The sequence below is a fragment of the Streptomyces sp. SD15 genome (assembly GCF_054462255.1).
Genome location: NZ_JBTLMO010000029.1, coordinates 55,963 through 111,663 on the forward strand (window position 1 = coordinate 55,963; position 55,701 = coordinate 111,663).

Annotated in this window: 53 protein-coding genes, 1 tRNA gene and 2 pseudogenes (1 of these 56 only partly in view); 28 read left to right on the forward strand and 28 right to left on the reverse strand. The window is 69.6% G+C overall.

Features of this window, described 5'->3' with window-relative positions; all coding sequences use genetic code 11:
- Nucleotides 1–211, forward strand: the end of a protein-coding gene (locus tag ACX28W_RS26495) for an MMPL family transporter (RefSeq protein ID WP_459001949.1). 2,009 nt of this gene lie to the left of the window's left edge; only the last 211 of its 2,220 coding nucleotides appear in the window; its start codon lies off the left edge, out of view; it ends in the stop codon at nt 209–211.
- Nucleotides 212–321: 110 nt separating this feature from the next.
- Here ACX28W_RS26495 and ACX28W_RS26500 read toward each other — a convergent pair whose 3' ends face one another.
- The 4 genes and pseudogenes from ACX28W_RS26500 to ACX28W_RS26515 all read right to left on the reverse strand — a co-directional run.
- A complete protein-coding gene (locus ACX28W_RS26500) occupies nt 322–816 on the reverse strand; it encodes a hypothetical protein (protein ID WP_459001951.1) in 495 nt (164 codons plus the stop codon).
- Nucleotides 813–1,748 carry a hypothetical protein gene (locus ACX28W_RS26505; protein WP_459001952.1) on the reverse strand — a complete coding sequence of 312 codons (936 nt, stop codon included), beginning with the start codon at nt 1,746–1,748 and terminating at the stop codon, nt 813–815. The genes ACX28W_RS26500 and ACX28W_RS26505 overlap by 4 nt, the downstream gene beginning before the upstream one ends.
- A gap of 88 nt (nt 1,749–1,836) precedes the next feature.
- Entirely contained in the window at nt 1,837–2,283 is a 447-nt protein-coding gene (locus ACX28W_RS26510) for an ATP-binding protein (RefSeq protein ID WP_459001954.1), read from the reverse strand.
- A gap of 181 nt (nt 2,284–2,464) precedes the next feature.
- Nucleotides 2,465–2,639, reverse strand: a pseudogene (locus tag ACX28W_RS26515) (helix-turn-helix domain-containing protein); the annotation flags it as partial.
- A gap of 7 nt (nt 2,640–2,646) precedes the next feature.
- Between ACX28W_RS26515 and ACX28W_RS26520 the strand changes: the two are divergent.
- From ACX28W_RS26520 to ACX28W_RS26535, 4 genes and pseudogenes are all read left to right on the forward strand, one after another.
- A pseudogene (locus ACX28W_RS26520) lies at nt 2,647–3,114 on the forward strand (DUF5753 domain-containing protein); the annotation flags it as partial.
- Complete coding sequence (locus ACX28W_RS26525; protein ID WP_459001956.1) at nt 3,111–3,308, forward strand: DUF397 domain-containing protein; 198 nt, start codon at nt 3,111–3,113, stop codon at nt 3,306–3,308. The pseudogene ACX28W_RS26520 and the gene ACX28W_RS26525, both read left to right, overlap by 4 nt.
- A gap of 1,388 nt (nt 3,309–4,696) precedes the next feature.
- Complete coding sequence (locus ACX28W_RS26530; protein ID WP_459001957.1) at nt 4,697–5,203, forward strand: YbaK/EbsC family protein; 507 nt, start codon at nt 4,697–4,699, stop codon at nt 5,201–5,203.
- The gene (locus ACX28W_RS26535; RefSeq protein WP_459001959.1) at nt 5,200–6,045 is read left to right on the forward strand and encodes an EamA family transporter; all 846 of its coding nucleotides are present in this window, start codon (nt 5,200–5,202) and stop codon (nt 6,043–6,045) included. Before ACX28W_RS26530 ends, ACX28W_RS26535 begins: the two co-directional genes overlap by 4 nt.
- Nucleotides 6,046–6,060: 15 nt before the next feature.
- Here ACX28W_RS26535 and ACX28W_RS26540 read toward each other — a convergent pair whose 3' ends face one another.
- The 6 genes from ACX28W_RS26540 to ACX28W_RS26565 form a co-directional block, all read right to left on the reverse strand.
- The gene (locus tag ACX28W_RS26540; RefSeq protein WP_459001960.1) at nt 6,061–7,221 is read right to left on the reverse strand and encodes a serine hydrolase domain-containing protein; all 1,161 of its coding nucleotides are present in this window, start codon (nt 7,219–7,221) and stop codon (nt 6,061–6,063) included.
- A gap of 66 nt (nt 7,222–7,287) precedes the next feature.
- Complete coding sequence (locus tag ACX28W_RS26545) at nt 7,288–7,692, reverse strand: organic hydroperoxide resistance protein (RefSeq protein WP_459002030.1); 405 nt, start codon at nt 7,690–7,692, stop codon at nt 7,288–7,290.
- 307 nt (nt 7,693–7,999) lie between these two features.
- A complete protein-coding gene (locus ACX28W_RS26550) occupies nt 8,000–8,434 on the reverse strand; it encodes a MarR family winged helix-turn-helix transcriptional regulator (protein ID WP_459002032.1) in 435 nt (144 codons plus the stop codon).
- Nucleotides 8,435–8,673: 239 nt separating this feature from the next.
- Nucleotides 8,674–9,435 (reverse strand): energy-coupling factor ABC transporter ATP-binding protein, encoded by a 762-nt coding sequence (locus ACX28W_RS26555; RefSeq protein ID WP_459001961.1) that lies wholly within the window; start codon nt 9,433–9,435, stop codon nt 8,674–8,676.
- On the reverse strand, nt 9,423–10,184 hold the full coding sequence (cbiQ, locus tag ACX28W_RS26560; RefSeq protein ID WP_459001962.1) for a cobalt ECF transporter T component CbiQ: 762 nt from the start codon (nt 10,182–10,184) through the stop codon (nt 9,423–9,425). Before cbiQ ends, ACX28W_RS26555 begins: the two co-directional genes overlap by 13 nt.
- Nucleotides 10,185–10,188: 4 nt before the next feature.
- Nucleotides 10,189–11,238 (reverse strand): energy-coupling factor ABC transporter permease, encoded by a 1,050-nt coding sequence (locus ACX28W_RS26565; protein ID WP_459001964.1) that lies wholly within the window; start codon nt 11,236–11,238, stop codon nt 10,189–10,191.
- A gap of 212 nt (nt 11,239–11,450) precedes the next feature.
- Between ACX28W_RS26565 and ACX28W_RS26570 the strand changes: the two genes are divergently transcribed.
- Nucleotides 11,451–11,810 carry an SsgA family sporulation/cell division regulator gene (locus ACX28W_RS26570; protein ID WP_459001966.1) on the forward strand — a complete coding sequence of 120 codons (360 nt, stop codon included), beginning with the start codon at nt 11,451–11,453 and terminating at the stop codon, nt 11,808–11,810.
- A 109-nt stretch (nt 11,811–11,919) separates the two neighbouring features.
- Here ACX28W_RS26570 and ACX28W_RS26575 read toward each other — a convergent pair whose 3' ends face one another.
- Nucleotides 11,920–13,593: a penicillin-binding transpeptidase domain-containing protein gene (locus ACX28W_RS26575; RefSeq protein WP_459001967.1), complete on the reverse strand. Its 1,674-nt coding sequence runs from the start codon at nt 13,591–13,593 to the stop codon at nt 11,920–11,922.
- A gap of 96 nt (nt 13,594–13,689) precedes the next feature.
- Nucleotides 13,690–15,330, reverse strand: coding sequence for a penicillin-binding transpeptidase domain-containing protein (locus ACX28W_RS26580; RefSeq protein ID WP_459001968.1), 1,641 nt, complete (start codon nt 15,328–15,330; stop codon nt 13,690–13,692).
- Nucleotides 15,331–15,814: 484 nt separating this feature from the next.
- On the opposite strand from ACX28W_RS26580, the gene ACX28W_RS26585 reads away from it, so the two are divergent.
- Both ACX28W_RS26585 and ACX28W_RS26590 read left to right on the forward strand, forming a co-directional pair.
- Nucleotides 15,815–15,976: a LexA family protein gene (locus tag ACX28W_RS26585; protein ID WP_459002034.1), complete on the forward strand. Its 162-nt coding sequence runs from the start codon at nt 15,815–15,817 to the stop codon at nt 15,974–15,976.
- Between the two features lie 222 nt (nt 15,977–16,198).
- Nucleotides 16,199–17,050 (forward strand): DUF4389 domain-containing protein, encoded by an 852-nt coding sequence (locus ACX28W_RS26590; RefSeq protein ID WP_459001970.1) that lies wholly within the window; start codon nt 16,199–16,201, stop codon nt 17,048–17,050.
- A 637-nt stretch (nt 17,051–17,687) separates the two neighbouring features.
- Here the strand turns inward: ACX28W_RS26590 and ACX28W_RS26595 are convergent.
- Nucleotides 17,688–19,427: a dolichyl-phosphate-mannose--protein mannosyltransferase gene (locus tag ACX28W_RS26595; RefSeq protein ID WP_459001972.1), complete on the reverse strand. Its 1,740-nt coding sequence runs from the start codon at nt 19,425–19,427 to the stop codon at nt 17,688–17,690.
- A 95-nt stretch (nt 19,428–19,522) separates the two neighbouring features.
- Here ACX28W_RS26595 and rsmI point away from each other — a divergent pair, with 95 nt between their 5' ends.
- The 13 genes from rsmI to ACX28W_RS26660 all read left to right on the forward strand — a co-directional run bounded on the left by rsmI (nt 19,523) and on the right by ACX28W_RS26660 (nt 34,367).
- Entirely contained in the window at nt 19,523–20,389 is an 867-nt protein-coding gene (gene rsmI, locus ACX28W_RS26600) for a 16S rRNA (cytidine(1402)-2'-O)-methyltransferase (RefSeq protein ID WP_459001973.1), read from the forward strand.
- Nucleotides 20,390–20,617: 228 nt separating this feature from the next.
- Nucleotides 20,618–21,055 carry a hypothetical protein gene (locus ACX28W_RS26605; RefSeq protein WP_459001974.1) on the forward strand — a complete coding sequence of 146 codons (438 nt, stop codon included), beginning with the start codon at nt 20,618–20,620 and terminating at the stop codon, nt 21,053–21,055.
- A gap of 46 nt (nt 21,056–21,101) precedes the next feature.
- The gene (locus ACX28W_RS26610) at nt 21,102–21,974 is read left to right on the forward strand and encodes a TatD family hydrolase (RefSeq protein WP_459001976.1); all 873 of its coding nucleotides are present in this window, start codon (nt 21,102–21,104) and stop codon (nt 21,972–21,974) included.
- 190 nt (nt 21,975–22,164) lie between these two features.
- The gene (locus ACX28W_RS26615) at nt 22,165–23,532 is read left to right on the forward strand and encodes a ubiquitin-like domain-containing protein (RefSeq protein ID WP_459001978.1); all 1,368 of its coding nucleotides are present in this window, start codon (nt 22,165–22,167) and stop codon (nt 23,530–23,532) included.
- A gap of 234 nt (nt 23,533–23,766) precedes the next feature.
- Complete coding sequence (gene rsmA / locus ACX28W_RS26620; RefSeq protein ID WP_459001980.1) at nt 23,767–24,672, forward strand: 16S rRNA (adenine(1518)-N(6)/adenine(1519)-N(6))-dimethyltransferase RsmA; 906 nt, start codon at nt 23,767–23,769, stop codon at nt 24,670–24,672.
- Nucleotides 24,669–25,568, forward strand: coding sequence for a 4-(cytidine 5'-diphospho)-2-C-methyl-D-erythritol kinase (locus ACX28W_RS26625; RefSeq protein ID WP_459001981.1), 900 nt, complete (start codon nt 24,669–24,671; stop codon nt 25,566–25,568). Before rsmA ends, ACX28W_RS26625 begins: the two co-directional genes overlap by 4 nt.
- 73 nt (nt 25,569–25,641) lie before the next feature.
- Nucleotides 25,642–26,979 carry an acyltransferase family protein gene (locus ACX28W_RS26630; RefSeq protein WP_459001983.1) on the forward strand — a complete coding sequence of 446 codons (1,338 nt, stop codon included), beginning with the start codon at nt 25,642–25,644 and terminating at the stop codon, nt 26,977–26,979.
- A 185-nt stretch (nt 26,980–27,164) separates the two neighbouring features.
- Nucleotides 27,165–27,944 carry an MHYT domain-containing protein gene (locus ACX28W_RS26635; RefSeq protein ID WP_459001984.1) on the forward strand — a complete coding sequence of 260 codons (780 nt, stop codon included), beginning with the start codon at nt 27,165–27,167 and terminating at the stop codon, nt 27,942–27,944.
- Between the two features lie 165 nt (nt 27,945–28,109).
- Nucleotides 28,110–30,128 (forward strand): sensor histidine kinase, encoded by a 2,019-nt coding sequence (locus ACX28W_RS26640; RefSeq protein ID WP_459001985.1) that lies wholly within the window; start codon nt 28,110–28,112, stop codon nt 30,126–30,128.
- A 311-nt stretch (nt 30,129–30,439) separates the two neighbouring features.
- Nucleotides 30,440–32,254, forward strand: a complete 1,815-nt coding sequence (locus tag ACX28W_RS26645) for an ABC-F family ATP-binding cassette domain-containing protein (protein ID WP_459001987.1) — start codon at nt 30,440–30,442, stop codon at nt 32,252–32,254.
- A gap of 10 nt (nt 32,255–32,264) precedes the next feature.
- Complete coding sequence (locus ACX28W_RS26650) at nt 32,265–32,438, forward strand: hypothetical protein (RefSeq protein WP_459001988.1); 174 nt, start codon at nt 32,265–32,267, stop codon at nt 32,436–32,438.
- A 237-nt stretch (nt 32,439–32,675) separates the two neighbouring features.
- On the forward strand, nt 32,676–33,371 hold the full coding sequence (locus tag ACX28W_RS26655) for a helix-turn-helix transcriptional regulator (RefSeq protein WP_459001989.1): 696 nt from the start codon (nt 32,676–32,678) through the stop codon (nt 33,369–33,371).
- A 153-nt stretch (nt 33,372–33,524) separates the two neighbouring features.
- Nucleotides 33,525–34,367 carry an FkbM family methyltransferase gene (locus tag ACX28W_RS26660; RefSeq protein WP_459001990.1) on the forward strand — a complete coding sequence of 281 codons (843 nt, stop codon included), beginning with the start codon at nt 33,525–33,527 and terminating at the stop codon, nt 34,365–34,367.
- Nucleotides 34,368–34,443: 76 nt separating this feature from the next.
- Here the strand turns inward: ACX28W_RS26660 and ACX28W_RS26665 are convergent, their stop codons facing one another.
- Nucleotides 34,444–34,773, reverse strand: coding sequence for a hypothetical protein (locus tag ACX28W_RS26665; RefSeq protein ID WP_459001991.1), 330 nt, complete (start codon nt 34,771–34,773; stop codon nt 34,444–34,446).
- Between the two features lie 41 nt (nt 34,774–34,814).
- Nucleotides 34,815–36,518 (reverse strand): sodium:solute symporter family protein, encoded by a 1,704-nt coding sequence (locus ACX28W_RS26670; protein WP_459001992.1) that lies wholly within the window; start codon nt 36,516–36,518, stop codon nt 34,815–34,817.
- A 153-nt stretch (nt 36,519–36,671) separates the two neighbouring features.
- Between ACX28W_RS26670 and galT the strand changes: the two genes are divergently transcribed.
- Genes galT through galK form a run of 3 tightly spaced genes read left to right on the forward strand, consistent with a single transcriptional unit; the run spans nt 36,672 to nt 39,842 of the window.
- Nucleotides 36,672–37,736, forward strand: coding sequence for a galactose-1-phosphate uridylyltransferase (galT, locus tag ACX28W_RS26675; protein WP_459001994.1), 1,065 nt, complete (start codon nt 36,672–36,674; stop codon nt 37,734–37,736).
- Entirely contained in the window at nt 37,733–38,695 is a 963-nt protein-coding gene (gene galE / locus ACX28W_RS26680; RefSeq protein ID WP_459001995.1) for a UDP-glucose 4-epimerase GalE, read from the forward strand. Before galT ends, galE begins: the two co-directional genes overlap by 4 nt.
- A 4-nt stretch (nt 38,696–38,699) precedes the next feature.
- Nucleotides 38,700–39,842, forward strand: a complete 1,143-nt coding sequence (gene galK / locus ACX28W_RS26685; protein ID WP_459001997.1) for a galactokinase — start codon at nt 38,700–38,702, stop codon at nt 39,840–39,842.
- 37 nt (nt 39,843–39,879) lie between these two features.
- Here the strand turns inward: galK and ACX28W_RS26690 are convergent, their stop codons facing one another.
- The gene (locus ACX28W_RS26690; RefSeq protein WP_459001999.1) at nt 39,880–40,335 is read right to left on the reverse strand and encodes a GNAT family N-acetyltransferase; all 456 of its coding nucleotides are present in this window, start codon (nt 40,333–40,335) and stop codon (nt 39,880–39,882) included.
- Between the two features lie 256 nt (nt 40,336–40,591).
- Here ACX28W_RS26690 and ACX28W_RS26695 point away from each other — a divergent pair, with 256 nt between their 5' ends.
- Complete coding sequence (locus ACX28W_RS26695) at nt 40,592–41,359, forward strand: LuxR C-terminal-related transcriptional regulator (RefSeq protein WP_459002000.1); 768 nt, start codon at nt 40,592–40,594, stop codon at nt 41,357–41,359.
- Here ACX28W_RS26695 and tamR read toward each other — a convergent pair.
- Nucleotides 41,318–41,815, reverse strand: a complete 498-nt coding sequence (gene tamR, locus ACX28W_RS26700) for a MarR family transcriptional regulator TamR (protein WP_459002001.1) — start codon at nt 41,813–41,815, stop codon at nt 41,318–41,320. The genes ACX28W_RS26695 and tamR overlap by 42 nt on opposite strands.
- Nucleotides 41,816–41,933: 118 nt before the next feature.
- Here tamR and ACX28W_RS26705 point away from each other — a divergent pair, with 118 nt between their 5' ends.
- Nucleotides 41,934–42,743 carry a trans-aconitate 2-methyltransferase gene (locus ACX28W_RS26705; protein ID WP_459002002.1) on the forward strand — a complete coding sequence of 270 codons (810 nt, stop codon included), beginning with the start codon at nt 41,934–41,936 and terminating at the stop codon, nt 42,741–42,743.
- A gap of 108 nt (nt 42,744–42,851) precedes the next feature.
- On the opposite strand, the gene ACX28W_RS26710 is transcribed toward ACX28W_RS26705, so the two are convergent.
- Genes ACX28W_RS26710 through ACX28W_RS26725 form a run of 4 tightly spaced genes read right to left on the reverse strand, consistent with a single transcriptional unit; the run spans nt 42,852 to nt 45,077 of the window.
- Nucleotides 42,852–43,100, reverse strand: a complete 249-nt coding sequence (locus tag ACX28W_RS26710) for a type II toxin-antitoxin system RelE family toxin (RefSeq protein ID WP_459002004.1) — start codon at nt 43,098–43,100, stop codon at nt 42,852–42,854.
- Nucleotides 43,097–43,348, reverse strand: a complete 252-nt coding sequence (locus ACX28W_RS26715; protein ID WP_459002006.1) for a type II toxin-antitoxin system Phd/YefM family antitoxin — start codon at nt 43,346–43,348, stop codon at nt 43,097–43,099. Before ACX28W_RS26715 ends, ACX28W_RS26710 begins: the two co-directional genes overlap by 4 nt.
- A 41-nt stretch (nt 43,349–43,389) precedes the next feature.
- Complete coding sequence (locus ACX28W_RS26720; protein WP_459002008.1) at nt 43,390–44,070, reverse strand: TetR family transcriptional regulator; 681 nt, start codon at nt 44,068–44,070, stop codon at nt 43,390–43,392.
- Nucleotides 44,067–45,077 (reverse strand): acyl-CoA desaturase, encoded by a 1,011-nt coding sequence (locus ACX28W_RS26725; RefSeq protein WP_459002009.1) that lies wholly within the window; start codon nt 45,075–45,077, stop codon nt 44,067–44,069. Before ACX28W_RS26725 ends, ACX28W_RS26720 begins: the two co-directional genes overlap by 4 nt.
- 382 nt (nt 45,078–45,459) lie before the next feature.
- Between ACX28W_RS26725 and ppc the strand changes: the two genes are divergently transcribed.
- A complete protein-coding gene (gene ppc / locus ACX28W_RS26730) occupies nt 45,460–48,192 on the forward strand; it encodes a phosphoenolpyruvate carboxylase (protein ID WP_459002011.1) in 2,733 nt (910 codons plus the stop codon).
- 51 nt (nt 48,193–48,243) lie between these two features.
- Here the strand turns inward: ppc and ACX28W_RS26735 are convergent, their stop codons facing one another.
- From ACX28W_RS26735 to ACX28W_RS26765, 7 genes are all read right to left on the reverse strand, one after another.
- On the reverse strand, nt 48,244–48,762 hold the full coding sequence (locus ACX28W_RS26735) for a hypothetical protein (RefSeq protein ID WP_459002013.1): 519 nt from the start codon (nt 48,760–48,762) through the stop codon (nt 48,244–48,246).
- 81 nt (nt 48,763–48,843) lie between these two features.
- A complete protein-coding gene (gene pth, locus ACX28W_RS26740) occupies nt 48,844–49,464 on the reverse strand; it encodes an aminoacyl-tRNA hydrolase (protein WP_459002015.1) in 621 nt (206 codons plus the stop codon).
- A 96-nt stretch (nt 49,465–49,560) separates the two neighbouring features.
- The gene (locus tag ACX28W_RS26745) at nt 49,561–50,145 is read right to left on the reverse strand and encodes a 50S ribosomal protein L25/general stress protein Ctc (protein WP_459002017.1); all 585 of its coding nucleotides are present in this window, start codon (nt 50,143–50,145) and stop codon (nt 49,561–49,563) included.
- Between the two features lie 229 nt (nt 50,146–50,374).
- Nucleotides 50,375–51,349, reverse strand: a complete 975-nt coding sequence (locus ACX28W_RS26750) for a ribose-phosphate diphosphokinase (protein ID WP_459002019.1) — start codon at nt 51,347–51,349, stop codon at nt 50,375–50,377.
- A gap of 177 nt (nt 51,350–51,526) precedes the next feature.
- The gene (glmU, locus tag ACX28W_RS26755; protein WP_459002021.1) at nt 51,527–52,975 is read right to left on the reverse strand and encodes a bifunctional UDP-N-acetylglucosamine diphosphorylase/glucosamine-1-phosphate N-acetyltransferase GlmU; all 1,449 of its coding nucleotides are present in this window, start codon (nt 52,973–52,975) and stop codon (nt 51,527–51,529) included.
- Nucleotides 52,976–53,091: 116 nt separating this feature from the next.
- Nucleotides 53,092–53,164: transfer RNA gene (locus tag ACX28W_RS26760), tRNA-Gln, on the reverse strand.
- Nucleotides 53,165–53,179: 15 nt separating this feature from the next.
- Entirely contained in the window at nt 53,180–54,040 is an 861-nt protein-coding gene (locus ACX28W_RS26765; protein ID WP_459002022.1) for a hypothetical protein, read from the reverse strand.
- Nucleotides 54,041–54,207: 167 nt separating this feature from the next.
- Here ACX28W_RS26765 and ACX28W_RS26770 point away from each other — a divergent pair, with 167 nt between their 5' ends.
- Nucleotides 54,208–55,518 carry a sensor histidine kinase gene (locus ACX28W_RS26770; RefSeq protein WP_459002023.1) on the forward strand — a complete coding sequence of 437 codons (1,311 nt, stop codon included), beginning with the start codon at nt 54,208–54,210 and terminating at the stop codon, nt 55,516–55,518.
- The last annotated feature ends 183 nt before the right edge of the window (nt 55,519–55,701 follow it).

Below are 55,701 nucleotides of genomic sequence, written 5' to 3' on the forward strand. Positions count from 1 at the left end.
CCTCGCGATCGCCGTCTTCTTCGACGCGTTCGTGGTCCGCATGGCCATCGTCCCGGCGGTACTCGCCCTGCTCGGCAAGAAGGCCTGGTGGCTGCCGAAGTGGCTGGACCGCGTCCTTCCCAACGTCGACGTCGAGGGCGAGGGCCTGCGCGCCCTGTCCGAGCAGAGCGACGGCGACAAGGACGAGGACCGGGAGTTGGTACGGGTCTGAGGTCTGGGGCCTGAGACTTGAGGTCTGAGACCTGACTGATGCGGTGAGGGGCACCCTGCGTTGTGGCGGGGTGCCCCTCTCTTTTGGTTCCTTTGGTTCCTTTGGTGCCGTTACTTCTCTTGGCAGGCCGGGTCCTCGGCGAACACCTCGGTGATGGAGGTGGCGGTGATGGCTCTGTCGAACCAGCGGGTGAGGGTGTCGAGGTCGTTGCAGGTGGTGATGCGTTCGCGGTCGGCGTCAGAGGCGAGGATGCCGCGGCGGTCGAGGAGGAGCAAGACGTCAGCCGTTCTGCTCTGGGAGTATCCCTTGAGGTACTCCCAGGCTGTCTCTCTGACGTAGATCTCGCCGTATCCCCGGGCAAGCTCCTCGCGCACTCGCTCGGCGCGGACCTCCCGGGCCAGCGCGCCGACGGGCACAGGCTCTTCGGGGAACACCTCGGAGAGGGGGGTGACCTTGGAGACGGACACGCCCAAGCCGTTCAGGGCCGTAAGGATGCCCTGGGCAGCGACCTCGGCGGGAATGTCCGAACGTTCTGACCAGGACGACGAAGTGAGGGCTCGGCAGAGCTCTCCGGCTGGTCCGTTGTTCGGGGGGTTCTCGGTCACTGCGTCTCACCGGGTTCTTGGGCGGACGGGTCCTCGGTGAGCACCTCGGCGGTGGAGGTGGCGGTGATGGCGAGGTCGATCCAGTGGGTGAGCGTGTCGGGGTTGTCGCAGGTGGTGATGCGGTCCCGGTCGGTGTCGGAGACGGGGATGCCTCGGCGGTCGAGATGGTGGAGGAGGTAGTTGGCGAGCCCCTTGACCTCCCCCTTGACCTCCCCCTCGGCGCGACCTTCGTCGCGGATTTCCTGTGACACCGATGACGTGAAGAAGGAGGTTTCGGCGGCCAAGAGTTGCCTCCAGATCTTGAGGGCCTCGGTCTTGTCCAGGCCCTGATTGGTGAATTCCGCGAAGACTCGCGCGCTGTCCGGGTCGCGGGCCTCCATGGCCCTCAAAGCTGCTGCCAGTACCTTGAGTGTGGCATCGACCGACCGGTCCCGGGCGTGCAGAACGGCGGACAGAACGGTCATCGGGACGTCGCGGGTGGCCTCGTCCAGGGTTTCGACGAGGGGGATGTCGTCCGGTCCGAAGACCAGGGGCCGCAGGGCGAGACCTTGCCACTGTGGGGGGCCGATCTTCACGGGGCGGGCCGCCCAGTCGGCGGTCTTCCGGTCCTGGCAGATGACGAGGAGTACCGGGGGGACCTTGTACTTGTCGTTGATGAAGGCCATGTACCAAGCCCAGCTGGCGTGTTTGGACTTGTCTGGTTTTCCCTGTGCTTCGACAGCGACGATGTAGCTGCAGGCCGCCTCCTTGATTTCTAACAGCGTGTCCACCCGCCGCTCCACCGGGTGGTTCTCGCTGAGGTCGGTAGGGAGTTCGGTGACAGAGATCGGCGTTCCGAACGCCGGGATACCGAGCTTGCGGGTGACACGGGCGAAGAGTCCCGGGTCCTGTCGGAAAATCCGGTGCATCGCTTCGTGCGGGGAACTGACCACGTGGAGATTGCGCTCCTTTCCTTTCGAGCTGAACGGCGGCGAGCATATGACAATGGGATATGCGTATACGCGGCTAATTAGGTGATGATCACCCGTGTGGGTGATGGGCCCCTCGCATCCCCACTTCCGCCCAGACCGTCTTCCGGGGCCACGGCCCGAGCGCCACGCCCCAGCGGGCGGCCAGCGCGGCCACGAGGAGGAGACCCCGGCCCTTTTCCGCTTCCGGGCGCGGTGGGGCGAGGCAGGGGAGGCGGTCACCCCGCGTGTCCGTCACCTCGATACGGAGCGTGTCGCCGACCACGTACAGCGTCAGCCGGAAGTCACGGCCCGCGACCCGGCCGTGCGTCGCCGCGTTGGCCGCCAGTTCGGCGACGATCTGGCTCGGCGCGTCCAAGGGAAGTCCCCAGCTGCGGAGTTGTTCGACCGCGAGCAGGCGGGCCAGGCGGGCGCCGCGAGGTGTGGGGGACAGGAGGACGCTGAAGTTGCGGATGGGGGAGTCGAGTTGGGGGTGGGGGGTGGCGGTTTCTTGGTTCACGTCACTCAGAGTGGTGGGTTCTGCTTACTCTGAGGAGTGATGGGGCCTGTGCGTACGGTGGCTGTCTGGCATTCGTCCGGTCCTGTCTCGGCTGTCCGTTGGGGGTGAGGCATGAGCGAGGACGTGGATGAGGCGGGCTGGGGTGTTGAGCCCGGGGACGAGATCGCGCCGCTGGTCGAGGCTCCACATCCTCCTTGAGCGCCTTGAGGTGCCCTCTCGCCTTCAGGATCTCGTCCGCCCTGTCCAGGAAGTCCGCCCGCGGAATCCGCGCCCCGCGCTCCACCTTGCGGATCAGGTCCTCGCCGTACCCCAAGGCTTCGCCGAGGGTCCGCGGCCCGCATCCCCGCGGCCTCCCGGCTGGAGGAGTACGCGAGGGCGGTATTCGGGGTACGGCGACCAAGACACGCGCCGGAGGTATTGGAGCAGGCGGTGCAGGCGCGCATGGCCCGCCAGGCCGTCTTCAACCGGGAACCCCTGCCTGAACTGAGTTTTATCCAGGAGCAGGTGACGCTCGAGCGTCCGGTCGGAGGGACAATGGTGCTGCGCCGACAGCTTGAACGCCTCTTGGAGGTGGCGCAGTTGCCGAACGTAGAGCTCCAGGTGATGCCTACCTCCCGGTGGAGTCACCCCGGATTGAACGGTCCGATCGAGCTGCTGAAGTTCGAGGACGGTACGGCGATGGGGCGTGCTGACGGGGCCTTCAACGGTCGCCCGGTGTCGGACCTGAGGCAGCTCCGAATCCTCGAACTACGGTATGGCATCATCCGGTCCCAGGCGCTCTCACCAGGGGAGTCGCTGGCCTTCGTCGAGCAAACTCTGGGAGAACTGTGAGCACTTCGGAACTCCACTGGTTCAAAAGCAGCTACAGCAGCGGCCCCGAAGTCGACGACTGCGTCGAGATAGCCGTGGCCTCCGCCACCATCCACATCCGTGACTCCAAAACCCCCGCCGCCCCTCACCTCACCGTCGCTGCCACCACCTGGACCGACTTCCTCACGTACGCGTCGGCCAACCGTCAGCGGTGAAGTGGCCGTGGGGGCCGCCCGCTTCTTGGTCAGTGTCGTGCTTCCGCGAGCCGAGTAAAGGGCGCTCCGCTGCGCTACGCGTCGGCTACGCCGATCGGCCTCCGGCCGACCCTTGACACGGCTCGCTCCAGCACGTGGGAGAAGCGAGCGGGCGGCCCGGAAAGACGGGTGGCCGAGGTGGGTTTGCGGGTGAGGTGGGTTGGGTTGCGGGCCGGGGTGGACGGGAGCCGCGGTCGCGCCTCGCCTGCACGCCAGGTCGGCTTAGCGGCGGACAGGCGGTGGGGGCTGCGCACCGGCAGGGGTGGCGGCACGCCGGGTGGGCTTGGCGGCGGACGGCTGGTGGGTGGTGCGGGCAGCGCGGACGCGCCTCGCCTGCACGCCGGGACGGCTCAGCGGCAGGCAGACGGGCGGTGGGGGCTGCGCGTCGGCGGGGTGGTGGCATGGCGGTGGGCTTGGCGTCTCGCGGCTGGCGGGTTGGTGGGTTGGTGGGTGGGTTGGTTGGTTCGAGGCGCCTTCTGACCAGTGACACACCTCATCCGTCACACCGGCCTCACCGATCACGCCTTCGGGGGTAATTGGCAGATTTGGGCCATGCTTGCAGCTGCTGACTTGGGGTTTTCCATGTGCGGGCTGGCCCAAAGTCGCCAATTACTGTGACATGGCCTGCTCTCCGCACCCGGAGGGGTTCGGAGGGGACTTCTTGCCGTCCGGAGCGTCGCCCATCCCGGACCACTGGCCGTACCCCGCCGAACCGACCCGGTGTGCCGCCGCCATGCTGGCCCCCTCCCCCTCCCCCTTCCCCCTCCCGGTCAGCCGTCTGTCGCCAAACCGACCCGGCGTGCCGCCACCCTGCCGGCGCGTAGCCCCCACCGGCCGTCTGTCGCCAAACCGACCCGGCGTGCCACCACTCCGCGCGTGCGCACCACCCACCGGCCGTCCGCCGCTGAGCTCGCCCGGCGTGCCACCACTCCGCGCGTGCGCACCACCCACCGGCCGTCCGCCGCTGAGCCCGCCCGGCGTGCAGGCGAGGCGCGACCGCGTCCCCCGTCCACCCCGGCCCGCAACCCAACCCACCTCACCCGCAAACCCACCTCGGCCACCCGTCTTTCCGGGCCGCCCGCTCGCTTCTCCCACGTGCTGGAGCGAGCCGTGTCAAGGGTCGGCCGGAGGCCGATCGGCGTAGCCGACGCGTAGCGCAGCGGAGCGCCCTTTACTCGGCTCGCGGAAGCACGACACTGACCAAGAAGCGGGCGGCCCCCACGGCCACTTCACCGTCGGCCTTGCCTGGACCGGCCTCCTCGCTACGTCTCCGTGCGCTGGCGTACCAAGTGATCGGCGACCCGGAACTCGGTCGCGTGCTCCGTACACCCACCGCTAGCGTGCCGTTCATGACGACCATCAACAGCGAAGAGTCCGGAGCCCACCCCCGTTTCGCCGAGGCCCTGCGCGAGTTGGGTCTCGGGGAGCTGCCCGCGCGGATCCGGCGCTTCCCGGAGGCGACCCGTACCGCCGCCGAGGCCGCCGCCGCGATCGGGTGCGAGCTGAGTCAGATCTGCAAGTCGCTGATCTTCGCGGTGGACGGGGTTCCGGTGCTCGTCCTGATGGACGGGGCATCGCGGGTGGATGTCGAGCTCGTGCGGCGGGAACTCGGCGCCGAGAAGGTGACGCGGGCCAAGGCCGATGTCGTACGGGAGGCGACCGGGTACGCGATCGGTGGCGTACCCCCCTTCGGGCACCGGACGAAGACGCGGGTGCTCGCGGACCGTTCGCTGCTGGACCATGACGTGGTGTGGGCCGCCGCGGGCACCCCGTACACCGTGTTCCCGATGGATCCGAAGACGCTGGTCGCGCATGCGGGCGGCACGCTGGTGGACGTGCGCGAGCGGACCCAGTGACGCCACTGGTGACTGCGGCGGTGCTGCTCGCCGCGGTCACTCACGCCAGTTGGAACGCGATCGCGCATCGCATCACCGACAAGCTGGTCGGCTTCACGCTGATCGCGGGCGGCGGGATGCTGATCGGGCTGGCGCTGGCGCCGTTCGTGGCGTTTCCGGCGGGCGGGGCGTGGCCGTATCTGTTCTTGTCCGCCATCATCCACATCGTCTATTACGTCCTGCTGATGCGGTCCTTCCGGCTCGGTGACTTCGGGCAGGCGTATCCCATCGCGCGCGGCACCGCGCCCCTGGTGGTCACCGCGCTGGCCGCGGTCTTCGCGCACGAGGTTCCCGACGGGTGGGCGGCGGCGGGCATCGCGGTGTCGTGCGCCGGTCTGACGGGCGTGGCGCTGTGGGGTCTGCGCGGGCGCCGGCCCAACTGGGCGGCGATCGGGGCCGCGTTGGCCACGGGGCTGTCGATCGCCGCGTACACCGTCGTGGACGGCCTCGGCGTGCGCGCCTCCGGCTCCTCGCTCGGGTATATCGCCTGGCTGATGGCCGTCCAGGGGGCGGTGATCCCGTCGTACGCGGCCTATCGGTGGCGTGGTCGACTCGGCGTCACGCTACGGCCCTACGCCGCTCTCGGTCTGCTCGGTGCGGCCCTGTCCGTCGCGGCGTACGCACTCGTCCTCTGGGCGCAGACCCGGGCGGAACTGGCGCCGATCGCGGCCCTGCGCGAGTCGTCGATCATCGTCGGCGCGGCGATCGGGGCCGTCTTCTTCAAGGAGCGGTTCGGGGCGCCCCGGATCGCGGCGGCGGGGCTGCTGGTGGTGGGGATCGGGCTGATGCTGCACGCCGGATAGGTTCCGCGACTGCGCCTACTCCCCGAGGGAGGCCCGCACCGCCCCCACCAGCGCCTGCGCCCGCGGATCCGCCGTCACGCTCTTGCGGAAGCCGTTCGTCACATATCCGAGCGCGATCCCCGACTCGGGGTCGGCGAAACCGAGCGCCCCGCCCCGGCCGGGGTGGCCGAAGGAGCCGGCACTCAGCAGCGGGGACGCGCTGCCGTGCAGCATGTAGCCGAGGCCGAAGCGGGTGTTGATGACGAGCACCCGGTCGGGCCCCGCGGAGCGCTCGCCGCGCGCCCGTTCGAGAGTGTCCTCGGAGAACAGCCGCACCCCGTCCACCTCCCCGATCAGCGCGGCGTAGAAGCGGGCCAGCCCCTCCGCCGTCGCGACGCCGTTGGAGGCGGGGAGGACCGCCGAAAGATACGCCGGGTCGTTCTCGTCCGGCTGCGGAGTGATCGCGGCGAAGGCGCGCCGGGTCAGCGAGGACGGGTCCGCATACGCCTCCGAGACCGCGCGCTTGGGGCGGATCCGCAAGCCGCCGCCCGCCGCCGGGGCCTCGATCTGGGCGACCCGGCCCACGCGCTTCCGCTCCGCGTCCGGCAGCCCGACCCACACATCGAGCCCCAGCGGCGCGGCTATCTCCTCGTCGATCCATGCCCCGATCGAGCGCCCGGTCACCCGCCGGACCAGCTCGCCCGTCAGCCAGCTGTACGTCTGCGCGTGATACCCGTGGTCCGCGCCCGGCTCCCACGCCGGCGCCTGGGCGGCGACGGCGGCAGCGGCAATGTCGGGATCGGCCGCCTCGGCCAGGGTGAGCGGACGGTCGAGCACGGGCACCCCGGCCCGGTGCGCGAGCACGTGCCACACGGGCGTCCGCTCCTTGCCGCGCGCCTTGAACTCCGGCCAGTAGTGGCTGACCGGAGCGTCCAGGTCGAGTTCCCCGCGCTGGGCGAGCAGCAGGAGTACGGCGGCGGCGACGCCCTTCGTCGCCGAGCGCACGATCTGCGCGGTGCCGTGCTCCCAGGGCTCGGTGCCGTCGACGTCCCGCGTGCCGCCCCACAGGTCGACGACCTTGCGCCCGTCCCGGTACACGACGACGGCCGCGCCCCGGTCCCCCAACGTCTCGAAGTTACGTACGAACGCTGCCCTGACCGGCTCGAAGCCCTCGGCCACTGTGCCGTTCACGTCCACGCCCGTACTCCCGTTCCGATCGGCCTACGACGATCGGTGCAACGCGCACGTACGGCCTTCGATTCCTCAGCCCAGCAGGATCGTGACGTCGATGTTGTCGCGGGTCGCGTTCGAGTACGGGCACACCTCGTGGGCCGCGTCCACGAGTTTCGCGGCGACGCCCGGGTCGACGACGGGAAGCGAGACGCTCAGGGCGACCGCGAGGCCGTAACCGCGCTGCCTGTTGGGGCCGATGCCGACCTTCGCGGCGACCGTGGAGCCGCTCAGGTCGTAGCCCGCCCGGCGCCCCACCAGTACCAGCGCGTTGTGGAAGCAGGCGCTGTATCCGGCCGCGAAGAGCTGCTCGGGGTTCGTGCCGTTGCCGTCGCCGCCGAGCGCGGGCGGCATCGCGACCTTCAGCTCGATCTGGCCGTCCTGGCTGGTGACAAAGCCGTCCCGGCCGCCGTGAGCGGTGGCCTCGGCGACGTACATGATCTTCGTCGGGCGGGTGTCGACAGCGGTGTCGCGAACGGTGGTGTCGTGGACAGCGGAGTCGTCGGTAGCGGGGCCATCGACAGCGGGGCCATCGACAGCGGTGCCATCGATCATGGCGGGACCTCCCCCAGTACAGAAAACACAGGAGTGTGCAAGTACATCGTGCACAAGGTACTGGTCGGTAGGGAAGGGGTGGTTACCAGGGGGTAGAAACCGTGAGTAACCCGGTGCGCAGCCTCAGCGCCGCTCCGGCGCCGCTCCGGCTACGCCCCGGTCCCGCTCCGGCTACGCCCCGGCACGCAGGTCAGCGACCGCGCCCCGCCGCCGTCCGCGCCCGTCCGGCCAGTCCCCACAGTTCCTCCCGCAGCCGCGCCACCTCGCCCCCGTCCAGCCCCGTCGCCGCCAGCAGATCCCGGGGCACGCCCGCCGCGCGCTCCCGCAGCGCCTCGCCCCGGCCGGTGACCGCGACGAGCACCGTCCGCTCGTCGCGCGCCGAGCGCTCACGGCGCACGAGTCCGGCCGACTCCAGCCGCTTGAGCAGCGGCGACACCGTGCCGTAGTCGAGCCGCAGCGCGCCCGCCAGCTCCTTGACCGTGGTCTCGCCGCGCTCCCAGAGGATGAGCAGGACCAGGTACTGGGGGTAGGTGAGGCCGAGTTCGTCGAGAAGCGGGCGGTACGCGGCGGTCACGGCGCGCTGGGCCGCGTACAGGGCGAAGCACAGCTGCTGGTCGAGCAGCAGCGACCCGTCCGCCGCGTCGCCTGGGCCCGCTCCCGTGTTGCCTGGGCCCGCTCCCGCGTCGCCTGCTCCCGCCCCCGTGTCGTCCTGGTCCGCCCCCGCGCCCTCTTGGTTCGTCACGCGCCCATTGTCACGGAGCGCCCGCCGTTAAGGGGGTGCTCTCTGTTACAGGGGTGCTCGCCGTTAACGAAGGGGCGCTTGTCGTTAACGACAAGCGCCCCCGTGACGGAAAGCCCCCGTCGCTACTGCGCCCCCGCCGTCACCGAGCGCGGGTCGAATCCGAAGGGCAGCTCCAGCCGGTGCGTGCGCATCAGCTCGTCGTCGGAGAGCAGCTCGCCGGTCTTCCCGTCCGCCGCGATCACGCCGTCGCTCAGGATGAGCGACCGGGAGCACAGCTCGAGCGCGTACGGCAGGTCGTGCGTGACCATGAGGACGGTGACGTCCAACGACCGCAGGATGTCGGCGAGTTCGCGGCGCGAGGCCGGGTCCAGGTTCGAGGAGGGCTCGTCGAGGACGAGGATCTCCGGCTCCATCGCCAGCACCGTCGCCACCGCAACCCGCCGCCGCTGCCCGAACGACAGATGGTGCGGGGGACGGTCGGCGAAGGCCTCCATGCCGACCCGCTCCAGTGCCGTACGGACGCGCTCCTCCAGCTCGGCGCCCTTCATCCCCGCCGCGGCCGGGCCGAAGGCCACGTCCTCCCGCACGGTCGGCATGAAGAGCTGGTCGTCCGGGTCCTGGAAGACGATGCCGACCTTGCGCCGGATCTCCGCCATGTGCCGCTTGCCGACCGGGAGTCCGGCCACCGTCACGGTGCCGGTGCCGCCGGTCAGGATGCCGTTGAGGTGGAGGACGAGGGTGGTCTTGCCCGCGCCGTTCGGGCCGAGCAGCGCGACCCGCTCGCCGCGCCCGATGGTGAAGTCGACGCCGAAGAGGGCCTGGTGGCCGTCGGGGTAGGCGAAGGCGAGGCCGGAGACCTCCAGAGAAGCAGTCACAGAGTCCATCCCAGCAGACATACGACGAGGGCGGCGACGGGGAGGGCGAGCGCGTACGACCACTGTGCCCGGGACGCGGTCACCTCGTCGATGACCGGCATCGAACCGGTGTACCCCCGGCTCACCATGGCGAGATGCACGCGCTCCCCGCGCTCGTAGGAGCGGATGAACAGCGCGCCCGCGGATTTCGCGAGCACCCCCCAGTGCTTGACCCCGCTCGCCTCGAAACCGCGGGACTCCCGCGCGATCCGCATCCGCCGCATCTCGTCCGTGATGAGATCGCCGTACCGGATCATGAAGGAGGCGATCTGTACGAGGAGCGGCGGGAGCTTCAGCCGCTGGAGTCCGAGGAGCAGCTCGCGCAGTTCGGTGGTGGAGGCGAGGAGTACGGAGGCGGCGACGCCCAGGGTGCCCTTGGCGAGGACGTTCCAGGCGCCCCACAGGCCGTTCACGCTCAACGACAGGCCGAGCACGTCCACGCGCTCGCCCTCCGCCACGAACGGCATCAGCACCGCGAAGGCGACGAACGGTACCTCGATCAGCAGCCGCTTCAGGAGGAAACCGGCCGGTACGCGGGCCTTGAACGCCACCCCCGCGAGGAGCGCCGCGTACAGCGCGAACGCCCACATCGCCTCGCGCGGTGTGGAGACCACCACGATCACGAACGCGAACGTCGCGGCCAGCTTGGTGTGCGGCGGCAGGGCGTGCACGGGTGAGTGCCCGTGCCGGTAGAGCTTGTGTGCGTGGCCCGCGCCCATCGGATCAGACGCCTTCGGGGACGGAGGCGGGCGAGGTGTCGGTCGTACGGCGCCTGCGGATCGCCCAGAAGACGCCGCTGCCCGCGACGACGGTGACGCCGACACCGATGACGCCGGCGAGGCCGCCGGAGATCCGGGCGTCGGAGACGTCCTTGACGCCGTAGTCGGCGAGCGGCGAATCGGCCGAGGCGTGCTCCTCGGTCTTCTTGTCGATGCCGTGGTCCGCGGCGACCTTCTCCAGGCCGTCGGGGTTGGCGGAGGCGTAGAAGCTCACGAATCCGGCGAGGACGAGGGAGGCGACGAGGCCGGTGATCCACACCTTGCGGTGCGAGGTGCGGGCGGCCACGGGAAGGGCGGGAGCGGGCGCGTCCACGAGTTCGCCGCCGACGCGCAGCTTGAGCCGCTGCTGCAGACCGTGCGCCCCGTGGACGAGGTCCGGCCGTACGGCGATGACCGCGCCGACCGTCAGCGCGGTGATCGCGGCCTCGCCGATGCCGATGAGGACGTGCACGCCGATCATGGCCGTGGCGACTTTGCCGATCGAGACGTCGGTGGTGCCGCCGACCGCGTAGATGAGGGTGAAGGCGACGGCGGCGGCCGGGACGGACAGCAGCGCGGAGACGAAGGCGGCGGCGGTGACGGAGCGGCGCCCCTGCGGGAGCACCTTCACCAGGCCGCGGAAGACGGCGTACGACACGACCGTCGTGACGATCGCCATGTCCGTGATGTTCACGCCGAGCGCGGTGAGACCGCCGTCCGCGAAGAGGATGCCCTGCATCAGCAGGACCACCGACACGCAGAGGACCCCCGTGAAGGGGCCGACGAGTATCGCCGCGAGGGCGCCGCCGAGCAGATGTCCGCTGGTTCCGGCCGCGACCGGGAAGTTCAGCATCTGTACGGCGAAGATGAAGGCGGCGACCAGGCCGGCGAGCGGCGCCGTCCGCTCGTCGAGCTCGCGGCGGGCGCCGCGGAGGCTCACGGCGATGGCGCCGGCGGCGACTACTCCGGCGACCGCGGAGACCGGGGCGTTGATGAATCCGTCAGGCACATGCACCGTTCGAGGATAGCGCCTTGTTGCGAACCTTTTGCAAGAGCGAGGTGCCTATGAATAACCCTGGCACCTCGCCGGAAGGGTGCCGGAAGGGTGCCGGAAGGTGCCAGGAAGGTGCCAGGAGGAGTCCGTGGCGGATTCCAGGGAATGTGCGACATTGGAGTGGTGGCGGATTCACAGATTCCGCACAGGTAACGCAGCGTAAGGAGCGGCTCATGTCCGCTGTCGAACAGTACGCACGCGCCCACATCGTCACCGACACGGCGAACTCCACCGAGGACGGACGGCAGGCTGTCCCCGTCGCTCTCCGCTACGACCCCGATGATGATCCCCTCCAGGTGCACGTCACGCTGCCCGGCCCGCACGAGTGGGCCTTCTCCCGGGACCTCCTGGAGCGGGGGCTCCGTGTTCCCGTCAGCAGCGGTGACGTGAGCGTGTGGCCGTGCGGCCGTGTGCAGGCGGTCATGGAGTTCCACTCGCCGGACGGGGTGGCGGTCGTGCAGGTCGACTCGAAGGCCCTGATCCGCTTCCTGCGCCGCACGTACATGGCCGCCGGCACCCCGGTGTCGCGCTAGGGCCTGTCCGGCGGATCAGGTCGGAGGGAAGCAGCGGCGTCGCCGCAGATCGGCGTGCCAGACCCCGCGTCTCCGGCATGATCCGCCGGACAGGCCCTAGCGACCGGCGTCAGCTGCCCGCCTTGAGCAGCGCCGCCACGAGCGGTCCTGCCGTGTCTCCGCCGTGGCCGCCCTGCTGGACCACGCCCGCCGCGGCCAGGTCGCCGCGGTACGCGGTGAACCAGCCGTTCGGCTTCTTCTGGCCGTCGACCTCGGCGGAGCCCGTCTTCGCGCCGTAGTCGGGGCCGAGGCCGGACATCGCCTCCGCGGCCGTGCCGTACGCCGCCGTGTACTGCATCAGTTCACGGAGCTGGGAGAGGGTGGAAGCGGACAGGGTGCGGGACGCCTTGGCGAGCGTCCGGTCGTCCACCGTCGGGGACACCAGGTAGGGCTGGCGGAAGGTGCCCGACTGGACCGTCGAGGCGACCGACGCCATGTTCAGCGGGTTCATCCGGACCCCGCCCTGGCCGATCAGCGACGCCGCCATCGAGGCCGCCGACTGCACCGGTACCGAGCCGTCGAAGGACGGCACGCCGATGGCCCAGTTGTTCAGGCCGAGACCGAACACCTGCTGGGCCTGTGTGGTCAGGTCGCTGTTCTCCAGCTTCTTCGCCTGGCTGATGAAGGCCGTGTTGCAGGACCGCGCGAAGCTCGCCTTGAACGTGCCGCCGGTGATCTTGAAGTTGTCGTCGTTGTGGAACTTCCAGCCGCCGTACGTCACGGTCTTGGGGCACGGGTGCTCCTTGTCGGCCGAGGCGAGCCCCTTGTCGATCAGCAGTGACGACGTGATGACCTTCATCGTGGAGCCGGGGGCCAGGGAGCCCTGGAAGGCGGTGTTGAAGCCGTGGCTCTGGTTCGCGACGGCGAGGATCTCGCCCGTCGAGGGACGCATCACGACCACCGACGACCGGGCCTTCTTGGTCACCTGCTCCTCGGCGTCCGCCTGGAGGGTCGGGCTGAGCGTCGTCTTCACCGTGCCCGGCGTGCCCTCGCTGAGCGTCAGCAGTGTCTTGTCCGGGGTCTTCTCGGCGCCCTTCTCGGCGGCCTTGCGGACCACACGCAGCTCGACGCCCGCCGTGCCGCCGGCCGTCTTGCCGTACTTCTCGCGCAGCCCGTCGAGGACCGTGCCCAGTGAGGGGTACTTGGCCACGGTCAGCTCACCGCCGTCGCGGTCGAGCGCGGTGACCGGGGGAGTGCCCGCCTCGCCGGTGGCCAGACGGTCGCCGTCCTGCAGGTCCGGATGCACGACGGACGGCTTCCAGCCGACCAGCGCCGCACCGTCCTTCGCCCGCCGCACGACGGTCAGCTTCGACTCGTACGCCAGCGGCTTGCTCTTGCCCTTGTACGTGACGGTGGCCTTGACGGAGAACGGGACGGACGCCCCCGACGCCTTGCCCGCCGTGAGCTTGACGCCGGTGATGTGGGCGTCCTTGGTGACGCCGGTGAGCGCGGTCCTGGCGGCCGCCGAGTCGTCCGTGGCGGCGGCCGCCTTCGCGACGTCACCGCTCTGCCAGGCGGTGAGGAACTGGGTGGTCAGCGTGGTGACCTCGGTCGCCGACGGGGGACCGGTCTTCACCGCCTGCTCGTCGGCGGCCGTCGCCGTCCGCTCCCCGGCCGCCGCACCGCCGCCGTACAGGCTGTAGGCGCCGAACGCCCCGCCGCCGACGACGACCACGGCGATCAGCCCGCCGATCACGGCGGGCTTCGTCTTCCGTCGCTCGGCGACGCGCCTTCTGTTGCCCACAGCTTCCGATCCTCCTGAGGTTTCCCGGTCCCCCGGTACTCTCACGCCCCCCAACGAGAGCCCCCACCCTAGAGTCCCGCCCTGGCAGGGGTGACTTCAGCCGCCCGTTCGTAGCACAGCTGCGACGATCGGACCGGCCGCGTCGCCGCCATGGCCGCCCTCCTGGGTCATCGCGGCGGCCGCGATGTCGTTGCGGTAGCCGGTGAACCAGCTGTTCGACTTGGACTGGCCGTCGACCTCGGCGGAACCGGTCTTGGCGCCGATGCTGCCGCCGAGTCCGGCCATCGCCGTGGCGGCGGTGCCGTAGACCGCGGTGCGGTTCATCATGGAGCGCAGCTGCTCGACCGTGCTCTGGGACAGGCCCTTCGCCTGGGCGAGCGGCCGGTCGTCGAGCGAGCGCGGCACGATCACCGGCTGCCGGAAGGCGCCCGTCATCGCCGTCGCGGTCACCGAAGCCATGTTCAGCGGGCTCATCTGGACCTGGCCCTGGCCGATCATGTTGGCGGCCGTGTCCGGGCCGCCGGAGGCCGGGACGGAGCCGTCGAAGGACGGGATACCGGTCTTCCAGTTGTTCTGCCCGAGACCGAAGCGCTCCTGTGCCTCATTGGTGAGCGAGTCGACCTTCACCGAGTCCGCGTAGCTCACGAACGCCGTGTTGCAGGAGCGGGCGAAGGACTCGGAGAGGGTGGCGTTCAGGTTGGGCTTCATGCCTGTGAGGTTGTGGAAGGTCTGGCTCTGCCAGGTGGCGGTGTCCGGGCAGGTCGCGGGGCCGTTCGCCGTCGTGATGCCGTTGTCGATGAGCGTCGCCGCGCTGATGATCTTCATCGTGGAGCCGGGCGCGAGCTTGCCGAGGAACGCCGCGTTGAAGCCGTCCTCCCGGTGGTTGGCGACCGCCAGCACCTCACCGGTGCTCGGCTTCACGGCCACCACGGACGACTCGGCGTACTGCGTCACCGCCTTCTCCGCGGCGGCCTGCGCGCTCGCGCTGAGCGTCGTGCGCAGCTTGCCCGCCTCACCCTTGGCGAGGGTCACCAGGGTCGTGTCGCCCACGTTCCCGCCGACGTCCCCGCTCTCGCGGCGGATCGCCAGCTCGATGCCGGCCGTGCCGCCCGCCGCGTCGCCGTACTTCTCGCGCAGTGCGTCCAGGATCGGCCCGAGCGACGGGTATTTCTCCTTGGTCAGGACGACGTCGTTGCGGTCCACGGCCTCGATCGCCGGGCTCGCCGACTCGCCCGTGACCAGCGTGTCGCCTTCCTTCAGCTCGGGATGGACGACGGACGCCTTCCAGTCCACCAGCGCCTTCCCGGTGGTGACCCCGCGTACGACGGTCAGCGAGTCGTCGTACGAGAGGGGCTTGGACTTCCCCTCGTACGACACCGTCGCCTTGACCGAGTAGGGCACGGTCGCGCCGGACGGTGTGCCCGGTGTTATCCGCACCCCGGTGATGTGCGCGTCGTCGCGGTAGCCGGTCAGGAGCGAAGTGGCGGCCTCCGCGTTGTTCGTGTTCGCCGCCGCGGTCGCCGCGTCGCCCTTCTCCCAGGCCGCGAAGAACTTCGCCGAGGCCGCCTTGACCTCCGCACTGCTCGGCGGCCCGGTCCGCACCGGCGCGGGCTCGTCCGCGCTCGCAGTCCCACCGCCGCTCAGCGCGTTCATCACGTTGAACGCGCCGTACCCGGCACCCCCGACCATCACGGCGAACACACTGCCGACGATGGCCGCCTTTGCCCCCTTGCGCATGGCATTCCCCTCCCCGTAATTCCTTGCACTGTAGGGCGGAGGGGTGACAGCCGTGACCGGTGTCGCGTGATGTTGTCCGAACAGAGATCAGAGTCGGCATGATCCGCCGGGCAGGCCCTAGACCCAGGTGTCCAGCCACATCCGTGAACGCCACTGGTCGATGGGGATCGCGGTGCCGGTGTACAGCGGCCAGAAGTAGATGAAGTCTGCGAGATCCGCCCTGGTAGTGCCCCGACCAGGGCGATTACCTCTGGCCGGGGCCGCGTCATGCCGCTTGGGCCGTCTCTGGGCCGTGATCTTGTGGAGTGGACGCCGGATAGAGGCTGTCGACGGCCTTTCGGGTGCGTCAGGAGCCGTTCGACGACCTGTCCTCCGTCGTGGCCGGAGCCGTGCGTCGGAGATGACCGCGAGCGGCTTGCCCACCAGGGTGGACAGGCCGAAGGTGCTGCCCAGTCCGGCGAGGGTGGGCCCGGCGAGGTAAGGGATCGCCGAGCGTGGAGAGGCCCCCATGATCCGAGAGATTGGCCGGAGCGTGGGCCTGTCGAGCCCGTCCTCCGTGGCCTACCACCTTGAACAGATGGAGCAGCTTGGGGTCATCCGGCGCACCGAGAGGCGCGGGTCGGGGAGGGGTATCGCCTTGGGCTAGGGAGGCGCGTCCGCTCGGACGGACACCATGAGGCCCGCCGCCCGTCATTGGGCTTCCTGCAGCAGTAACCCGTGTGCGGACCTCGTCACGTGCCGCCGCGCCAGCCTCCGCATTCATCTGAAATTCATCCGATCAGTCCTCACCGCGCGCACACAGGGCCGGGCGGCGTGACCCTGAAGCTCTGAACCGGGGTGACAGCCGCGAATCGGACAGGAGCCGGCCATGGCAGACCAGAGGTGGGTGCACCGCCCCGCCCCACCACCGGAGGTGCTCCCAGTGCTGGATCTTCCCGAGCCTGGCCGGCAGCGCCGCTGGACCGTGCTGCTGCGCTGGCTCCTGCTGGTCCCCCAGTACGTCGCCTTGTTCTTCCTGGGGATCGCCGCGTTCGTCCTCGTGGTCGTCGGCTGGTTCGCCGCCCTGATTACCGGACGGCTGCCCGAACCAATCGCGTCATTCCTGACCGGCTACCTCGCCTACGCGACCCGCGTCACCGCCTACGCGATGCTGTTGGTCGACACCTACCCGCCCTTCGCCTTCCTGGCGGCCGACCACCCCGTCCAGATCGAGATCCACCCTGGCAAGCTCAACCGCCTCGCCGTCTTGTTCCTCATCATTCTGCTCATCCCCGCCTACATCTTGGCGTGCCTGGTCATCTACGGGTGGTTCGTCGTCTGCCCCATCCTCTGGCTTCTGGTGCTCATCCTCGGCCGGATGCCGCGCCCGCTGTTCGAGGCAACCGCCGCCACCGCCCGCTACGGGATGCGTCTGAACGGTTACGTGATGATGCTTACCTCGGCCTACCCCAAGCGCCTATTTGGCGACGAGCCCAACTCCACCGAGCAACCCCACTCGGCTACCCGCCCGCTGCTGCTCAGCGACGCGGGTAAAGCCCTGGTCGTCCTGTTCATCGTCCTTGGGGCCGTGCTCTGGATCTTCTCCGAATTCATCAGCGCCTCCTCCGACTACGACTACAGCATCGCCTCACAGCCACCAGCAGCCTCCCGGGCCATCGGACACAGTGCCTCGACTTTTGCCGCTTGGGGCTGGAGTCCATCAGTTGTTGCTCATGTCTAGTACGGCTCCGCGAGCTGCCAGGAATTCGCCTAGCGTAGAGCCTTTTCGTTCAACTTTCTTGTTGAAGCCATTGCTTGTCTTCGAGCTGCTCCGATTCCCTGAAACTCTTCATTGAGTCTTGGACTCGGGAATGGCGCCTCATCCGTTGGTATCCATATAGGTGTTTCCGCGGGAAGTGAGGACTGCGCATGGAAATCGTTCAGAGTGATCTACTCCGACACCACGGGCGCGTTCCGGCAGGACATCAAGAACGGGAAAAAGGGTTCCCCGTGCATGGGGTAAGACGCGAAAAGATCAAGCAGGTCACGGAAATTAGCATCGCTGGGGTTAAACGCTGCACCATTCTTGAACACGGTCCGTACAGATGGGACTGTCGGAAAGCGCTGGTATGGCTCCGTTGGCATCAGCAAGCCAGGGTGGGGAAAGGAGTCTCCCTGGGGCAATCCGTGGGGCACGACGGCACCAGGTCGCCAAGAGCCGTGCTCAGGCACCGATAGTCGCGCGGTCTGTAAATCTCCTGGGGCCAGAGCTGGGCCGTCCTGGGGCCGTCCGGGGGCGACCAACGACAACCGCTAACGGCCAACAACGACCAGGAGGGCGCGGCAGACTGCCGCGCCCTCCTGGTACGTCTGCCCAGCTAGACCCAGGTGTCCAGCCACATCCGCGACCGCCACTGGTCGATGGGGATCGCGGTGCCCGTGTACAGCGGCCAGAAGTAGATGAAGTTCCAGACGATCAGCAGGACCAGGACGCCCGCGCTCGCCGCGCCGATCACCCGGCGGCGTTCGCCGGCGCCGGGTGGGCCGAGGATGGCGCCGATCATCATGGCGACGGCCAGGCACAGGAACGGGACGAAGATGATGGCGTAGAAGAAGAAGATCGTGCGCTCCTGGTACATGAACCAGGGCAGGTAGCCGGCCGCGATGCCGCAGGCGATCGCGCCCGCGCGCCAGTCGCGGCGGAACGCCCAGCGCCACAGCACGTAGGCGATCGCGAAGCAGGCCGCCCACCACAGGAGCGGGGTGCCCAGGGCCAGCACCTCACGGGCGCACTTCTCGCCCGCGTCCGTGGGGCAGCCGTCCTTGCCGGGGACCGGGGACTCGTAGAAGAACGAGACCGGGCGGCCCATGACGAGCCAGCTCCACGGATTCGACTGGTACGTGTGCGGCGAGGAGAGGCCGACGTGGAACTCGTACACCTCGTGCTCGTAGTGCCACAGGCTGCGCAGCCAGTCGGGGAGGAAGGTCCAGCTGCCGCCCTTGCCGTCCGTCGCGGCCCAGTTGCGGAAGTAGCCGCCGGTGCCGTCCGTGGGGGAGAGGATCCAGCCGGTCCAGGAGACGAGGTAGGTGACGATCGCCACCGGGACCGTCGCCAGGAAGGTGATGCCGGTGTCGTGCTTCAGGACCGCGGTGTACGGGTGACGGGCGCCCGCGACCCGGCGCGAGGCGACGTCCCACAGCACCGCCATCACACAGAACGCGGCGATGACGTACAGACCGCTCCACTTGGTGCCGAGGGCGAGGCCCAGCATGAGACCGGCCACCCAGCGCCAGGGACGCCACCCCAGGCGGGTCGTCTCGGCGGTGTGCGCGTCGGGGCGTACGACACCGTCCTCGTCCGCGGGCAGCGCCGCCGCCAATCGGGCGCGCGCCCTGTCGCGGTCCACCACCAGACAGCCGAAGGCCGCCAGCACGAAGAACATCAGCACGCCGTCGAGCAGCGAGGTGCGGCTCATCACGAAGTGCAGCCCGTCCACCGCCATCAGCGCGCCCGCCAGGCAGCCCAGGAACGTCGAGCGGAACAGACGGCGCCCGATCCGGCACAGCAGCAGCACCGACAGCGTGCCGAGCACGGCCGTCATGAAGCGCCAGCCGAACGGGTTGAACCCGAACATCCATTCGCCGAGCCCGATGACGTACTTGCCGACCGGGGGATGGACGACGTACGAGGCGTCGGTGGGGATCGAGACGTGACCGCTGTTCTGCAGGATCAGGTCGTTGGCGTTCTTGTCCCAGTTGACCTCGTACCCGCGGTGGATCAGTGCCCAGGCGTCCTTGGCGTAGTACGTCTCGTCGAATATCACCTTCTTCGGGCTGCCCAGGTTCCAGAACCGCATCAGCCCCGCCATCAGCGTGACCAGGAGCGGGCCACCCCAGCCCGACCAGCGCGTGATGCGCTCGGCGACCTCGTGGCGCACCCCGAACGAGGCCCAGATACGGGGGCTGGGCTGGGCGTACGGAGGCACGAGGCGGTCGCGCACATCGCTGGTCGGCCTTGCCGTGTAGCCGAATCGGCGCAGCCGCTGTTGCCAGGACGGCGGCTGCTTTTCGGTGGCCTGGCCCTGCCGGGTGTCCGTCGAGGACGCGGTACTGGTCACCGCGCCATCGTAGGGAACGGGTCTGTGGGAGTCCCGTGCACGGGCCGTAAAGGGCGGATGAGGCTGTCACGAAGTGCCCCTGAGAGGATGGAACCGTGACAGGAACCCTTGTTTTGGCAGGCACTCCCATCGGCGACGTGGCCGATGCCCCGCCCCGGCTCGCTCAGGAGCTGGAGACCGCGGACGTCGTCGCCGCCGAGGACACCCGGCGGCTGCGCCGGCTGACCCAGGCGCTGGGCGTGCAGCCCGCCGGGCGTGTCGTGTCGTACTTCGAGGGGAACGAGGCGGCCCGGACGCCGGAACTCGTCGAGGCACTGGCCGGCGGGGCGCGCGTGCTGCTGGTGACCGACGCCGGGATGCCGTCCGTGTCGGATCCCGGGTACCGGCTGGTCGCGGCGGCCGTCGAGAAGGACATCAAGGTCACCGCCGTACCGGGGCCGTCCGCCGTGCTCACCGCGCTCGCGCTGTCCGGGCTGCCCGTCGACCGCTTCTGCTTCGAGGGGTTCCTGCCGAGGAAGGCGGGCGAGCGGCTCTCGCGGCTGCGGGAGGTCGCCGACGAGCGCCGGACGCTCGTCTACTTCGAGGCGCCGCACCGGCTCGACGACACCCTCGCCGCGATGGCCGAGGTCTTCGGCGACGCACGCCGGGCCGCCGTCTGCCGTGAGCTGACCAAGACGTACGAGGAGATCAAGCGCGGGGGGCTGGGAGAGCTGGCCGCCTGGGCCGCGGAGGGCGTGCGCGGGGAAATCACCGTCGTGGTCGAGGGAGCGCCCGAGAAGGGCGCCGAGGAGCTGGACGCCGAGGAGCTGGTGCGCCGGGTGCGGGTGCGCGAGGAGGCGGGGGAGCGGCGCAAGGAGGCCATCGCGGCGGTCGCGGCCGAGGCCGGGATTCCCAAGCGCGATGTCTTCGACGCGGTGGTCGCGGCGAAGAACGCCGAGAAGGCGGAGCGAAGCGCTCCGTAGGCGCTCCCTGGCCGCTCTATGAAGGGCAGGGGGGCGCGAAGCGCCCCATGGACGGGCAAAGGAGTGCCGCCGAAGGCAAAGCTCAGGCCTGGTCCCACAGCCGCTGCGGCAAGGAAAGGCCAAGACGGCTCCAACAGTCGACAGGTCTGATGCGCTCGCGTCGGCGGAGGCGTCCACTGGTCGAAGGGGCACACCCGCCCCGTCGACCAGCGGACAGCAGGAGCTGGAATGAGTGAGATCGCAGGCCGGGCAGGACACCGCAGCGCGGCTACCGCCGTCGTCCATGAGTCGTATTCCTTCGCCTGCATGCGCTGCGGGCACGGCTGGGAGCAGTCGTACGAGATTGAGCACCACCACGACGCCGAGGGCAGCGAGTTCGTGATGTACGTGGCGAACGGCCGTGTCGTGCCGTCGCCCCTGAGCCGCCCCTCCTGCCAGAACTGCGACGGACACGTGGTGCGCATCATGCGCGCCGGTCAGGTGTCCTCCGTCCAGAACTCCATGCACCACACGCAGAGCCCGCACCGCGCGGTGCCGCGGCAGCCGGCGGAAGTCCTCGACGAGGCCCACGACGGAACTCTCGACCAGCCGGCCCTGCCCAAGGAGCCGCACCACTGGCACCTCTCCGATCTGCTGCACCCCTTCCACCACCGCAAGGCAAGCTGACACCCGCCGGAAGAGGCTCGGCATGCCCCTTTCGTAGGATCGGGGCATGCCCTCCGACAAGACCGAAGCGCCGCCCCTCCCCGAACCCCTGCGGGTGCCCGTCGCCGACTCGCACACCCACCTCGACATGCAGTCCGGCACGGTCGAGGAAGGCCTCGCCAAGGCCGCGTCGGTCGGGGTGACCACGGTCGTCCAGGTCGGCTGCGACGTGAACGGCTCGCGCTGGGCCGCGCGGACGGCTGCCGAGTACGAGGCCGTCCACGCGACGGTCGCGCTGCACCCCAACGAAGCGCCCCGCATCGTGCACGGCGACCCGGACGGCTGGTCCCGCCAGGAGGCCAGGGGGCCCGGCGGTGACGGCGCCCTGGACGAGGCCCTCGCCGAGATCGACCGCCTCGCCGCCCTCCCCCAGGTCAAGGGCGTGGGCGAGACCGGGCTCGACTACTTCCGCACGGGCCCCGAGGGCAAGGCCGCCCAGGAACGGTCCTTCCGCGCCCACATCGAGATCGCCAAGCGTCACGGAAAAGCGCTGGTCATCCACGACCGCGACGCCCACACCGACGTGCTGCGCATCCTCAAGGAGGAGGGCGCCCCGGAACGGACCGTCTTCCACTGCTACTCCGGCGACGCCGAGATGGCCGAGATCTGCGCCGGCGCGGGCTACTTCATGTCCTTCGCCGGCAATATGACCTTCAAGAACGCCCAGCCGCTGCGCGACGCGATCGCCGTGGCCCCGCTGGAACTCCTCCTCGTCGAGACCGACGCGCCCTTCCTGACGCCCGCGCCGTACCGCGGACGGCCCAACGCGCCTTATCTCATTCCGGTCACAGTGCGTGCCATGGCGGCCGTGCGGGGCATCGACGAGGACGCGCTGGCGACAGGCCTCTCGGCGAACACGGCGCGCGCTTTTGATTACTGAGGGATAACGTTTCCGGTGCTTTCCCGGGGCCGCATGCCGGGGCAGTGTCGCGACACAGCGTAGCCGCGTTGCTTGGGAGAGTGACGATCGCTCCGCTAGGTTCTGGTCGCCCACCCGTCTCCCGCCACCACCCCGCTTGAGCCCTTCGGGCGCACCTTTTTCTCCACCGGCCCCCCTGGAGCGTGTCGTCGTGAGCAACTCGCAGTACGAGACGTATGGCCTGGCTGGAACGTCGTACGACCACGTCGGGACCTACGAGAATGACGAGAACCCTGAGCCGTACGGTGACGGCTACGCGGACTCGGACACCTATCGGGCGGCGTACGAGGTGGCTCAGTCGCAGGCTCCGACCGAGCCGATGCTGCCCCGGCAAGGGGACGGGCAGTCGGGCGACGCGGGGGCGCCCCGGGTGGGCGGTCGGGCCGCGGCCCGGCGCGAGGCTCGACGCAGACGGACCGCCGAACGCCCCGATCCGCTGCGCCGGCTGCTGCCGCAGGCGCTGGTCGTCGCCTTCCTGGCGGGCGGCACCTCCGCCTTCGTCGCCAACGACAAGGCTATCGAGCTCAGCGTCGACGGGAAGCCGCGCACGCTGCACACCTTCGCGGACGACGTGACCGAACTGCTCGCCGACGAGGGCGTGCGGGTGGGCGCGCATGACACCGTTGCGCCGGCCCCCGGCACCGCGCTGGCCAGCGGCGACGAGGTCGCGGTCCGCTACGGGCGTCCCGTGCACCTCACCCTCGACGGACACCGGCGCCGGGTGTGGACGACGGCGCACACCGTGGACGGGGCGCTCGAACAGCTGGGGGTACGTGCGGAGGGGGCGTATCTGTCGACCTCGCGCTCCCGGCGCATCGGCCGTGAGGGACTCGCGCTCGATGTGCGTACCGAGCGCACGGTGACGATCGTGGCGGACGGGCGGGCGCGGACGATCCGTACGAACGCGGCGACCGTGGCGGAGGCCGTCGAGGAGGCCGGGATCACCCTGCACGGCCAGGACACGACGTCCGTCCCGCTCGGGAGCTTTCCGCGGGACGGCCAGACAGTCGCCGTCATGCGGATCACCGGGACCAGGGAGATCCACGAGGAGCTGATCCCGTTCGAGGTACAGCGGACGAGTGATCCTTCGCTGTTTCGTGGCACGGAGGTCGTCGAGCGGGCCGGGGAGGCGGGGGCCCGGCGGGTCACGTACCTGCTGCGGACGGTCAACGGGGTCAAGCAGAAGCCGAGGCGGCTCAAGTCCGAGCTGGTGCGGTGGCCTCGGGCGCAGGTGGTGAGGGTCGGTACGAGGCCGCTGCCCGACTCGGTGCGGGGCGCCGACCATCTGAACTGGTCCGGGCTCGCGGCCTGCGAGTCCGGGGGCCGGCCCGGGGCCGTGGATCCCTCCGGCACCTACGGCGGCCTCTACCAGTTCGACTCCCACACCTGGCACCGCCTCGGCGGCTCCGGACGCCCCCAGGACGCGCCCCCCGAGGAACAGACCCTCCGGGCGAAGAAGCTGTATGTGCAGCGGGGGGCGAGTTCTTGGCCACATTGTGGGGGCCGGTTGCGGGGCTGAGGGTCTGGGGGCTGCCGCCCCCAGACCCCCGCTTCGGCCTGAACGGCCTCGTCCTCAAACGCCGGACGGGCTGACATACCTAGGGGCGCGGGGAACTGCGCGCCCAGCCCCCACCCTCCCGCAGCAAAAGAACCACCGCCGGGGGTCCGGGGGCGGAGCCCCCGGGGATGGGACGGGTAGGGGCGGCGGGGGCGAGAAACCGACGCCGCCCCGCCACCCCCGTACCCTTGGTGCGTGAGCAGCCCCACCCCCGACGCCCTCCTGGGCCCCGCCGACATCCGCGAACTCGCGGGCACCCTCGGCGTACGGCCCACCAAGCAGCGCGGCCAGAACTTCGTGATCGACGCGAACACCGTGCGGCGCATCGTGCGCACCGCCGACGTCCGCCCCGACGACATCGCGGTCGAGGTCGGCCCCGGCCTCGGCTCGCTGACCCTCGCCCTGCTGGAGGTGGCCGACCGGGTCATCGCCGTGGAGATCGACGACGTACTCGCCGGAGCGCTGCCCTCGACCATCGCCGCCCGTATGCCGGACCGCGCCGAGCGGTTCACGCTCGTGCACTCCGACGCCATGCGGGTGAGCGAGCTGCCGGGCCCCGCGCCCACCGCGCTCGTCGCCAACCTGCCGTACAACGTCGCCGTGCCGGTACTGCTGCACATGCTCGAAACCTTCCCGACCATCGAGCGCACGCTGGTGATGGTGCAGGCCGAGGTGGCGGACCGGCTCGCCGCCGCCCCCGGCTCGAAGGTGTACGGCGTCCCGTCCGTGAAGGCCAACTGGTACGCCGACGTGAAGCGCGCCGGCTCGATCGGCCGGAACGTCTTCTGGCCCGCGCCGAACGTCGACAGCGGGCTCGTCTCGCTGGTGCGGCGGGCGGAGCCGCTCAAGACCACGGCCTCCAAGCGCGAGGTGTTCGCCGTCGTCGACGCCGCCTTCGCCCAGCGCCGCAAGACGCTGAGGGCGGCCCTCGCGGGTTGGGCGGGTTCGGCCCCCGCCGCGGAGGCCGCGCTCGTCGCCGCCGGTGTCTCGCCGCAGGCACGTGGGGAGTCGCTCACGGTCGAGGAGTTCGCCCGTATCGCCGAGAACCGTATCGACGAGAACGCCGAGAACGCCGAGAACAAGGAGAGCGCCCAGCCGTGACGGAGACGGTGACAGTACGCGTCCCTGCCAAGGTCAACGTCCAGCTCGCGGTGGGCGGCGCCCGCCCCGACGGCTTCCACGAACTGGCCAACGTCTTTTTCGCGGTCGGCCTGTACGACCACGTCACCGTGACCCCGTCCGACGAGCTGCGCATCACCTGCGAGGGCCCGGACGCCGATCAGGTCCCCCTCGACCGTACGAACCTGGCGGCCCGCGCGGCGCTCGAGCTCGCCCGCCGCCACGGCGTCGAACCCGCCGTCCACCTCCACATCATCAAGGACATCCCCGTCGCGGGCGGCATGGCGGGCGGCAGCGCCGACGGCGCGGGCGCGCTCGTCGCCTGCGACGCCCTGTGGGGTACGAACGCCTCCCGCGACGAACTCCTCGACATCTGCGCCGAGCTGGGCAGCGACGTGCCGTTCAGTCTGGTGGGCGGGGCGGCGCTGGGCACCGGGCGCGGCGAGAAGCTCAGGGCCCTGGAGGTCGGCGGCACCTTCCACTGGGTGTTCGCGATGGCCGACCGCGGGCTGTCGACCCCGGCGGTCTTCCGGGAGTTCGACCGGCTGAACGACGGGGTGCGGATTCCCGAGCCCGTCGCCTCCCAGGAACTGCTCGACGCCCTGGCCAAGGGCGACCCCGCCGCCCTCGCGGCCGCCGTCTCCAACGATCTCCAGCCCGCCGCCCTCTCCCTCTTCCCGGCCCTCGCCGACACCCTCGCCGCGGGCCGCACGGCGGGCGCCCTCGCCGCGCTCGTCTCCGGCTCGGGTCCGACCACGGCCTTCCTCGCGCCCGACGCCGAGTCGGCGGCGACGGTCGCCGACGCGCTGCGCGCCTCCGGCACCTGCCGGGCGGTACGGGTCGCGGCGGGACCCGCGCCCGGCGCCACGGTCGTCTGACGGCCCGTACTCAGACGCGAGTTGAGTACGGGAGCGCTGACGCGGTGCGGGCCCGCGGCGCGACCGTACTCGTATGGGATCAAGCGCTCGTGACCTCGCCGCGGCCACACCCGCCTCGCGCGACAAGTACATCGACCTGCTGCGGGTCGCCTCGCTCGGCACGGTGGTGCTCGGGCACTGGCTGATGGCCGCCGTGTCGGTGCGCGGCGACGGGCAGGTCGAGGTCGGGAATCTGCTCGCCGTGGAGCCCCGGCTCCAACTGCTCACCTGGGCGCTCCAGGTCATGCCGGTCTTCTTCTTCGTCGGCGGCTTCTCGCACGCGCTGTCGTACCGCTCCTTGCGAAAGAAGGCGGGCACAGCGGTGTACTCCGACTTCGTACGCGCCCGACTGCAGCGGCTGCTGCGTCCGACGGTGGTGTTCATCGGGGTGTGGGGGCTGGCCGCCCTGGCGCTTCAGCTCGCGGGTGAGGGAGGCGGGTTGCTGGATGTCTCGTTGCGTCTGGTCGCCCAGCCGTTGTGGTTCATCGGGATCTATCTGGCGATGGTGGCCTTCACACCGCCGCTGCTCGGGCTGCACGAGAAGTACGGATGGGGCGCGTTCGGCGGGCTGGTGGCCGCGGCCGGGCTCGTGGACGTGGCTCGGTTCGGCTTCGGAGTGCCGTACGTCGAGTCCCTGAACTTCGCGTTCGTCTGGCTCGCCGTCCATCAGCTCGGATTCCTGCGCGCGGACGGAAGGCTGGGGAGGCCGTACGTCCTCGCGGGCGTCGGGCTCGCCGGGGCCGTGCTCCTGGTGGCGTACGGGCCGTATCCGCTGTCCATGGTCGGTATGCCCGGCGAGAAGATCTCGAACATGGCGCCGCCCACCTTCGCGCTGCTGTGCCACGGGCTGTGGCTGGTCGGCGGAGTGGAGATGTTGCGGAGGTTTGCGGAGCGATGGTTGCGCAGCCCGCGGGTGTGGCGCGCCGTCATTGCGGCCAACGGAATATCTATGACGGCATTTCTGTGGCACCTCACGGCGATGCTCGGGGTGTACGGGGCGCTGCTGACGCTGGGCGTGCGGCTGCCGGAGCCCGCCACGGGTGAGTGGTGGGCGCAGGTGCCGCCCCGGATCGTGGCGGCGGGGGTGCTGACAGGGGTGTTGGTCGCGCTGTTCCGGCGGTGTGAACAGCACTCTTCCGTACGGGAGTTGGTGTCCTCGTCCGCAGGTGGGAGGGGGGCCGCCGCCCTGGGTGTCACCCTCTGCCTCTTCGGGGTGCTCGGGCTTTCCATGGTCGGTTTCGGGGGGCTGCTGGACGGGCGTACGGCGGTGTTGATCGCTGTCCAGGTGACGGCTCCGGTGGCGGTGGCGATGACCCTCGCGGGGTGGCTGTTGGTGGAGCGGGCGGGGCGCGGGCGATCGAATGCTGCATAAATATGCAGGAGACCTGTTGCCTATGTCGCCGTAGTTCTGTTCTTACCCATCGCCCCCATGGCCCCTTTCGCGCGCTCTGCCCCCTCGTAGGGTGCTGGCATGATCAGGCGTCCCCGGTCTCTAGTTACCGGTGGTAATCCCGTGTGCGCGGCCGTGCCCGCGCGACGGACGAGAGGGGCTTCCCCATGGGTCACATGGACCACTTCAGTGCAGGATGGGTCACCCCCGTCCTGTCCTACGCGATGGCCTGCGTCGGTTCCGCACTCGGACTGCGGTGCACGGTCAGGGCACTCGAAGCCGACGGCGCCTCGAAACGGAACTGGCTGCTGATGGCCTCCGTCGCCATCGGCTCCGGCATCTGGACCATGCACTTCATCGCCATGATGGGCTTCAGTGTCGACGGGACGCCGATCCGCTACGACATCCCGCTGACCGTCCTCAGCCTGCTGATGTCGGTCGCCGTCGTCGGCGCGGGCGTCTTCACCGCCGGGTACGGGCGGTCCGCCGTGCGGGCCGTGGCGCTCGGCGGGATCGGCACCGGGCTCGGCGTCGCGGCCATGCACTACACCGGCATGGCCGCGCTCAACCTGCACGGCGAGGTCGGATACGACCCCACCCTCGTCATCGCCTCCGTCATCATCGCCATCGTCGCCGCGACCGCCGCGCTCACGCTCACCCTCATCGTGCGCGGGCCCGTGCTCGCCACCGCCGCCGCGCTCGTCATGGGACTCGCGGTCAGCACCATGCACTACACCGGCATGTACGCCGTGAAGATCGACCTCGCGCCCAGCAGCGCCACGCTCTCCGGAGCCACGGCCACCGAGTTCATCTTCCCGCTCGCCGTGGTGCTCGGCTCCTTCCTCTTCCTCACCTCCGCGTACGTCGCGCTGTCCCCGACCGGCAAGCGCGAGGAGTCGGCTGCCGCCGCGCAGCTGCTGCGCGAGGTCGAGCTGTCGACCGCGTGAGTCGCCGGGTGCGCTCGTGTGCTTTACGGCTGCTCGAGTTCCTGCCCACAGCTGTCTCTGACACCACAGCTCTCCCTGACTTCCTCGCCACAGCGCTCCCTGACTTCCGCCTCACAGCCCCCTGCGCTTCCCTCCGTTGCAACTCCCCCTGAACGAGGTCCCCCCATGCGTGTCCCCCGCACGCCCGCCCGGCTGCGCCCCAGATCGGTCCGCGCGAAAATCGTCTCGCTGCTGATGCTGCCCATCGTGTCCCTGATGGCACTGTGGGGCTTCGCCGCCGTGACCACCGCGTCCAGCATCGGCGACCTGGAACGCGCCAAGAGCGTCAACTCCGAACTCCTCGCCCCCGTCGGCGACTTCGTCACCGCTCTGCAGAACGAGCGGACCGCCACCCTTCGCTATGTGGCAGCACCCGCCGACGGTTCACTCACCGCCCTGAAAACCGCGCGCTCCACCACGGACAAGGCCGCCTCCGTACTGCTCGACGGCGTCAACGCCTCCAGCTCCGACGCCGAGCTGCTGAACGCCGGGCTGCAGGGCCGTCTCGAACGTCTCCAGTCCGACGCGGGCGGGCTGACCGCACTGCGTTCGGAAGTCGGCGTTAAGGGGGCGGCGCCCTCGGCGGCGTACACGAAGTACTCCGCGATCATCGAGCACGGCTTCTCCGTCACCGGTGCGCTCACCGGGGACGAGACCACCGACGCGACCTCCGAGGCCCGCGTCGTCCTCGAACTCTCCCGGGCGCGCGAGGCCGTCGCGCGAGAGCGGGCACTGCTCGCGGCCGGGGGCGGGGCCGGGACGCTGAGCGGCACCGAGTACGCGCTGTTCGTCGGGGCTGTCGCCACTCAGCGGGAGCTGCTGACGCCTGCCGTCGCCGATCTGAAGGCCGAGCACCGGGCGGCGTACAACACGGTTCTGAAGGGTGACGGGTACGCGCGGTTGGCGGCCGTCGAGGATCGGGTGCGCGATGCCGGGCCGGGCGCCTCGGCCGTGTCGGCCGACTCCCTGGAGGGCTGGGACGGCGCTGTCAGCGGTGTCCTGGCCGGGCTGACCAAGGCGGAGGCCGGGGCCGGTACGACCGCCGCGGCGAAGGCGAACCCGTTCGGCTGGGACACGCTCGGCGCGTCCGGGGTCGCGGTGGTGCTGGGTCTGGTGGGTGTGCTGCTGTCACTGCTGGTGTCCGTGCTGGTCGGGCGCGGCCTGATCGTCGAACTGCTCGATCTGCGGAACTCCGCGCTCGAGGTCGCCGGGCGCCGGCTGCCGCAGGCCATGCGGCGACTGCACGCCGGGCAGGGCGTCGACATCGACGCCGAGGCGCCCATGCGGCGGCTGGTGGGCGACGAGCTGGCCCAGGTGGGCACGGCCCTGACCGCCGTCCAGCGGGCGGCGCTCAAGGCCGCGTCCGAGCGGGCCGAGCTGCTGAGCGGTATCTCGGGGGTGTACGTGAGCCTCGCGCGCCGCAGTCAGGTGCTGCTGCACCGGCAGCTCGACCTGCTCGCCACGATGGAGCAGCGGCAGCGGGACCACGGGGAGCTGCAGGACCTCTACCGCGTCGACTACCTCGCGACTCGCATGCGGCGCCACTCCGAGAGCCTCCTCATCCTGTCCGGGATCGCGCCCGGACGAGGCTGGCGTACGCCGATCGCGCTCGCGGATGTGCTGCGGGCGGCGGTCGCGGAGATCGAGGACGCCACCCGGGTGCAGATCTGGGCCGTGCCGAGGGTGTCGGTGGCGGGGGGCTCGGTGGCGGACGTGATCCACCTGCTGGCCGAGCTCGTCGAGAACGCCGCCGCCTTCTCGCCGCCCAGCACGCAGGTGCAGCTGAAGGCCGCGCGGTTGCGGGACGGGGTGCTCATCGAGGTCGAGGACAGCGGCTTCGGCATGAACGAGGACGCCATGGCCGAGGCCAACCGGAAGATCCAGGCCCAGCGGGTCGATCTCCTCGACGCCAAGCAGATCGGGCTGTTCGTGGTGAACCGGCTGGCCGAGCGGCAGGGTCTGCGCGTGGAACTCCGCCCGACGCCGAGCGGAGGCGTCACCGCGGCCGTCCTCATTCCCGAGAGTCTGCTGCGGGACGACATGCCTGTGCACGATCGGGCGGTGGGGGATGGTGGCCAGGGCCATGGCCGCTCGCTGGCTCCGGCATCGGCGCTGATCCCACGGCAGCGGCTTTCTGACGGCTGAGGCGGGTCTTCCTCGCCCCCGCCGCCCCTACCCAGTCCCGTCCCCCTGGGGGCTCCGCCCCCGGACCCCCGTTTCGGCCTGAACGGCCTCGTCCTCAATCGCCGGACGGGCTGAGATGCCTAGGGGCGCGGGGAACTGCGCGCCCAGCCCCCACCCTCCCGCAGCAAAGGAACCACCTGCCGGGGGTCCGGGGGCGGAGCCCCCGGGGGATGGGACGGGTAGGGGCGGCGGGGGCGAGAACAGCCGAGGCCCGCCGGAGGCCGGGCGCAGACTACCCTTGAGGGTCGATCGTCCCCCTTGTCAGGAGAGAAATGGCCGTCAACCTGGTCAATGTCGAGTCCGTCAGCAAGGTGTACGGCACCCGTGCCCTGCTCGACGGAGTCTCCCTCGGCGTCAGCGAGGGCGACCGCATCGGCGTGGTGGGCCGCAACGGCGACGGCAAGACCACCCTCATCCGGATGCTCGCCAAGCTGGAGGAGGCCGACACCGGAAGGGTCACGCACTCCGGCGGCCTGCACCTCGGCGTACTCACCCAGCACGATTCGCTCGACCCCACGGCCACCGTCCGCCACGAGGTCATCCGCGACCTGGCCGACCACGAGTGGGCGGGCAACGCCAAGATCAGGGACGTACTGACGGGCTTGTTCGGAGGGCTGGACCTCCCCGGGTTCCCGCAGGGCCTCGACACCGTCATCGGCCCCCTCTCCGGCGGCGAACGCCGCCGCATCGCCCTCGCCAAACTGCTCATCGAGGAGCAGGACCTGATCATCCTCGACGAGCCCACCAACCACCTGGACGTCGAGGGCATCGCCTGGCTCGCCCAGCACCTGCGCGAACGCCGCTCCGCACTGGTGTGCGTCACCCACGACCGCTGGTTCCTCGACCAGGTCTGCACCCGCATGTGGGACGTGCAGAAGGGCGATGTGTACGAGTACGAGGGCGGCTACTCCGACTACGTGTTCGCCCGTGCCGAGCGCGAGCGCATCGCCGCCACCGAGGAGGTCAAGCGGCAGAACCTGGTCCGCAAGGAGCTGGCGTGGCTGCGCCGCGGCGCCCCCGCCCGCACCTCCAAGCCCCGCTTCCGCGTCGAGGCCGCCAACGAGCTCATCGCGGACGTACCGCCGCCGCGCGACAAGAGCGAGCTGATGAAGTTCGCCAGCTCCCGGCTCGGCAAGACCGTCTTCGACCTCGAGGACGTGACCGTCCAGGCGGGCCCGAAGGTGCTGCTCAAGCACCTCACCTGGCAGCTCGGCCCCGGCGACCGGGTCGGCCTCGTGGGCGTGAACGGCGCCGGCAAGACCTCCCTCCTGCGCGCCATGGCCGAGGCCGCCCGCAGCGAGGGCGAGCGGCAGCCCGCGGCCGGCCGGATCCTCACCGGCAAGACCGTCAAGCTCGCCTACCTCTCCCAGGAAGTCACCGAACTCGAGCCGACTCTGCGGGTGTTGCAGGCCGTCCAGGCCGTGCGCGACCGCGTCGACCTCGGCAAGGGGCGGGAGATGACCGCGGGGCAGCTCTGCGAGACGTTCGGCTTCAACAAGGAGAAGCAGTGGACGCCGGTCGGAGACCTGTCCGGTGGTGAGCGGCGGCGGCTCCAGCTGCTGCGTCTGCTGATGGACGAGCCCAACGTCCTCTTCCTCGACGAGCCCACCAACGACCTCGACATCGAGACGCTGACCCAGCTGGAGGACCTGCTCGACGGCTGGCCCGGTTCGATGGTCGTGATCTCCCACGACCGGTTCTTCGTCGAGCGCACGACGGACAACGTGTTCGCGCTGCTCGGCGACGGCACGCTGCGGATGCTGCCGCGCGGGATCGACGAGTACCTGGAGCGGCGCAAGCGGATGGAGGAGGTCGCCGCGGCCGCCGTACTCGCCGCCGCCCCGGCGTCCGCCAAGACCGCGTCCGCCGTGTCCGCCGCGGACGCGCGCGCCGCGAAGAAGGAACTGCAGAGGATCGAGCGGCAGCTCGACAAGATCTCCGAGAAGGAGACCAAGCTGCACGCCCAAATCGCCGACAACGCCACGGACTTCGGGAAGGTGGCCAAACTCGACGCCGAACTGCGCGAGTTGGCCGGCGAGCGCGAGGATCTGGAGCTGCGCTGGCTGGAGCTCGCCGAGGACGCGTAAGCCTCCGAAGGTGCTCTGGTGCAAGGAGGGGCCGGACGCGCCCGCTTCCGGTGCCGACGCCCCCGGCATGTGGATCACCGACAAGGTCGTGGTGAAGGCCGCGTACAAGCAGGTGGTCTACGCCGCCAAGCCGTACGACGCGGACGACAAGGCGTACTTGGCGATCGCGTTCGCCGCGCAGTAGCCGAACCACCCTTGTGATCATGGACCTTTCATGACCCCGCTCCTGCTCAGGCGCGGGGTCGTGCGCTTACCCCTCATCACACCCGAATGCGAGGAATTTTGATATTCCGGGGCACTTCTCTCCAGTAGGGGAAGCGCAACGTCGAACAAGCGTGTAGCTTCCGGGGATGGAGAGCCGGGGGGCTTCTAATCCGCGGGGAACCAGTGGGGATGTCTGGGGGGACTGGGGGGTTGCTCGATGGGAGTGCGGCTCATGGTGGTCGATGACCACCGATTGCTCGCCGAGGCGCTGGCCTCGGCATTGAAGCTGCGCGGGCACCGGGTGCTCGCCGCGGCGGCGCCCGCCGCGGGTGCGGCGGAGCTGGTGATCACAAGGGCACCCGAGGTGTGCCTGATCGGCACGGCGACACCGGCCGAGCCGGGAATCTTCGACCCGGTGATCAAGATCAAACGGGAGCGCCCGCAGGTGGCGATCCTGGTCCTGGGCCCGGTCCCGAATCCGCGCGGCATCGCCGCCGCGTTCGCCGCCGGCGCCTCGGGCTACGTACGCCATGACGAGCGCATCGAGGGTGTCGAGCGCGCGATCATGAAGGCGAGGTCGGGCGAGGCGGCGGTGGCCCCGGCTCTGCTCCAAGGCGCCTTCAGTGAGCTCCTCAACCCCGCCGCCCAGCCGGACGACGAGGGTCAACGCCTGCTCCAGATGCTGACACCGAGGGAGGTGGAGGTCTTGGTGCGGGTGGCCGACGGCGAGGACACCCGCCTGATCGCGGCCGGCATGGGCATCGCCCCGTCCACGGCACGGACCCACGTCCAGCGGGTCCTGATGAAACTGGGGGTGGGCTCGCGGCTGGAGGCGGCGGCGCTGGCGGCGCGTACGGGGCTGCTGGACCGGGTGGGGCCGGTGGCGCGGTCGTCCGCGGACACACTTCCGTAGCCGGCCAGGAATTGCCGTTGTGAAAGTGAAATTGCGCGAGTGAAATGCGGAGGCGGCCCGTCCGGGTCAAGCGGGATGCGAAATACCGAACCGGGCGAGCCGCTGATTTCAGAAATAGGCGACAATCCACGATTGTGGCCCTACCATCGCGTGATGCGCATCTCCGAGCTCGAAGAAGCCAATGCCCGTACGTTAGCCCACACGATTTCCGTCCGGCCGGTCTCCGCGGGCGACATTATCCGTACCCATCGCAAGAAGTACCCTTATCGGGGATTTGTCGAGATCGACTCCCCGTACTGCCCGCCATTCCTCATGTTCTGTGTGAACGATGACGCGGTCGCCCTCGAAACGCTGTGGAACGGTCATTTCGGTTACGAGCCCGGCAGCCTCTCCACGTGGGCACGGCTGGCCGCGAAGAGCAGGACGATCGCCGACGTCGGCGCGCACGTCGGGTACTTCTCGCTGATCGCCGCGCTCGCCAACCCCGCGGCGAAGGTGCATGCGTTCGAGCCGGTGGACCAGGTCCACGCCCGCCTCGCCGTGAACCTACGGACGAACAACGCCCAGAACGTGAAGCGTTACCAAGCGGGAATGTCCAGCGAGCCGGGGTGGGCCGACATCAGCGTCCGCTTCTCGGGGAATCTCCTCTCGACGGGCTCGTCCCTGGAGCATGTCCCTGAGGGCGCCGAGATGAAGCGCATTCAACTGCTGACTCTCGACGAAGTGTTCTCGGACAAGAAGTTGGACCTCATCAAGATTGACGTCGAGGGCCACGAAATGTCGGTCCTGCAGGGCGCTCGACAGGTGTTGAAGCGCGACCGGCCGACCGTGATCCTCGAGGCGCTGGTCGACGCGCCACTGGACCCGCTCCTCGCCGAGTTCGGCCCGCTCGGCTACGACTGCGATTGGGTTGCCGAAGCCGACGGCTCGCTTGTCCCGTCGTCCGAGCCCCGGCCACGCGGCACACGGAATCTGCTGTTCACGCCCTGCGACTAGGACCCTCGGAAACCGTGAACACTTTGCCGGAAACGTGTTCACGGTTTCCGGCACCCAGGGGGGCGGGGCGCACGTGTTACTCCGACGGTGGCCGCTCCTCCTCGGGCGCCGACACCGGTACCGGCGCAGCCAGCGGGCGTAGCCACAGCCACACCAGGAAAAACAGGCCCAGGGCGAGCATGCCCAGGCCCGTCCAGAGGTTGATGTTGACGCCCTCCGCCTTGTCGAGGTCGGCGTCGGAGACGGCGAGGCCGGCGATCGTGACGATGATGCCGTAGAGGACGAACAGGCCGCCGATGATGGTGCGGATGTCGAAGAGGCGGGTGGCGGTCGCGGATTGGTGCTCCAGCTCCGTGACCTCGCGCTGGAGGTCGCGGTCCGAGTAATGGTCGTGATGGTCGGACATGGTTTCTTAATCCTCCCTCGTCAGAACGAGATCGAACGAGATCAGAACGAGAACGGGATGTAGCAGGCCGCGGCCAGGATGATCGCGCCCCAGCCCAGCAGGGCCGGCTTGCGGTACCAGGCGTCGTCGCCGACGGCGGGCGGCTCGGCCATGCCGGGGGAGCGGGTGCCGTAGACCAGGCCCTGGAGGTCCTCCGTCGGCTTGGGGGCGGTGAAGAGCGAGACCGCCACCATCACCACCGCGCCGGCCACGAAGCCCGCGATCGCCGAGACGAAGTTGGCGCCCTGGTCGGAGGGGATGCCGATGATTCCCTGCTTGTAGATGACGAAGTAGTTGATCATCGCTGCCGTCGTGCCCGCCAGCAGGCCCCAGAAGCCCGACTTCACCGACGCCCGCTTCCAGAACATGCCGACGATGAAGACCACGAACATCGGCACGTTGAAGAAGGAGAAGAGTGTCTGGAGGTAGCTCATGATGTTGGAGAAGGACGAGGCCAGGAACGCCGTGCCGATCGAGGCCAGGACGCCGATCACGGTGATCAGGCGGCCGAAGCGGACGTAGTAGGTGTCCTCCCGGTCCTGCACCACGTACCTCGCCCAGATGTCCGTCGTGAACACCGTGTTGAAGGACGAGACGTTGGCCGCCATGCCCGCCATGAAGGCCGCCAGCAGGCCGGTCACCGCGATGCCGAGCACGCCGTTGGGCAGGAGCTCCTGCATCAGGTAGGGAACCGCGTCGTTGTACTGGAGATCCGAGCCCGCCGTGCCGATCTTCGGGACCAGGACCGCCGCCACCAGGCCCGGGATCATCACCAGGAAGACGACGAAGATCTTCGGGAACGCCGCGATCAGGGGCGTCCGCTGGGCCGCGGAGAGGTTCTTGGCCGACAGCGCGCGCTGGACCTCGGCGTAGTTCGTCGTCCAGTAGCCGAAGGAGAGGACGAAGCCGAGGCCCAGGACGATGGTCAGCCAGTTGGCGCCCAGCGGGTTGTCGCTGCCGATGCCCGTACCGCCCCACGCCGTCATGAAGTTCGCGCCGTGGCTCGCTTCGAGCGAGTCCTCCAGGCCGCCCCAGCCGCCCACCCGCTTCAGACCGAGTACGGCGATCGGGATCAGCGCGGCGAGGATGACGAAGAACTGCAGCACCTCGTTGTAGATCGCGGACGACAGACCGCCGAGGGTGATGTAGGCGAGGACGAAGAAGCCCGCGACGACGATCGCCACCCACTGCGGCCAGCCGAGCAGGGCCTCGACCACGATCGCCAGTGAGTAGAGATTGACGCCCGCGATCAGGATCGCGGCGAAGGCGAACAGGATCGAGCTCAGCAGATGCGCCGCTTTGTCGAAGCGCAGGAGCAGGAACTCCGGGACCGAGCGGACCTTCGAGCCGTAGTAGAACGGCATCATCACCAGGCCGAGGAAGACCATGGCGGGAATGGCGCCGATCCAGTACCAGTGCACGGTGTAGACGCCGTACTGCGCGCTGTTCGCGGCCATGCCCAGGATCTCGGTGGCACCCAGGTTGGCCGAGATGAACGCGAGGCCGGTGATCCAGGCGGGCAGCGAGCGCCCGGAGAGGAAGAAGTCGAGGCTGGTCTTGACCGAGCGCTTGGCGGCGAAGCCGATGCCGAGCACGACGACGAAGTAGATGCCGAGGATCGCGTAGTCGAGCCCGTTCGTGGGGAGCCGGAGCTCGGCAGCCAGGTGGGTCCCGGCTCCGTCGGCCAGGTAGGTGGGGGTAGGCATGCCGGTATCTATGCCCCACGCGCCTCATAACGCTGCCCAAGCTTCACAGACACCCCCCAAACCCCCACGGCCATTGACGTTGCTGTTGCTTTGTGGTTTGTTGTGTTTGGTTATGTTGGGTGGTTTGATGCGGTGTGGATGAGGAGTCCAGCGGTGAAGAAGACCTCGACCCGGTTGGCCGACGGTCGTGAGCTGATCTACTACGACTCACGCGACGACATGGTGCGCGACGCCGTCGACCGACGTCCGCTCGATCCGACCGTCACCACCTCCCAGGTGCGCCGGGACCCCCTGCTCGGCGACTCGGTGGCGATCGCCTCGCACCGCCAGGGGCGCACCTATCACCCCCCGGCGAACGAGTGCCCCCTGTGCCCGTCCCAGGGCGACCGGCTCAGCGAGATCCCCGACTCCTCGTACGACGTCGCGGTCTTCGAGAACCGTTTCCCGTCCCTGGCCGGTGACTCCGGCCGCTGTGAGGTCGTCTGCTTCACCTCCGACCACGACTCGTCCTTCGCCGACCTGACCGAGGAACAGGCGGGGCTCGTCCTGGAGGCGTGGACCGACCGGACCGCCGAGCTGTCCCACCTCCCCGCCGTCGAACAGGTCTTCTGCTTCGAGAACCGCGGCGCCGAGATCGGCGTCACCCTCGGCCACCCGCACGGGCAGATCTACGCCTACCCCTTCACCACCCCGCGTACGGCGCTGATGCTGCGCTCCCTCGCGGCGCACAAGGAGGCCACCGGCGGTGAGAACCTCTTCGACGAGGTCGTCGCGCGCGAACTCGCGGAGGGCGAGCGGGTCGTCCTGGCGACCGAGCACTGGGTGGCCTTCGTGCCGTACGCCGCCCACTGGCCGTACGAGGTCCACCTCTACCCGCGCCGTCGCGTGCCCGACCTGCTCGGGCTCGACGAGGACGCACGCAAAGAATTCCCTCAGGTGTATCTGGAACTCTTGAGGCGCTTCGACCGGATTTTCGGTGAGGGCGAGCCTCCGACGCCGTACATCGCCGCCTGGCACCAGGCGCCCTTCGGCGCGCTGGAGGAGTTCGAAGGCGTCAACCGGGACGACTTCGCGCTCCACCTCGAGCTTTTCACCATTCGCCGCACTTCCGGCAAGCTGAAGTTCCTCGCGGGCTCCGAGTCCGGCATGAGCGTGTTCATCAACGACGTGCCGCCGGAGTCCGCGGCCCAGCGACTGCGAGAGGTAGCGAGTTCATGAGTGGGAAGTACCTGGTCACCGGCGGCGCGGGCTATGTCGGCAGCGTCGTCGCGCAGCATCTGATCGAGGCCGGCCACGAGGTCACCGTCCTCGACAACCTTTCCACCGGCTTCCGCGAGGGCGTCCCGGCCGGGGCCTCCTTCATCGAGGGCGACATCCGCGACGCCGCCAAATGGCTGGACTCGTCGTACGACGCCGTGCTCCACTTCGCCGCGTTCTCACAGGTCGGCGAGTCCGTCGTCAAGCCCGAGAAGTACTGGGACAACAACGTCGGCGGCACGATGGCGCTGCTCGCCGCGATGCGCGAGGCGGGCGTCCGCAAGCTGGTCTTCTCGTCCACCGCGGCGACGTACGGCGAGCCGGAGCAGACCCCGATCCTCGAGTCCGCGCCGACCAAGCCCACCAACCCGTACGGCGCCTCCAAGCTCGCCGTCGACCACATGATCTCCGGTGAGGCGGCGGCGCACGGACTGGGCGCGGTCTCCCTGCGCTACTTCAACGTGGCGGGCGCGTACGGGGAGTGCGGCGAGCGGCACGACCCCGAGTCGCACCTCATTCCGCTGGTGCTCCAGGTCGCACAGGGCCGCCGGGACGCGATCTCCGTCTTCGGCGACGACTACCCGACGCCGGACGGCACCTGCATCCGCGACTACATCCACGTCGCGGACCTGGCCGAGGCCCACCTGCTCGCGGTCGAGTCCGCCACCCCCGGCGAACACCTCATCTGCAACCTCGGCAACGGCAACGGCTTCTCCGTCCGCGAGGTCATCGAGACCGTCCGCCAGGTGACCGGGCACCCGATCCCCGAGGTCATGGCCCCGCGCCGGGCCGGTGACCCGGCGGTGCTGGTCGCCTCGGCGGCGACCGCGCGCGAGCGGCTCGGCTGGAACCCGTCCCGCGCGGATCTCGCGGGGATCGTCGCGGACGCGTGGGCGTTCGCTCAGAACAGGGAGCAGTAATTCGGTGGGCGTACGCGAGGGCTTCGAAGAGCTGTACGGGGTGGAGCCGGAGGGCGTCTGGGCGGCGCCCGGCCGGGTCAACCTGATCGGCGAGTACACGGACTTCAACGAGGGGTTCGTGATGCCGCTCGCCCTGCCGCACACGGCGGTCGCGGCGGTCTCCCGCCGGGATGACGGCGTGCTGCGGCTGCACTCGGCCGACATCGAGGGGCCGGTCGTCGAGCTGCGCGTCGACGAGCTGGCGCCGCTGACGAACACCAGCTGGGCCGCGTACCCGGCGGGTGTCGTCTGGGCGCTGCGCGAGGCGGGGCACACGATCACCGGTGCCGACGTGCACCTCGCGTCGACCGTGCCGACGGGCGCGGGCCTGTCCTCTTCCGCCGCCCTCGAGGTCGTGATGGCGCTCGCCCTCAACGACCTGTACGAACTCGACCTCCCCCGGCCCGAGTTGGCCCGGCTCGCGCAGCGCGCCGAGAACGACTTCGTCGGGGTGCCCTGCGGGATCATGGACCAGACGGCGTCGGCGTGCTGCGTCGAGGGGCAGGCCCTGCACCTCGACTGCCGCGACCTGTCCATCCGCCAGGTCCCCTTCGACCTGGCCTCCCACGGGCTGGAGTTGCTGGTCGTCGACAGCCGCGTCAAGCACGCGCTGGGCGACGGCGAGTACGCCGAGCGGCGCGAAGGGTGCGAGGAGGGCGCACGGTTGCTCGGCGTCTCGCACCTGCGGGATGTCGCGTACGACGAGCTCGACGCGGCCCTCGCACGCCTCGACGACGAGCGCGTACGCCGTTACGTACGCCATGTCGTCTCGGACGATCACCGGGTGGAGCGCGTCATCGCGCTGCTGGACGCCGGTGACGTCCGGGCGATCGGCCCCGTACTCACGGACGGGCACGCCTCCCTCCGCGACGACCTGCGCATCTCCTGCGACGAGCTGGACCTGGTCGTCGCCACCGCCAACACCGCCGGCGCGCTGGGCGCCCGCATGACGGGCGGCGGCTTCGGCGGCTCGGCGATCGTGCTGGCCGAGTCCGCCGACGTGGACACGATCACCAAGGCCGTGACAGAGGCCTTCGCCGCGGCGGGCTACACGGCACCCCGGGTGTTCCCGGCGGTGCCTTCGGCGGGGGCGCGACGGGTGAGCTGAACCCCGCGATCAGCCCCACCCACCCGCACCCAAAGATTCAGCGCAGATATTTGGTCAAGGTGTACTCCGTGATCCCCGGCGGATAGTCGGGGATCACGCACACCACCTCATACCCCTGCTTCTTGTAGAACTCGGGCGCCTGGAAGTCCCATGTCTCCAGGCGGGAGCCCGTGCAGCCGCGCTCCTCACGGGCCACGCGCTCCCCCTCGGCCAGCAGCCGGGAGCCGAGCCCCGCGCCCCGGTGCCGATCGTCGACCCACAGATACGTCACGTGCAGCCACGTCGTCCAGGTGTGCCCGACCAGTCCGCCCGCGAGGGCGCCGGTGGCGTCCAAGGCCCAGATGTGGAGCGGAAGTTCCCGTTCACCAGGGGTTCCCCGCAGGGCGCGGAGAACGGGAGACGCCTGTGTGTTGGTGTCGAGCAGTCGCCGGCGGAGCAGTTCACGCCGTTCTTTGTCTACTCCTGTCTCCATACGAAACATACGACTCACCATAAACGCGCTGGCCAATCAGTTCTGCAATTTGCCTTCCCCTCCCGGCCCCCGGCCTTACTCTGTGAACAGCGCCGGTGGGGGCCGGTGCTGATCAGGGGGCGAGACAGTCGGGTACGACGCCCGAAGTGGGGGTAGCAGTTACAGCACGGCGGCGGCCGTGCGGCTGCGGTACCCCATTTCCCGGCCCGGAGTTCGGGCTCGGAACACTTCGGGTGTCGTACCTGCGCCGGTCGTCCCCCGAGCAGTGGGGGTTTCAGTGGTTCGCATTCGTGTCCTGGTCGTCGACGATCACCGCATCTTCGCCGAGTCGCTCGCCGCAGCCCTTGCCGCCGAGCCCGACGTCGATGTGTCCGCGGCCGGCAGTGGCCCCGCCGCGCTGCGCTGCCTGGACCGGGCGGCAGCGGAGGGCCGCAGATTCGACGTGCTGCTCGTGGACGCCGACCTGGGCGGAAATCTGCCCGGCGCCCGGCCCGCCGTACCCGTCCGGGAGGGCAATGAGGACGGGCTCGTCGATGGGATCTCACTCGTCGCGGGCGTCCGCGCCGGTCAGCCGAGCGTCCGCACCGTGGTCCTCGCCGAGAAGGACGATCCGCGGCGGGCGGCCCTCGCCCTGCAGGCCGGTGCCTCGGGGTGGGTCGCCAAGGACTGCTCCCTCTCGCGACTCCTCACCGTCATACGCGGTGTGCTGCGCGACGAGACCCATCTGCCGCCCGCTCTGCTCACGGGGGTCCTCAGGGAACTCACCGCCGCGCGCAAGCACCGCACCGAGAGCGAGCGGCTCGTCGAGTCGCTCACGCCCCGGGAGCGGGAAGTGCTGCGGTGCATGGTCGCGGGGCTGGGAAGGAAGGCCGTGGCCGAGCGGTTGTTCCTCTCCCCGCACACCGTCCGCACGCATATGCAGAACGTACTGGGGAAGTTGGGCGTGCATTCGACTCTCGCCGCCGTCGCCCTTGCGCGCCGGGCCGGGGTCGGGCCCGTCGACCTAGCCGGGGATGTTGTCGAACGGGGCGGTCAACTGGCGTAGCAGCGCCGCCAGTTCTGCGCGCTGGGCGCTGCTGAGCTCCGCCAGGATCGCGCGCTCCTGTTCGAGGAGTCCGGCCAGCGCCTGGTCGGCGCGGTCGCGGCCCTCGTCGGTGAGGCGGACGAGCACGCCGCGGCGGTCGCTCGGGTCGGGGAGGCGCTCCACCAGACCCTTCTTCGTCAGCCGGTCGATGCGGTTGGTCATCGTGCCGGAGGTGACGAGTGTCTGCGTGAGCAGTTGTCCGGGCGAGAGCTGATACGGCGATCCCGCGCGCCGCAGCGCGGTCAGGACGTCGAACTCCCAGGGCTCCAGGCTGTGTTCCGAGAACGCCAGCCGACGGGCGCGGTCCAGATGCCGGGCCAGCCTGCTCACCCGGCTGAGCACCTCGAGCGGTTCCACGTCGAGGTCAGGGCGCTCCCGGCGCCATGCTGCGACCAGCCGATCGACCTCGTCCTCCATGACGATCAGTGTAGTGGTTGTGTCGACGTGAAGTCTCTTGATGTGGAGTCTCTTGACGTCGAGATAATGCGGGTGTGACTGTGGAGACGTTCGGATGTGAATGCGAGGAGGCCCACCCATGTCCACGCCCACCTGGGACCCGAACCAGTACCTGCGCCACGCGGACCACCGCGCCCGCCCCTTCGCCGACCTCCTCTCCCGGGTCCCGGCCCTGCCCGCGGACCCGGCCCGCATCGCCGACCTCGGCTGCGGCCCCGGAAACGTCACCGTCCAGCTCGCCGAATCCTGGCCCACCGCCCACATCACCGGCTACGACAACTCCCCGGAGATGCTCGCCAGGACCGAGGAGTACACCGGTCGCACGCCGGGCGGCGGCCGGCTCGACTTCGCCCACGCCGACCTCGCGAACTGGGTGCCCCCGGAGACGTACGACCTGATCGTCTCGAACGCGGCGCTCCAGTGGGTGCCGGGCCACCTGGACGCCTTCCCCCGCTGGCTCGACGCGCTCGCCCCCGGCGGCACCTTCGCCTTCCAGGTCCCCCACAACATCGACGCACCCCTGCACGCCCTGATGCGCGAACTCGCCGCCTCCGCCCGCTGGAAGGACCTCCTCGGCGACGTACTGCGGCGCGAGGACTCCGTCCATGACCCGCTCGTCTACCTGGACCGGCTGACCCGCCTCGGCTGCGCGGTGGACGTCTGGGAGACGACGTACCTGCAGGTCCTGGCGGGCGATGATCCGGTGCTGGACTGGGTCAAGGGCACCGGCCTGCGCCCCGCCCTCACCGCGCTGGCGGACGACCCGGAGGCCCGGGACGCCTTCCTGACCGAGTACCGGGACCTGCTCCGGGACGCCTATCCGGCGGCCCCGTACGGCACGGTGCTGCCGTTCCGCCGACTGTTCGCCGTGGCACGGAAGGGGGCCTGAGGCCCGATGCCGGAGCGGCGGTCACCTGGGACGACGCTCTCCCGGGCCACCGCCGCTTCTACTCCGAGGATCCGGTGGGTGATCGGCTGGAGTTCCTGGAGCCGGTCCTCAGGGCGTACGGCCCAGGTGCGTGACGAGGATGTGGATGACGTCGTCGTCGATGACGTACAGAACCCGGTAGTCGCCGACGCGGAGTCGTCGGATGTCCGGACCGTAGGCAGTGGAGTTCGTGGGGCGCGGTGTTTCGGCGAGGGCGTCGACGCCTTCATAGACGGCAGCGAGTCCGGCCGGGTCGTCCTTGAGGAACCGCACGGCCGCGTCTGTGGCACTCGGTTCCCAGATGATGCGGTAGGTCACGGACGCAGCCCCAGGATGCGTCCGACTTCCTCATGAGGGATGCCCTCTCCGAGCGTGCCCTCGGCCTTGCGCCGCTGGTAATCGGCGACCGCCAGGGCGTCTTCGAGATCCTCTATCACGTGCGGAGATACGAGAAGCGCGGCCACGTGACCGTGGTCGGTGAGGGCGATGGTCTCCCGGCCGTGAGCCGCACGGCGGACCAGGTCACCGAGCTGGGAGCGGGCCGCGCTGATCGGAATCTCAGTCATGCATACATGGTTCCACAAGGTGAATCTTTGCGTCTATTGATTCAGTTCTTCCGGCGCCCTATCAAGTGCGGCTTCGCCTCCAAGCCGTCCAGCCCGTGCCACGCCAGATTCACCAGATGCGCCGCGACCTCCGCCTTACGGGGCTTGCGGACGTCGAGCCACCACTGGCCGGTCAGGGCGACCATGCCGACCAGGGCCTGGGCGTACAGCGGGGCCAGCTTCGGGTCGAAGCCGCGGCTCTTGAACTCGCGGCCCAGGATGTCCTCCACCTGGGTGGCGATGTCCGAGATGAGAGACGCGAAGGAACCCGTCGACTGAGGGATGGGGGAGTCGCGGACCAGGATGCGGAAGCCGTCCGTGTACTCCTCGATGTAGTCCAGGAGAGCGAACGCGGCCTGCTCGCACAGCTCGCGGGGGTGCCCGGCGGTGAGGGAGCTGGTCACCATGTCCAGCAGGCGCCGCATCTCGCGGTCCACCACCACCGCGTACAGGCCCTCCTTGCCGCCGAAGTGTTCGTACACGACGGGCTTGGAGACCCCGGCCTTCGCCGCGATCTCCTCCACCGACGTGCCCTCGAAGCCCTTGGCCGCGAACAGGGTGCGGCCGATCTCCAGCAGCTGCTGACGGCGCTCGGCGCCGGTCATGCGGGTGCGGCGCGCACGCCGCGGCTTTTCACTGCTGCTCGGGGTGCTGCTGGAGTCGGTCGCCACGCTGTCAATCATGCCGCGTCGGCGGTTTCCGTCTTGCGGCGGGAGCCCGACCCGTCCGTGTTGCGACGGGAATCGATACGCGAGCGTGACGGCCAGCGCACGTCGTACGCCCAGCCGAGCTGCTCGCACCAGCGGATGATCCGGGCCGAGGAGTCGATCTGGCCGCGCTCCACGCCGTGCCGCGCCGAGGTCGGGTCGGCGTGGTGCAGGTTGTGCCAGGACTCACCGCAGGACAGCACAGCCAGCCACCACACGTTGCCCGAGCGGTCGCGCGACTTGAAGGGACGCTTGCCCACCGCGTGGCAGATCGAGTTGATCGACCAGGTGACGTGATGGAGCAGCGCCACTCGAACGAGTGAGCCCCAGAAGAAACCGGTGAACGCACCCCACCAGGACATCGTCACCAGACCGCCGATCAGCGCCGGGAGCGCGAGCGACAGCATGGTCCAGTAGATGAAGTGGCGGGAGATCGCGCGGATCGCCGGATCCTTGATCAGGTCGGGGGCGTACTTCTCCTGCGACGTCCGCTCCTCGTCGAACATCCAGCCGATGTGGGCCCACCACAGGCCCTTCATCAGCGCCGGAACCGTCTCGCCGTAACGCCACGGCGAATGCGGGTCGCCCTCCGCGTCGGAGAACTTGTGGTGCTTGCGGTGGTCGGCGACCCAGCGGACCAGGGGGCCCTCGACCGCCATCGACCCCGCGATCGCGACCGCGATCCGCAGCGGGCGTTTCGCCTTGAAGGAACCGTGGGTGAAGTAGCGGTGGTAGCCGATCGTGACGCCGTGGCAACCCAGGTAGTAGAAGAACACCAGCAGGCCGATGTCCAGCCAGCTCACACCCCAGCCCCAGGCCAGCGGCACCGCCGCGAGCAGGGCGAGGAACGGGACGGCGATGAAGAGGAGAAGCGTGACCTGTTCGAGTGACCCCTTCTTCTCGCCGCCCAGCGTGGCGGAGGTGAGTGAGCCGGCGTTGTTCGCCTGCGGGGCATCGTCGATCACATCGGAGCTCGTGGGCATGGGCGTCCCCTGTGGGTTCGAGGGTGGGGAGAGGCGGAGACAAGTGAAGCGGAGCGAAGCGCAGGGAAGGGGAGAAGAGGGCCGGATGTCGGTCCCAGGGTCCTCCCGGTGTGTGAAGGGAGACCCTACGCTTGCGTAACCTACGGCATCGTAAGTATGGCAGGGCGTAGCTCGGCGGCAAGAGCCCGTGAGCCTGCGCGTCCGCATGGAGACCTATCCTTGGAGTCGGTCGGACAGCGCGGTCCGTTCTGTTTTCTTCCCGGATGCCACGTCCCTATGCGGCACCCGCCGCGCGGTCGCCACCCGGGTTCCCTCCCAGAAGAGCTTCAGACGAGCTTCCACACTCTTCAGACGAGCTTCAACACTGCAAGGAGCCGCACCTGTGAGCAGTGCCGACGACCAGACCACGACGACCAGCAGCGAGCTGCGCGCCGACATCAGGCGCCTGGGTGATCTGCTGGGTGAGACCCTCGTCCGGCAGGAGGGGCCCGAGCTCCTGGAACTGGTCGAGAAGGTCCGCCGCCTGACCCGCGAGGACGGTGAGGCCGCCGCCGAGCTGCTGCGCGGCACAGAGCTGGAGACCGCGGCCAAGCTGGTCCGCGCCTTTTCCACGTACTTCCATCTGGCGAATGTCACCGAGCAGGTGCACCGCGGGCGCGAACTGCGCGCCAAGCGGGCCGCCGAGGGCGGACTCCTCGCCCGTACGGCCGACCGGCTCAAGGACGCCGACCCCGAACACCTGCGCGCGACGGTCAAGAACCTCAATGTGCGCCCGGTGTTCACGGCGCACCCGACGGAGGCCGCCCGCCGCTCGGTCCTCAACAAGCTGCGCCGTATCGCCGCGCTGCTGGAGACCCCGGTCATCGAGTCCGACCGCCGCCGCTACGACACCCGGCTGGCCGAGAACATCGACCTCGTGTGGCAGACGGACGAGCTGCGGGTCGTCCGCCCCGAGCCCGCCGACGAGGCCCGCAACGCCATCTACTACCTGGACGAGCTGCACGCCGGCGCCGTCGGGGACGTACTCGAGGACCTCACCGCCGAGCTGGAGCGCGTCGGCGTGACGCTGCCCGAGGAGACCCGGCCGCTCACCTTCGGCACCTGGATCGGCGGCGACCGCGACGGCAACCCGAACGTCACCCCGGCCGTCACCTGGGACGTCCTCATCCTCCAGCACGAGCACGGCATCAACGACGCGCTCGACCTCATCGACGAGCTGCGCGGCTTCCTGTCGAACTCGATCCGCTACACCGGCGCCACCGAAGAACTCCTCGAGTCCCTCCGGACCGACCTGGAGCGCCTCCCCGAGATCAGCCCCCGCTACAAGCGCCTCAACGCCGAGGAGCCCTACCGGCTGAAGGCGACGGCGATCCGGCAGAAGCTGGAGAACACCAAGCAACGCCTCGCCAAGGGCACCCCGCACGAGCCCGGCGGCGACTACCTCGGCACCGCCGAACTCCTGCGCGACCTCACCCTGATCCAGACCTCGCTGCGCGCACACCGCGGCGCCCTGTTCGCCGACGGCCGCATGAACCGTACGATCCGTACGCTCGCCGCCTTCGGCCTGCAGCTCGCCACCATGGACGTACGCGAACACGCGGACGCCCACCACCACGCCCTCGGCCAGCTGTTCGACCGCCTCGGCGAGGAGTCGTGGCGCTACGCCGACATGCCCCGCGACTACCGCGCCAAGCTCCTCGCCAAGGAACTGCGCTCCCGGCGGCCGCTGGCCCCGACCCCGGCGCCGGTCGACGCCGCCGGTGAGAAGACCATCGGCGTCTTCCAGACGGTCAAGCGGGCCCTGGAGGTCTTCGGGCCCGAGGTCATCGAGTCGTACATCATCTCGATGTGCCAGGGCGCCGACGACGTGTTCGCCGCCGCCGTCCTCGCACGCGAGGCCGGTCTGCTCGACCTGCACGGCGGCTGGGCGAAGATCGGCATCGTGCCGCTCCTGGAGACGACGGACGAGCTCAAGGCCGCCGACACCATCCTGGAGGACATGCTCTCCGACCCCTCCTACCGGCGGCTCGTGGCGCTGCGCGGGGACGTCCAGGAGGTCATGCTCGGCTACTCCGACTCCTCCAAGTTCGGCGGCATCACCACCTCGCAGTGGGAGATCCACCGCGCCCAGCGGCGCCTGCGCGACGTCGCCCACCGCTACGGCGTACGCCTCAGGCTCTTCCACGGCCGCGGCGGCACGGTCGGCCGTGGCGGCGGCCCGTCCCACGACGCGATCCTCGCGCAGCCCTGGGGCACGCTGGAGGGCGAGATCAAGGTGACCGAGCAGGGCGAGGTCATCTCCGACAAGTACCTGGTGCCCTCGCTGGCCAGGGAGAACCTCGAGCTCACGGTCGCCGCCACGCTCCAGGCATCCGCCCTGCACACCTCCCCGCGCCAGTCCGACGAGGCGCTGGCCCGCTGGGACGCGGCGATGGACGTGGTGTCCGACGCGGCCCACTCCGCCTACCGCCGACTGGTCGAGGACCCGGACCTCCCGGCGTACTTCTTCGCCGCCACCCCCGTGGACCAGCTCGCCGACCTGCACCTGGGCTCGCGGCCTTCGCGCCGCCCCGACTCCGGCGCCGGCCTGGACGGACTGCGGGCCATTCCGTGGGTGTTCGGCTGGACCCAGTCGCGGCAGATCGTGCCGGGCTGGTTCGGCGTCGGCTCCGGCCTCAAGGCGCTGCGCGAAGCCGGTCTCGACACCGTGCTCGACGAGATGCACGAGCAGTGGCACTTCTTCCGCAACTTCCTCTCCAACGTCGAGATGACGCTGGCCAAGACGGACCTGCGGATCGCCACCCACTACGTCGACACCCTCGTCCCGGACGAGCTCAAGCACGTGTTCGACACGATCCGCGCCGAGCACGAGCTGACCGTCCGCGAGGTGCTGCGGGTGACGGGCGGTGAGAAGCTCCTGGACACCAACCCCGTGCTCCAGCAGACCTTCTCGATCCGTGACGCCTACCTGGACCCGATCTCCTACCTCCAGGTCGCGCTGCTCAAGCGCCAGCGCGACGAGGCGGCTGCCGGTGCGGAGCCCGACCCGCTGCTGTCGCGCGCACTGCTCCTGACGGTCAACGGTGTGGCGGCGGGACTGCGCAACACCGGCTGAGTACGTGCGAAGGCGCCCCCGTTGCCCGGGGGCGCCTCCGCTTCTTGCAGGTCACAAGGCCACGAACGTCGCCGTCAGCAGGGCGATCCCCGCCCCCGCCAGCACCCACGCCGCCCGCGTGAGCCGCAGACCGCCCGCGACCACCACCGAGGCGAGCAGCAGGGCGCCGCCGAGGGGAACCCAGGCGTAGAGGAGTCCGGCAGGGCCGGTGCGGACGACGTCACTGCTGCCGGGCTTCACCGTGACCGTGTACGTCTGCCCCTTCTTCACCGCGACCGGCTCCTCGATGGTGACCCGGGCCCGCGCCCGCGAACCCTCCGAGGTCGGCGCGTACGGCCCCGTGCAGATGTCACCGGAGCACGCCCGCACGGTCATCGTCCCCTGCTCCCGGCCCTTGCTCAGCATCACGTGCTGGGCGGTGCCCCAGGAACCCCAGACACCCGCGATCAGGATCAGCACCACGACCGCACCCATCGCCGCGAGCCGCCCGAACCGCAGCGCCGTGTGAGTGTTCTTGGCGCTTTTGGGGGCGGCGCGGCGGGAAGCGGTGGCAGGCATGGCGGGGATCATTGGCCATGGCTGTGCACCCGGTCAACCCCGGGCAGGTTCCGGCGGGGGACAAGTCGGCAGTTGTACGAGTACATCGACCGCCTACGAGTTGTACGTGCCCTGCGCCCGCTCCAGTCCCTCGATGACGAGGCACTCCACGGCGTCCGACGCCCGGTCCACGAAGTAGTCCAGCTCCTTGCGCTCCGCCGACGCGAAGTCCTTGAGCACGAAGTCGGAGACCTGCATACGCCCCGGAGGGCGCCCGATACCGAAGCGCACCCGGTGGTAGTCCGGGCCCATCGCCTTCGTCATGGACTTGAGCCCGTTGTGCCCGTTGTCGCCGCCGCCGAACTTCAGACGCAGCACGCCGTAGTCGATGTCCAGCTCGTCGTGGATCGCGACGATGTTCGCCGTCGGCACCTTGTAGAAGTCCCGCAGCGCGGTCACCGGGCCACCGGACAGGTTCATGTACGACATCGGCTTGGCCAGAATCACGCGGCGGTTCGCCGGACCGGGCGGGCCGATGCGTCCCTCGATCACCTGCGCCTGCGCCTTCCCGGCCCGCTTGAACTTGCCGCCGATCCGCTCCGCCAGCAGGTCGGCGACCATGAAGCCCACGTTGTGCCGGTTCATGGCGTACTCGGGGCCGGGATTGCCGAGGCCCACGATCAGCCAGGGGGTGCCCGCGTCGGTTGTCTCGGTGGTCACGTCCGTGTCTCCCATGTGTCCTTGATACGCGCCAGCCGCCGCTCCTGGTGGGAACGGCGGCTGACAACTGAGATTCCGGGGGAATCGGGCGATGCCGATTCAGTGGGGGAATCAGGCCTCGGCGGAAGCCTCGCCCGCCTCCGCGGGGGCCTCTTCCGCCTGGGCGGCCAGGACCTGGAGGACGACCGCGTCCTCGTCGATCGCCAGCGTGGTGCCCTCGGGGAGCGGGATGTCCTTGGCGAGGATGGCGGCGCCGGCCTCGAGGCCCGCGATGGAGACGGTGACCGACTCGGGGATGTGGGTGGCCTCGGCCTCGACGGTCAGCGTGCTCAGCACGTGCTCGAGCAGGTAGGCGCCCGGGGCCAGCTCGCCCTCGGTGTGGACGTAGACCTCGACGTTGACCTTCTCGCCGCGCTTCACGAGGAGCAGGTCGACGTGCTCGAGGAAGCCCTTGATCGCGTCGCGCTGCACGGCCTTCGGGATGGCCAGCTGGGTCTTGCCCTCGATGTCCAGGGTGAGCAGGACGTTCGGGGTACGCAGGGCGAGCTGCAGCTCGTGGCCCGGCAGCGTGATGTGGACGGGCTCGGCGCCGTGGCCGTAGACGACCGCGGGAACCTTGCTGTCACGGCGGATGCGGCGGGCGGCGCCCTTGCCGAACTCGGTGCGGGTCTCGGCGGCGAGCTTGACCTCGGACATGTTCACTCCTCGTAGAAATCTGGGGAAGGTGGTCACCCGGCCAAACCATCGGCCTGCTACGAAGAGCGCGTCGATAACGGATCGCCGCACACGCTTCTCAAAGCGGTACGGCCTCCCTCGCCGAGCAACTTGAGCAGTCTACTCGGCAGGAAGGCCACACCCAAAAGGATCTCTACTGCAGAGTCTCTACCGCAGGGTCTCTACCGCAGAGGTCTCTACTGCTTGGTGCCTACTGCTCCTCGAAGAGGCTCGTCACCGAACCGTCCTCGAAGACCTCGCGTACCGCGTTGGCGATCGTCGGCGCGATCGACAGCACCGTGATCTTGTCGAGCTCCAGCTCGCCCGGGGTCGGCAGGCTGTTCGTGAAGATGAACTCGCTGACCTTGGAGTTCTTCAGACGGTCGGCGGCCGGGCCGGAGAGCACACCGTGCGTGGCGGTGACGATGACGTCCTCGGCGCCGTGCGCGAACAGGGCGTCGGCGGCGGCGCAGATCGTGCCACCGGTGTCGATCATGTCGTCGACCAGGACACAGACGCGGCCCTTCACGTCACCGACGACCTCGTGGACGGTGACCTGGTTGGCGATGTCCTTGTCGCGGCGCTTGTGCACGATCGCGAGGGGGGCGTCGAGACGGTCGCACCAGCGGTCGGCGACGCGCACGCGCCCGGCGTCGGGGGAGACGACGGTGAGCTTCGCCCTGTCGACCTTCGCACCCACGTAGTCCGCGAGGATCGGCAGCGCGAAGAGGTGGTCGACCGGGCCGTCGAAGAAGCCCTGGATCTGGTCGGTGTGCAGGTCGACCGTGAGGATGCGGTCGGCACCGGCCGTCGCCATCAGGTCGGCGATCAGACGCGCCGAGATCGGTTCACGTCCGCGGTGCTTCTTGTCCTGCCGCGCGTAACCGTAGAAGGGCACGATCACGGTGATGCTCCGCGCGGAGGCCCGCTTCAGAGCGTCGATCATGATCAACTGCTCCATGATCCACTTGTTGATCGGAGCCGTGTGGCTCTGCATCAGGAAGCAGTCGGCGCCGCGGGCGGACTCCTCGTAGCGAATGTAGATCTCGCCGTTCGCGAAGTCGAAGGCCTTCGTCGGGACGACCCCGACACCCAGCTGGTGGGCGACCTCCTCGGCAAGCTCGGGGTGGGCGCGGCCGGAGAAGAACATCATCTTCTTCACGCCGGTCGTCTTGATCCCGGTCACAGCACTGTCTCCTCAGAGGTGTCTCAGCTGGGGTGCGAGTGGACGCTCTCGGCCGCATGCGGGCTGCGCTGACGTGCTGCGCAGCCTGCCGTGCAACGTGTTGTGAGAGGTCGTCTCAGCTGGGGGTGCGGGTGTGCATCTATCACGGTACGCCGTGTAGGACGCACCTGTTTTTGGTCAGGCTTCGCCTTCCGGTTCCCGGGACGCCACTTCCGCCGCCTTCGCGGCCGCGCTCCCCGGGCGCTTGCGGGCCACCCAACCCTCGATATTCCGCTGCTGGCCACGGGCCACGGCCAGTGAACCGGGCGGCACGTCCTTGGTGATGACCGAGCCCGCGGCGGTGTACGCGCCGTCCCCGACCGTGACAGGCGCCACAAACATGTTGTCCGAACCGGTACGGCAGTGCGAGCCGACCGTGGTGTGGTGCTTGTCCTGTCCGTCGTAGTTCACGAAGACGCTGGCGGCGCCGATGTTGGAGTACTCGCCGATCGTCGCGTCCCCCACGTAGGACAGATGCGGGACCTTGGTCCCCTCGCCGATCGTCGCGTTCTTCGTCTCGACATACGTGCCGACCTTGGCCTTGAGACCGAGGCGGGTACCGGGACGGAGGTAGGCGTACGGGCCGACGTTGGCCTGCGGGCCGACCTCGGCGCTGTCGGCGACGGTGTTGTCGATCCGGGCGCCGGCGCCGACCTTCGTGTCCTTGAGCCGCGAGTTGGGGCCGACCTCGGCGCCCTCGCCGATGTGCGTGGCACCCTGCAACTGCGTCCCCGGGTGCACGATCGCGTCCTGCTCGAAACCGACGGTCACGTCGATCCAGGTGGTGGCCGGATCGACGACGGTGACGCCGGCGAGCATGGCCTGATTCAGTAGCCGGTCGTTCAGAATCCGACGGGCCTCGGAGAGCTGGACGCGGTTGTTGATGCCGGCGATCTCACGGTGGTCGGCGGCGACGGAGGCGCCCACGCGATGCCCGGCCTCGCGCAGGATCCCCAGCACGTCCGTGAGGTACTCCTCACCCTGACTGTTGTCCGTACGCACCTTGCCGAGCGCGTCGGCGAGCAACTGCCCGTCGAAGGCGAAGACCCCCGAGTTGATCTCGCGGATCGCGCGCTGCGTCTCGTCGGCGTCCTTGTGCTCGACGATCGCGGTGACCGCGCCGCTGGTGGCGTCCCGCACGATACGGCCGTACCCGGTCGCGTCCGGGACCTCGGCGGTGAGGACGGTGACGGCGTTGCCGTCGGCGGTGTGGGTGGCGGCGAGATGCTTGAGCGTCTCGCCGCTGAGCAGCGGGGTGTCGCCGCAGACCACGACGACGGTCCCGTCGACGCGCCCGCCCAGCTCCTCCAGGCCCATCCGTACGGCGTGCCCGGTCCCGTTCTGCTCGGCCTGCACGGCTGTCCGTACGCCGGGGTCGATCTCGGCGAGGTGCGCGGTGACCTTCTCGCGGGCGTGACCCACCACGACGACCAGGTTCTCGGGCTCCAACTCGCGCGCGGCGGCGAGCACATGGCCGACGAGGGAGCGGCCGCAGATGTCGTGCAGGACCTTGGGTGTGGCCGACTTCATACGGGTGCCCTCACCCGCTGCGAGTACGACGACGGCTGCCGGGCGATTGGCGCTCACGGGTATGCCCTTCGGCTTCGGATGGCTGGGGTGTGGACATCCGCAGGATACCGGGGGGTTTCAGGGGGGACATGAGAGCGGGCCCTGACTTGGCTGTCAGGGCCCGCTCTTCGCAGCTCCGCCGCTAGGACTCGAACCTAGACCGAACACCTCCAAAGGGTGCCGTGCTGCCAATTACACTACGGCGGATCGCTGCGTCAGACCTTACCTGAGCCGAGCCTCCGCGTCGGCGGTAATCCCCTTCCACCAGCCTTCGATGCGGCAGTACAGTTCGGCGCTCTGCAGCACTCGGATGACGAGGCAGCCGTGGTAATCGAGGCCGGTGTTCTTGCGGACGGTCTTCGGGTTGTGCTTCTTCAATGTCGGCTTCTGGAAGATCGAGGCATCGACTGAGGCCAGGTCGGCCCAGTAGCGCTGTGCGGCATCCACATCGGCGGATTCATGGATGAGAACCGTGTACCGCAGGCGCTCCGACGTGACCCCGAGAAGGGTGAGCCAGGCCAGGTAAGTCCGGATCACACCGGGGTCGCTGTTGACGAAGACAACTCGCTCGCGACGGGCATACGGCTTGCTCTTCGAGCCCTCAGCCCAGTAGAGCGCGACCCCGGCGATGAACAGTTCCCGGTCGGACAGCTGGCCGATTTCCGTGGCTGCTGCCTGTTTGGTTGCTTCGCGATCTCGATCCTGGGCTGCGCGCAGATGCGCGAGCCCCTCGTTCATGAGGGCTTGTTGTTCCTCCGGTGTGTAGCGCGGCTCCGGCTTCGGCAGATCCCGTACCCACAGTGAGATCGAGCTCTTCGAGCAGCCCAGCTCCACCTGGATCCGGTCGTAGGTCCAGCCCTGGAGCCGTAGCTCTCGGGCTCGCGTGCGGAGGTCGTCCTTCGCGTTCGGGCGCTTGGTCCAGTCAGGGGGCGGTTCGCCTTTCACCAGCTGGTTCAGGATGTCGTTGTTGAAGATCTTCAGTTCGTCGCGGATCTGCCGAAGGCTCAGCCCCGCCCGCCGCAGCGCCACCGCCCGCTCCCGCAGCCCCTCGAAATCCGCGTACTTGCTCTGTGGATGTGCCATAGGCATACCGTCCAGCCGGAATGTGATCTTCCGGGGTCGAACGGTGATCGATTCAACAGTTCGAGGGATATCGGCAGGTTTCGCTTCTGTTCGATGGCAGGGTGTGGTGTAGGCCAGTACCCGAAACTCACCGGAAATGGGGCGGCCGGCGACCGTAGGCTGGAGGCATGACCACGACGGGGGAAGAGCACACCGCGGCCGGGATCGGGCCGTGGTGGTGGGTCAGGCGGCGCGGCGCGGTACTCGACGCGAGCCTCGCACTGGTGTCGGCGGCCGAGTGCGCGACGGAGGGGATCCGGTTTGCGCAGGACGCGGGGCTGCCGGTTCCGGTGGGGATGGGGTTCGGGCTGTTCGCCGGGGCCGCGCTGCTGTTGCGGCGGCGCTGGCCGATCGCCGTCGTACTGGTGTCGATCGCCATCACCCCCGCTCAGATGGGCTTCGTGATGGGGCTCGTCGGGCTGTACACGCTCGCCGCGTCCGAGCTGCCGCGGCGGATCATCGGGGCGCTCGCGGGGATGTCCTTCGCCGGGATGCTCATCGTGACGTTCGTGCGGGCGCATCAGGAAATCGTGCGCGGGGACGTGGCGATGGGGGACTGGTTCGTCCCCTTCGCCTCCATCGCGACCGCCATCGGCATGACCGCTCCGCCCGTCCTGCTCGGGCTGTACGTCGGGGCGCGGCGGCGGCTGATGGAGAGCCTGCGGGAGCGGGCGGACTCGTTGGAGCGGGAGTTGCAGCTGCTCGCCGAGCGAGCCGAGGAGCGGGCGGAGTGGGCGCGGAACGAGGAGCGGACGAGGATCGCTCGAGAGATGCATGACGTGGTTGCGCACCGGGTGTCGTTGATGGTCGTGCATGCGGCGGCTCTTCAGGCGGTGGCCCGGAAGGATCCCGAGAAGGCCGTGAAGAACGCGGCGCTGGTGGGGGACATGGGCCGCCAGGCGCTGACCGAGCTGCGCGAGATGCTGGGAGTGCTGCGGACGGGGGAGGGGCGGGCCGTGTGGGTGCAGCCGGTGCCGCTGGCCGCCGTGGGCGTGGCCGCGGCCGCCGCGGCGTCGCGGGCGGCCGAGGATCCGGCGGACGGGCCCAGCCTCGCCGAGCTGGACGAGCTTGTCGGGCAGTCGGCGGCGGCGGGGATGGTGGTCGAGCTGTCGGTGGACGGTGATGTGCGGATGTACGCGCCGGAGGTCGAGCAGACGGCGTACCGGGTCGTCCAGGAAGCGCTGACCAACGTCCACAAGCACGCGGCGGGCGCGAAGACGCATGTGCGGCTCGCGCACCGGGTCGCGGAGATCGCGATGCAGGTCGAGAACGAGTGTCCGCCCGAGCCGGGTTCGGCGTCCGATGTGCATCTGCCCAGCGGCGGCAACGGGCTGCTGGGCATGAAGGAGCGGGTCGCCGCGTTGGGGGGCGTCTTCGTGTCCGGGCCCACGGACGCGGGCGGGTTCCGGGTGTCGGCGGTGATTCCGGCAGAGGCATGAGCGGGGTGGGGGCCGGGCCTTTTTGTTCGCCCCCGCCGCCCCTACCCTCCCCCAAGCTCTCGGCTTCGCTCGAGCAGGGGGGACCCCCATCGTCCCCTGGGGGCTGCCGCCCCCAGACCCCCGTTCGGCCTGGACGGCCTCGTCCTCAAACGCCGGACGGGCTGAAAGATCAAGCCCCGGCCG

Excerpts from the sequence above, each read along its gene's own strand:
- ACX28W_RS26580 (WP_459001968.1), bottom strand. The coding sequence starts at position 15,330 with ATGCGCAAGGGGGCAAAGGCGGCCATCGTCGGCAGTGTGTTCGCCGTG.
- ACX28W_RS26770 (WP_459002023.1), top strand. The coding sequence starts at position 54,208 with ATGACCACGACGGGGGAAGAGCACACCGCGGCCGGGATCGGGCCGTGG.
- ACX28W_RS26605 (WP_459001974.1), top strand. The coding sequence starts at position 20,618 with ATGAGTGAGATCGCAGGCCGGGCAGGACACCGCAGCGCGGCTACCGCC.
- ACX28W_RS26635 (WP_459001984.1), top strand. The coding sequence starts at position 27,165 with ATGGGTCACATGGACCACTTCAGTGCAGGATGGGTCACCCCCGTCCTG.
- ACX28W_RS26555 (WP_459001961.1), bottom strand. The coding sequence starts at position 9,435 with ATGGACTCTGTGACTGCTTCTCTGGAGGTCTCCGGCCTCGCCTTCGCC.
- ACX28W_RS26530 (WP_459001957.1), top strand. The coding sequence starts at position 4,697 with ATGACGACCATCAACAGCGAAGAGTCCGGAGCCCACCCCCGTTTCGCC.
- ACX28W_RS26765 (WP_459002022.1), bottom strand. The coding sequence starts at position 54,040 with ATGGCACATCCACAGAGCAAGTACGCGGATTTCGAGGGGCTGCGGGAG.
- ACX28W_RS26690 (WP_459001999.1), bottom strand. The coding sequence starts at position 40,335 with ATGGTGAGTCGTATGTTTCGTATGGAGACAGGAGTAGACAAAGAACGG.
- ACX28W_RS26705 (WP_459002002.1), top strand. The coding sequence starts at position 41,934 with ATGTCCACGCCCACCTGGGACCCGAACCAGTACCTGCGCCACGCGGAC.
- ACX28W_RS26570 (WP_459001966.1), top strand. The coding sequence starts at position 11,451 with ATGTCCGCTGTCGAACAGTACGCACGCGCCCACATCGTCACCGACACG.
- ACX28W_RS26640 (WP_459001985.1), top strand. The coding sequence starts at position 28,110 with ATGCGTGTCCCCCGCACGCCCGCCCGGCTGCGCCCCAGATCGGTCCGC.
- ACX28W_RS26545 (WP_459002030.1), bottom strand. The coding sequence starts at position 7,692 with ATGTACGTCGCCGAGGCCACCGCTCACGGCGGCCGGGACGGCTTTGTC.
- ACX28W_RS26735 (WP_459002013.1), bottom strand. The coding sequence starts at position 48,762 with ATGATCCCCGCCATGCCTGCCACCGCTTCCCGCCGCGCCGCCCCCAAA.
- pth (WP_459002015.1), bottom strand. The coding sequence starts at position 49,464 with ATGGGAGACACGGACGTGACCACCGAGACAACCGACGCGGGCACCCCC.
- ACX28W_RS26725 (WP_459002009.1), bottom strand. The coding sequence starts at position 45,077 with ATGCCCACGAGCTCCGATGTGATCGACGATGCCCCGCAGGCGAACAAC.
- ACX28W_RS26745 (WP_459002017.1), bottom strand. The coding sequence starts at position 50,145 with ATGTCCGAGGTCAAGCTCGCCGCCGAGACCCGCACCGAGTTCGGCAAG.
- ACX28W_RS26655 (WP_459001989.1), top strand. The coding sequence starts at position 32,676 with ATGGGAGTGCGGCTCATGGTGGTCGATGACCACCGATTGCTCGCCGAG.
- ACX28W_RS26645 (WP_459001987.1), top strand. The coding sequence starts at position 30,440 with ATGGCCGTCAACCTGGTCAATGTCGAGTCCGTCAGCAAGGTGTACGGC.
- ACX28W_RS26660 (WP_459001990.1), top strand. The coding sequence starts at position 33,525 with ATGCGCATCTCCGAGCTCGAAGAAGCCAATGCCCGTACGTTAGCCCAC.
- ACX28W_RS26715 (WP_459002006.1), bottom strand. The coding sequence starts at position 43,348 with ATGACTGAGATTCCGATCAGCGCGGCCCGCTCCCAGCTCGGTGACCTG.
- galE (WP_459001995.1), top strand. The coding sequence starts at position 37,733 with ATGAGTGGGAAGTACCTGGTCACCGGCGGCGCGGGCTATGTCGGCAGC.
- ACX28W_RS26670 (WP_459001992.1), bottom strand. The coding sequence starts at position 36,518 with ATGCCTACCCCCACCTACCTGGCCGACGGAGCCGGGACCCACCTGGCT.
- ACX28W_RS26590 (WP_459001970.1), top strand. The coding sequence starts at position 16,199 with ATGGCAGACCAGAGGTGGGTGCACCGCCCCGCCCCACCACCGGAGGTG.
- ACX28W_RS26630 (WP_459001983.1), top strand. The coding sequence starts at position 25,642 with ATGGGATCAAGCGCTCGTGACCTCGCCGCGGCCACACCCGCCTCGCGC.
- ACX28W_RS26720 (WP_459002008.1), bottom strand. The coding sequence starts at position 44,070 with ATGATTGACAGCGTGGCGACCGACTCCAGCAGCACCCCGAGCAGCAGT.
- ACX28W_RS26610 (WP_459001976.1), top strand. The coding sequence starts at position 21,102 with ATGCCCTCCGACAAGACCGAAGCGCCGCCCCTCCCCGAACCCCTGCGG.
- cbiQ (WP_459001962.1), bottom strand. The coding sequence starts at position 10,184 with ATGGGCGCGGGCCACGCACACAAGCTCTACCGGCACGGGCACTCACCC.
- tamR (WP_459002001.1), bottom strand. The coding sequence starts at position 41,815 with ATGGAGGACGAGGTCGATCGGCTGGTCGCAGCATGGCGCCGGGAGCGC.
- ACX28W_RS26665 (WP_459001991.1), bottom strand. The coding sequence starts at position 34,773 with ATGTCCGACCATCACGACCATTACTCGGACCGCGACCTCCAGCGCGAG.